The sequence below is a fragment of the Variovorax boronicumulans genome, from assembly GCF_040544675.1.
GTDB classification, from domain to species: Bacteria; Pseudomonadota; Gammaproteobacteria; order Burkholderiales; family Burkholderiaceae_C; genus Variovorax; species Variovorax boronicumulans_D.
On record NZ_JBEPKK010000017.1, the window covers coordinates 1 to 56005 of the forward strand.

At 66.6% G+C, this 56005-nt stretch carries 53 protein-coding genes and 1 riboswitch (1 of these 54 cut by a window edge); of the genes, 28 read left to right on the plus strand and 25 right to left on the minus strand.

Going from position 1 to position 56005, the window contains the following annotated elements:
- Window positions 1-124: 124 nt before the first annotated feature.
- The 5 genes from ABIC90_RS23490 to hppD form a co-directional block, all read right to left on the minus strand.
- A complete protein-coding gene (locus tag ABIC90_RS23490; RefSeq protein ID WP_354358426.1) occupies window positions 125-1057 on the minus strand; it encodes an MBL fold metallo-hydrolase in 933 nt (310 codons plus the stop codon).
- Window positions 1058-2749: an AMP-binding protein gene (locus ABIC90_RS23495; RefSeq protein WP_354358428.1), complete on the minus strand. Its 1692-nt coding sequence runs from the start codon at window positions 2747-2749 to the stop codon at window positions 1058-1060.
- 107 nt (window positions 2750-2856) lie between these two features.
- Window positions 2857-3732 (minus strand): phenylalanine 4-monooxygenase, encoded by an 876-nt coding sequence (gene phhA / locus ABIC90_RS23500; RefSeq protein ID WP_354358430.1) that lies wholly within the window; start codon window positions 3730-3732, stop codon window positions 2857-2859.
- 20 nt (window positions 3733-3752) lie between these two features.
- The gene (locus ABIC90_RS23505) at window positions 3753-4556 is read right to left on the minus strand and encodes a transporter substrate-binding domain-containing protein (RefSeq protein ID WP_354358432.1); all 804 of its coding nucleotides are present in this window, start codon (window positions 4554-4556) and stop codon (window positions 3753-3755) included.
- Between the two features lie 37 nt (window positions 4557-4593).
- Complete coding sequence (gene hppD, locus ABIC90_RS23510; protein ID WP_354358434.1) at window positions 4594-5721, minus strand: 4-hydroxyphenylpyruvate dioxygenase; 1128 nt, start codon at window positions 5719-5721, stop codon at window positions 4594-4596.
- 149 nt (window positions 5722-5870) lie between these two features.
- Here hppD and ABIC90_RS23515 point away from each other — a divergent pair, with 149 nt between their 5' ends.
- The 4 genes from ABIC90_RS23515 to lnt all read left to right on the plus strand — a co-directional run bounded on the left by ABIC90_RS23515 (window position 5871) and on the right by lnt (window position 9732).
- A complete protein-coding gene (locus ABIC90_RS23515) occupies window positions 5871-6344 on the plus strand; it encodes an Lrp/AsnC family transcriptional regulator (protein WP_257864965.1) in 474 nt (157 codons plus the stop codon).
- A 109-nt stretch (window positions 6345-6453) separates the two neighbouring features.
- The gene (locus ABIC90_RS23520) at window positions 6454-7182 is read left to right on the plus strand and encodes a GNAT family N-acetyltransferase (RefSeq protein ID WP_354358436.1); all 729 of its coding nucleotides are present in this window, start codon (window positions 6454-6456) and stop codon (window positions 7180-7182) included.
- Between the two features lie 100 nt (window positions 7183-7282).
- A complete protein-coding gene (locus tag ABIC90_RS23525) occupies window positions 7283-8161 on the plus strand; it encodes an HlyC/CorC family transporter (RefSeq protein ID WP_354358438.1) in 879 nt (292 codons plus the stop codon).
- Entirely contained in the window at window positions 8161-9732 is a 1572-nt protein-coding gene (gene lnt / locus ABIC90_RS23530) for an apolipoprotein N-acyltransferase (protein ID WP_354358440.1), read from the plus strand. Before ABIC90_RS23525 ends, lnt begins: the two co-directional genes overlap by 1 nt.
- Before the next feature lie 6 nt (window positions 9733-9738).
- On the opposite strand, the gene ABIC90_RS23535 is transcribed toward lnt, so the two are convergent.
- The 8 genes from ABIC90_RS23535 to ABIC90_RS23570 form a co-directional block, all read right to left on the minus strand.
- The gene (locus tag ABIC90_RS23535) at window positions 9739-11103 is read right to left on the minus strand and encodes an FAD-binding oxidoreductase (protein WP_354358441.1); all 1365 of its coding nucleotides are present in this window, start codon (window positions 11101-11103) and stop codon (window positions 9739-9741) included.
- A gap of 25 nt (window positions 11104-11128) precedes the next feature.
- Complete coding sequence (locus ABIC90_RS23540) at window positions 11129-11935, minus strand: ABC transporter permease (RefSeq protein ID WP_354358442.1); 807 nt, start codon at window positions 11933-11935, stop codon at window positions 11129-11131.
- Entirely contained in the window at window positions 11932-12762 is an 831-nt protein-coding gene (locus ABIC90_RS23545; RefSeq protein ID WP_354358443.1) for an ABC transporter ATP-binding protein, read from the minus strand. The genes ABIC90_RS23540 and ABIC90_RS23545 overlap by 4 nt, the downstream gene beginning before the upstream one ends.
- Window positions 12763-12775: 13 nt before the next feature.
- A complete protein-coding gene (locus tag ABIC90_RS23550) occupies window positions 12776-13762 on the minus strand; it encodes an ABC transporter substrate-binding protein (RefSeq protein ID WP_354358445.1) in 987 nt (328 codons plus the stop codon).
- Between the two features lie 64 nt (window positions 13763-13826).
- Window positions 13827-14690 carry a creatininase family protein gene (locus ABIC90_RS23555; RefSeq protein ID WP_198788969.1) on the minus strand — a complete coding sequence of 288 codons (864 nt, stop codon included), beginning with the start codon at window positions 14688-14690 and terminating at the stop codon, window positions 13827-13829.
- A 20-nt stretch (window positions 14691-14710) separates the two neighbouring features.
- Complete coding sequence (locus ABIC90_RS23560; RefSeq protein WP_354358447.1) at window positions 14711-15982, minus strand: amidohydrolase family protein; 1272 nt, start codon at window positions 15980-15982, stop codon at window positions 14711-14713.
- The gene (locus ABIC90_RS23565; protein WP_354358449.1) at window positions 15979-16566 is read right to left on the minus strand and encodes an NAD(P)H-dependent oxidoreductase; all 588 of its coding nucleotides are present in this window, start codon (window positions 16564-16566) and stop codon (window positions 15979-15981) included. The genes ABIC90_RS23560 and ABIC90_RS23565 overlap by 4 nt, the downstream gene beginning before the upstream one ends.
- A gap of 218 nt (window positions 16567-16784) precedes the next feature.
- On the minus strand, window positions 16785-17471 hold the full coding sequence (locus ABIC90_RS23570) for a TetR/AcrR family transcriptional regulator (protein ID WP_436318243.1): 687 nt from the start codon (window positions 17469-17471) through the stop codon (window positions 16785-16787).
- Between the two features lie 163 nt (window positions 17472-17634).
- Here ABIC90_RS23570 and ABIC90_RS23575 point away from each other — a divergent pair, with 163 nt between their 5' ends.
- Window positions 17635-18714: an asparaginase gene (locus ABIC90_RS23575; protein ID WP_354358451.1), complete on the plus strand. Its 1080-nt coding sequence runs from the start codon at window positions 17635-17637 to the stop codon at window positions 18712-18714.
- Between the two features lie 7 nt (window positions 18715-18721).
- Here the strand turns inward: ABIC90_RS23575 and ABIC90_RS23580 are convergent, their stop codons facing one another.
- The 3 genes from ABIC90_RS23580 to ABIC90_RS23590 are packed head-to-tail and all read right to left on the minus strand — an operon-like array spanning window position 18722 to window position 21352.
- Window positions 18722-19552: a phosphatase PAP2 family protein gene (locus ABIC90_RS23580; RefSeq protein WP_354358453.1), complete on the minus strand. Its 831-nt coding sequence runs from the start codon at window positions 19550-19552 to the stop codon at window positions 18722-18724.
- 10 nt (window positions 19553-19562) lie between these two features.
- Complete coding sequence (locus tag ABIC90_RS23585) at window positions 19563-20387, minus strand: metallophosphoesterase family protein (protein ID WP_354358455.1); 825 nt, start codon at window positions 20385-20387, stop codon at window positions 19563-19565.
- A complete protein-coding gene (locus ABIC90_RS23590; protein ID WP_354358458.1) occupies window positions 20384-21352 on the minus strand; it encodes a diacylglycerol/lipid kinase family protein in 969 nt (322 codons plus the stop codon). The genes ABIC90_RS23585 and ABIC90_RS23590 overlap by 4 nt, the downstream gene beginning before the upstream one ends.
- 232 nt (window positions 21353-21584) lie before the next feature.
- On the opposite strand from ABIC90_RS23590, the gene glyQ reads away from it, so the two are divergent.
- The 7 genes from glyQ (at window position 21585) to ABIC90_RS23625 (ending at window position 28107) form a co-directional block, all read left to right on the plus strand.
- Complete coding sequence (gene glyQ / locus ABIC90_RS23595; protein WP_354358460.1) at window positions 21585-22493, plus strand: glycine--tRNA ligase subunit alpha; 909 nt, start codon at window positions 21585-21587, stop codon at window positions 22491-22493.
- A gap of 32 nt (window positions 22494-22525) precedes the next feature.
- The gene (locus ABIC90_RS23600; protein WP_354358462.1) at window positions 22526-23092 is read left to right on the plus strand and encodes a metal-dependent hydrolase; all 567 of its coding nucleotides are present in this window, start codon (window positions 22526-22528) and stop codon (window positions 23090-23092) included.
- 95 nt (window positions 23093-23187) lie between these two features.
- Window positions 23188-25422, plus strand: coding sequence for a glycine--tRNA ligase subunit beta (gene glyS, locus ABIC90_RS23605; RefSeq protein ID WP_354358464.1), 2235 nt, complete (start codon window positions 23188-23190; stop codon window positions 25420-25422).
- A 24-nt stretch (window positions 25423-25446) separates the two neighbouring features.
- Window positions 25447-25812 carry a hypothetical protein gene (locus tag ABIC90_RS23610; protein WP_354358466.1) on the plus strand — a complete coding sequence of 122 codons (366 nt, stop codon included), beginning with the start codon at window positions 25447-25449 and terminating at the stop codon, window positions 25810-25812.
- A complete protein-coding gene (gene gmhB / locus ABIC90_RS23615) occupies window positions 25809-26387 on the plus strand; it encodes a D-glycero-beta-D-manno-heptose 1,7-bisphosphate 7-phosphatase (protein ID WP_354358468.1) in 579 nt (192 codons plus the stop codon). Before ABIC90_RS23610 ends, gmhB begins: the two co-directional genes overlap by 4 nt.
- On the plus strand, window positions 26387-27121 hold the full coding sequence (locus ABIC90_RS23620; RefSeq protein ID WP_354358470.1) for a lysophospholipid acyltransferase family protein: 735 nt from the start codon (window positions 26387-26389) through the stop codon (window positions 27119-27121). The genes gmhB and ABIC90_RS23620 overlap by 1 nt, the downstream gene beginning before the upstream one ends.
- 17 nt (window positions 27122-27138) lie before the next feature.
- Complete coding sequence (locus ABIC90_RS23625) at window positions 27139-28107, plus strand: M48 family metallopeptidase (protein WP_354358472.1); 969 nt, start codon at window positions 27139-27141, stop codon at window positions 28105-28107.
- A gap of 17 nt (window positions 28108-28124) precedes the next feature.
- On the opposite strand, the gene ABIC90_RS23630 is transcribed toward ABIC90_RS23625, so the two are convergent.
- The 4 genes from ABIC90_RS23630 to ABIC90_RS23645 all read right to left on the minus strand — a co-directional run bounded on the left by ABIC90_RS23630 (window position 28125) and on the right by ABIC90_RS23645 (window position 32432).
- Window positions 28125-29000 (minus strand): carbohydrate ABC transporter permease, encoded by an 876-nt coding sequence (locus ABIC90_RS23630; protein ID WP_013543745.1) that lies wholly within the window; start codon window positions 28998-29000, stop codon window positions 28125-28127.
- Between the two features lie 10 nt (window positions 29001-29010).
- On the minus strand, window positions 29011-29919 hold the full coding sequence (locus ABIC90_RS23635; protein ID WP_354358475.1) for a carbohydrate ABC transporter permease: 909 nt from the start codon (window positions 29917-29919) through the stop codon (window positions 29011-29013).
- Between the two features lie 34 nt (window positions 29920-29953).
- A complete protein-coding gene (locus ABIC90_RS23640; protein WP_354358477.1) occupies window positions 29954-31282 on the minus strand; it encodes an ABC transporter substrate-binding protein in 1329 nt (442 codons plus the stop codon).
- 76 nt (window positions 31283-31358) lie between these two features.
- A complete protein-coding gene (locus ABIC90_RS23645) occupies window positions 31359-32432 on the minus strand; it encodes an ABC transporter ATP-binding protein (protein ID WP_354358479.1) in 1074 nt (357 codons plus the stop codon).
- A 175-nt stretch (window positions 32433-32607) separates the two neighbouring features.
- On the opposite strand from ABIC90_RS23645, the gene ABIC90_RS23650 reads away from it, so the two are divergent.
- From ABIC90_RS23650 to ABIC90_RS23660, 3 genes are read left to right on the plus strand one after another with little or no spacing between them, the layout of a single operon-like run.
- Window positions 32608-33435, plus strand: coding sequence for a FadR/GntR family transcriptional regulator (locus tag ABIC90_RS23650; RefSeq protein ID WP_354358481.1), 828 nt, complete (start codon window positions 32608-32610; stop codon window positions 33433-33435).
- Window positions 33432-34448 carry a D-erythronate dehydrogenase gene (denD, locus tag ABIC90_RS23655; RefSeq protein ID WP_354358485.1) on the plus strand — a complete coding sequence of 339 codons (1017 nt, stop codon included), beginning with the start codon at window positions 33432-33434 and terminating at the stop codon, window positions 34446-34448. Before ABIC90_RS23650 ends, denD begins: the two co-directional genes overlap by 4 nt.
- Window positions 34448-36280 (plus strand): IlvD/Edd family dehydratase, encoded by a 1833-nt coding sequence (locus ABIC90_RS23660; protein WP_354358487.1) that lies wholly within the window; start codon window positions 34448-34450, stop codon window positions 36278-36280. The genes denD and ABIC90_RS23660 overlap by 1 nt, the downstream gene beginning before the upstream one ends.
- A 104-nt stretch (window positions 36281-36384) precedes the next feature.
- Here the strand turns inward: ABIC90_RS23660 and ABIC90_RS23665 are convergent, their stop codons facing one another.
- The 4 genes from ABIC90_RS23665 to ABIC90_RS23680 form a co-directional block, all read right to left on the minus strand.
- Window positions 36385-37155 carry an SDR family oxidoreductase gene (locus ABIC90_RS23665; protein WP_354358489.1) on the minus strand — a complete coding sequence of 257 codons (771 nt, stop codon included), beginning with the start codon at window positions 37153-37155 and terminating at the stop codon, window positions 36385-36387.
- Window positions 37156-37222: 67 nt separating this feature from the next.
- Window positions 37223-38134: a pseudouridine synthase gene (locus ABIC90_RS23670; RefSeq protein ID WP_354358491.1), complete on the minus strand. Its 912-nt coding sequence runs from the start codon at window positions 38132-38134 to the stop codon at window positions 37223-37225.
- Window positions 38131-39447 carry a leucine-rich repeat-containing protein kinase family protein gene (locus ABIC90_RS23675; protein WP_354358493.1) on the minus strand — a complete coding sequence of 439 codons (1317 nt, stop codon included), beginning with the start codon at window positions 39445-39447 and terminating at the stop codon, window positions 38131-38133. Before ABIC90_RS23675 ends, ABIC90_RS23670 begins: the two co-directional genes overlap by 4 nt.
- Window positions 39448-39464: 17 nt before the next feature.
- Window positions 39465-40535 carry an MBL fold metallo-hydrolase gene (locus ABIC90_RS23680; RefSeq protein ID WP_354358495.1) on the minus strand — a complete coding sequence of 357 codons (1071 nt, stop codon included), beginning with the start codon at window positions 40533-40535 and terminating at the stop codon, window positions 39465-39467.
- Window positions 40536-40652: 117 nt separating this feature from the next.
- On the opposite strand from ABIC90_RS23680, the gene ABIC90_RS23685 reads away from it, so the two are divergent.
- The 10 genes from ABIC90_RS23685 (at window position 40653) to iaaH (ending at window position 51468) form a co-directional block, all read left to right on the plus strand.
- Complete coding sequence (locus ABIC90_RS23685; protein ID WP_354358497.1) at window positions 40653-41051, plus strand: MerR family transcriptional regulator; 399 nt, start codon at window positions 40653-40655, stop codon at window positions 41049-41051.
- A 41-nt stretch (window positions 41052-41092) separates the two neighbouring features.
- Window positions 41093-41824, plus strand: a complete 732-nt coding sequence (gene can, locus ABIC90_RS23690) for a carbonate dehydratase (protein WP_354358499.1) — start codon at window positions 41093-41095, stop codon at window positions 41822-41824.
- 12 nt (window positions 41825-41836) lie between these two features.
- Entirely contained in the window at window positions 41837-43657 is a 1821-nt protein-coding gene (gene aceK, locus ABIC90_RS23695; protein ID WP_354358501.1) for a bifunctional isocitrate dehydrogenase kinase/phosphatase, read from the plus strand.
- A gap of 67 nt (window positions 43658-43724) precedes the next feature.
- Complete coding sequence (locus tag ABIC90_RS23700; protein WP_354358503.1) at window positions 43725-44909, plus strand: acetyl-CoA C-acyltransferase; 1185 nt, start codon at window positions 43725-43727, stop codon at window positions 44907-44909.
- Window positions 44910-45053: 144 nt separating this feature from the next.
- Window positions 45054-45674, plus strand: a complete 621-nt coding sequence (locus ABIC90_RS23705; protein WP_354358505.1) for a hypothetical protein — start codon at window positions 45054-45056, stop codon at window positions 45672-45674.
- Window positions 45671-46552 (plus strand): hypothetical protein, encoded by an 882-nt coding sequence (locus tag ABIC90_RS23710; RefSeq protein ID WP_354358507.1) that lies wholly within the window; start codon window positions 45671-45673, stop codon window positions 46550-46552. Before ABIC90_RS23705 ends, ABIC90_RS23710 begins: the two co-directional genes overlap by 4 nt.
- A gap of 67 nt (window positions 46553-46619) precedes the next feature.
- The gene (locus ABIC90_RS23715; RefSeq protein WP_354358509.1) at window positions 46620-47867 is read left to right on the plus strand and encodes a glutamate carboxypeptidase; all 1248 of its coding nucleotides are present in this window, start codon (window positions 46620-46622) and stop codon (window positions 47865-47867) included.
- 28 nt (window positions 47868-47895) lie between these two features.
- Window positions 47896-49026: an acyl-CoA dehydrogenase family protein gene (locus ABIC90_RS23720; protein ID WP_354358512.1), complete on the plus strand. Its 1131-nt coding sequence runs from the start codon at window positions 47896-47898 to the stop codon at window positions 49024-49026.
- On the plus strand, window positions 49023-49859 hold the full coding sequence (locus tag ABIC90_RS23725) for a metallophosphoesterase (RefSeq protein WP_354358514.1): 837 nt from the start codon (window positions 49023-49025) through the stop codon (window positions 49857-49859). Before ABIC90_RS23720 ends, ABIC90_RS23725 begins: the two co-directional genes overlap by 4 nt.
- Before the next feature lie 91 nt (window positions 49860-49950).
- A complete protein-coding gene (gene iaaH / locus ABIC90_RS23730; RefSeq protein ID WP_354358516.1) occupies window positions 49951-51468 on the plus strand; it encodes an indoleacetamide hydrolase in 1518 nt (505 codons plus the stop codon).
- Between the two features lie 18 nt (window positions 51469-51486).
- On the opposite strand, the gene ABIC90_RS23735 is transcribed toward iaaH, so the two are convergent.
- Window positions 51487-52242, minus strand: coding sequence for a helix-turn-helix transcriptional regulator (locus ABIC90_RS23735; RefSeq protein WP_354358518.1), 756 nt, complete (start codon window positions 52240-52242; stop codon window positions 51487-51489).
- 114 nt (window positions 52243-52356) lie between these two features.
- Here ABIC90_RS23735 and ABIC90_RS23740 point away from each other — a divergent pair, with 114 nt between their 5' ends.
- From ABIC90_RS23740 to thiC, 3 genes are all read left to right on the plus strand, one after another.
- On the plus strand, window positions 52357-54165 hold the full coding sequence (locus tag ABIC90_RS23740) for a hybrid sensor histidine kinase/response regulator (RefSeq protein ID WP_354358520.1): 1809 nt from the start codon (window positions 52357-52359) through the stop codon (window positions 54163-54165).
- Window positions 54166-54220: 55 nt separating this feature from the next.
- On the plus strand, window positions 54221-54652 hold the full coding sequence (locus ABIC90_RS23745; protein ID WP_354358522.1) for a YchJ family protein: 432 nt from the start codon (window positions 54221-54223) through the stop codon (window positions 54650-54652).
- 36 nt (window positions 54653-54688) lie between these two features.
- A riboswitch (TPP riboswitch) is annotated at window positions 54689-54794 on the plus strand.
- Window positions 54795-54884: 90 nt separating this feature from the next.
- Window positions 54885-56005: the 5' portion of a phosphomethylpyrimidine synthase ThiC gene (gene thiC / locus ABIC90_RS23750; RefSeq protein WP_354358524.1), read on the plus strand. 766 nt of this gene lie beyond the right edge of the window; only the first 1121 of its 1887 coding nucleotides appear in the window; the start codon lies at window positions 54885-54887; the stop codon falls past the right edge of the window.

A 56005-nucleotide genomic window follows, 5' to 3' on the forward strand; every position in this document is an offset into this window, starting at 1 on the left:
GGTTCCCGTGTGAAAGTAGGTCATCGTCAGGCTCTTACAGCCCAGAAAACCCCAGTCAACACTGACTGGGGTTTTTTGCTTTGCGTGGACGGTTTAATCTCGAAATCGAAAAACGAGATTGGATTCAAATGTTGCGTATGCTCAAAGAGTCCATCTCTGCAGCACCCGCAGCAATCAATTCGGCTTGAATATCTCCAGTCAATTGACCCAGCGCTTCTCCTGCAAAGAAACGCAGATGAATGGCATCCAGGTACGGCGTGCCTTGAAGCCAGGCAGACCAGTCCTCAAGGCTGATGGAGTGGACCTCCATCAGCTTGAACTTCATCAGTACCTTGATTGCATGCCGGGCATGCTTCACCGGATTGCGCTGCAGACCGTCGAGGCGACGACGCGCGGTGGCCAGTGCCTTGTCGACTTCGTTGAACACACGGCCATGCCCAGGAATAACCTGCAGCGGCGCCAACTCCGCGATGAGATCCAGCGTCGCGGCCATCTCTCCGAATGAGGGCTCGCCCGCCAGCTCGGGAAACGCGATGCCAAATCCGTTTTCCCAGAGTGCATCCGCTGAAATCAGCGTCCGTGAAGCGGGATCGAACAGGATGACCGAATGCGGATCGTGACCTGGCGCACTGTGCACTTCCCATGCGCTGTCACCGAGCATGCATTCCGTCCCCGGCTGCAGCAGCCCGGTGAAGGTAAACCGCGGGCAGATCTGCCCGGTTGCCAGAAAACTCAGTCGATGCTCATCCCACCGTTCCACCAATGCTGCTTCGCCGGGAGGTATTTCCGTCCGAACTGACGGATAGCGCCGTTGCAATGCAGCGTTCCCTCCGCAATGATCGCTGTGCAAATGCGTGTTCAGCACACGGTCGAGCGACCGCGAGCCCAGCACTGATTCCACCAACGCGAGCGTCTGATCGGCATGCGTGGCATAGCCGGTGTCGACCAAGGCAGTTTCGCGAGCGCCGACGAACAGGATGTTGTTCGATGACAGCCACCCGCGCTCGAACACGACGACATTCGCCGGCAAGCCGGCGCCCGCCGCAGCGTTGCTCATTCAGGCGCTCGCACTGGTGCGCAGTTCGCGGCGAAGGATCTTCCCGACATTGGTCTTCGGCAACGAATCGCGAAACTCGATGTGCTTCGGCCGCTTGTAGCCGGTGAGCTGCCCATTGCAGTACTGCAGCACCGCGTCTTCAGTGAGATTCGGATCCCTGCGGACCACGAAGACCTTGATCGCCTCGCCCTGTTTCTCGTCGGGCACGCCTACCGCCGCGCATTCGACAACACCGGGGCATAGCGAAATCACGTTCTCCAGTTCGTTCGGGAACACGTTGAAACCGCTCACCAGGATCATGTCCTTCTTGCGATCGACGATGCGGCTGTAGCCATCCTCCTGCATCACGGCGATATCGCCCGTCCGCATGAAGCCATCGGCGGTGAACGCCGCAGCGGTCTCCGCGGGTTGGTTGTAGTAGCCCGTCATCACGTTGGGGCCCTTGATGCACAACTCGCCGGATTCGCCAACGGGTACCGAATTGCCCTCATCGTCCTTGATCGCAATCTCTATGCTCGGCAACGGCAGCCCGATGGTGCCGGTGAACTTCGTGTTCGACACTGGATTGTTGGTGCCGATTGCACAGGTCTCGCTCATGCCCCAGCCCTCGATCATCGGGCAGCCGGTCGCCTCGAACCACTTGCGCGCCGTGCCTTCCGACGCGGCCATGCCCCCCGCCTGCGAGACGAACAGCGTCGAGAAGTCAATCGTCTTGAACTCCGGATGCATCAGCAGTGCGTTGAACAGCGTGTTCACCGCCGGCAGCATGTGGAATGGCCGCTTCTTCAGCACTGCGATGAACTTGTTGAAGTCGCGCGGGTTAGGGATCAGCGTCATGTGCGAACCCTGGCGGATCACCAGCAGGCACAGCGTCAGCGCGAAGATGTGATACAGCGGGAGCGCCGCGATGCTGTTGACCTTCGCGAGGTCGCCGGCACGGGCCAACGCCGGCGTGAACCAGGCCTCGGCCTGCAGCGTCGCCGCGGCGATGTTGCGATGGGTCAGCACGGCGCCCTTCGACAAGCCGGTCGTGCCGCCGGTGTACTGCAGGAAGGCAATCGAATCGAGCGTGCTCTGATCGGCCGCCAGTGTGCGTCCGCGTCCCTCGGAGATCGCCTGCGTGAACGGCGTCACCGTGCGGCCATCGCTCAGCGGCAGCTTGTACGGCGGCACCATCTTGGCCAGGTGGCGCACGGCAATAGTGATCCACGCGCCATAGAGTCCGCCGAGCAGATCGCCCATCGAGGTCATCACCACATGCTTGACCGGCGTGCGCTCGATCACCTGCTCGAGCGTGGATGCGAAGTTCTCGAGAATGACGATCGCCGTCGCGCCCGAATCCTTGAGCTGATGCTCCAGTTCGCGCGCGGTGTAGAGCGGGTTCACGTTCACGCAGGTGTAGCCGGCACGCAGCACGCCGCACATCGTGACGGCAAACTGCGGAATGTTGGGCAGCATGATCGCCACCCGCGCGCCGGGCTCGAGGCCCTTCGACTGCAGCCAGGCGCCCAGTGCCTTCGACAGCACATCGAGTTCGCCGTAAGTCATCCAGCGCTCCATGCAGACCGAGAACGGCCGGTCCTTGTAGCGGCCGAAGGCCTCCTCGAACATGTGGGGCAATGACCGGTATTGCTCGGGATCGATCTCCTGAGGTACCCCGGCCGGATAGTTTTGTCGCGCGGATGTCTGCATGCAAGCTCCTTTGGCGCGGATTGTGGGAGCCAGTGACTCCCAGCCGCCAGCGGGCTTGTCCTAGGGTGCCTGCATGCGCTGTCGCGCAGGCGATAGATGCGACGTGATCAGGCCTTGCCGGTCTCGCCCGGCAGCAGCACGCCGGCTTCGATGTCGGGCTCTACCTTCAGCGCGTCGTAGATCGGCGTGAAGTCGGGCGCCGTGAGGTCGAAGAGCTGCGCGAAGCTCTCGATCACGAAGTAGTTGGCCTGGTAGGTGTCGATCTTGTAGCGCGTGCGCATGGCGCGCAGCAAATCGAGCGGCAGCCGGCGCGGCTCGTCGCTGAGCACCGCGTGCTTGAGCTCTCCCACCGAACTCAGGATGCCGGCGCCGTAGGCGCGCAGGCCTTCGGGTTGGCGAATCAGGCCGAACTCCACCGTGTACCAGTACAGCCGCGAAAGCTTTTCGCCCGCGCCCAGTTCGTGCGCCTTGATGCCGCCGGCGCCATAGCGCTGCACATAGTCGGCGAAGGTCGGGTCGAACAGCATCGGCACGTGGCCGAAGAGGTCGTGGAACACATCGGGTTCGACGATGTAATTGAACTCATCGGGCTTGCGGATCCAGTCCGTCACCGGAAACTTGCGGTTGGCAAGCAGCGTGAAGAAGGGCAGCTCCGGAATCAGCCCGGGCACCGCCACGATTTCCCAGCCCGTGGCCTTGTGCAGCCGCTCGTTGATTTCCTCGAAGCGGGGAATGCGGTCCTTCACGCCCAGCGAAGGCAAGGCGTTGATGAACGCGTCGCAGGCCAGGCCCGGCAACTGCGCGGCCTGCCGCTCGTAGAGCCGCTTGTAGGTGTCGTGGTCGGCCACCGTGTAGCTGGCCCAGTCCTGCGGGCAGGTGTAGTCGGCATGCACCGTGCCGCCGCGCGAATAGTCGCCGCGAGGAGGGCGGTCCGAGGCGCCGTAGACGGCGGGAGTGACAACAGCGGCGGCGGGGGTGTCCATGGGGAGTTGTGTTTCTCTGTTTATTTGAGCCAGCGGTCCATCGTGCGCTGGAAGTCGCCGCCGGCTTGCTGCAGATGCAGCCACTGGTCGACGTACGACTTGAAGGCCACATCGTCGCGCGGCAGCATCCAGGCCATTTCGCCGTACTGCAGCGGCTTGTCTGGGTTCACCGCGCACAGGCCCGGCTTGAGCCTTTGCTGCGTGATGGCTTCGGCCGCTTCGGTCACGAACACGTCGGCGCGGTTGGCGAGGATCTCGTCGAAGATCGTCACGTTCTCGCCGTGCAGCGTGAGCTTGGCCTGCTTGAAGTTGGTGCGTGCAAAGCGTTCGTTGCTGCCGCCCGGATTGAAGATCACGCGGGTGCTCGGCTGGTCGATGGCCGCCACGCTCTGGTACTTGGCCACGTCGGCGCAGCGCGCGATCGGCGTCTTGCCGTTGACCATGTAGGGCATGCTGAAGAAGGCGCGCTTCTGCCGCTCGGTGGTGACCGAGACGCCGCCCACCGCGATGTCGCACTTGCCGGCGGCCAGGTCGGGCAGCAGGTTGGCCCAGGTGGTCTTCACCCACTGCGGTTTCGCGCCGAGGCTCGCGCTGAAGCCCGTCATCAGGTCGACGTCGATGCCTTCGAACGAGGCATCGGTCTTCTGGAAGCTGAAGGGCTTGTAGTCGCCCGGGGTGCAGATGCGCAGCACCGCGGCCTTCTGTACCGCGTCAAGGTGCGAGGCGGCCACCGGCGTTGCCGCCGGCGCCATCGCGCAACCCGAGAGAACGGCGGCAGCCGCCGCGATGAAAGTCAAACCGATCGAAGACGTGCTGCTGCGCATGCGGACTCCTGGGCCATGAGGCGGGTTGAAAGGAGCCTTATTTTGCGGCGCTCAGCACGCCACGGCGCATCTGGTCGAGCTCGATGCTCTCGAACAGCGCCTTGAAGTTGCCGTTGCCGAAGCCGTCGTCGCCCTTGCGCTGGATGAACTCGAAGAAGATCGGGCCCAGCTGGTTCTCGCTGAAGATCTGCAGCAGCAGCGCGTCCTTCTTGCCGTCGATCAGGATCTTGCGCTTCTTCAGTTCGGCCACGCTTTCGCCGTGCTCCGGAATGCGCTTGTCGACCAGTTCGTAGTAGGTGTCGATGGTGTCCAGCAGCACGACGCCCTTGGCGCGCATCGCATCGACGGTGGCATACAGGTCGTCCGAGCCCATCGCGATGTGCTGGATGCCTTCGCCCTTGTACATGTCCAGGTACTCCTGGATCTGGCCGGCCTGTTCCTTGCCCTCTTCGTTGATCGGGATGCGGATCTTGCCGCAGGGGCTAGTCATGGCCTTGCTCTTCACTCCGGTCACCTGGCCTTCGATGTCGAAGTACTTGATCTCGCGGAAGTTGAAGAGCTTCTCGTAGAAGCCGGCCCACACGTTCATGCGGCCGCGGTACACGTTGTGCGTGAGGTGGTCGACGTAGGTGAGGCCATTGCCCACCGGCGACAGCGCCTGCTGCGGCGAGACGCCCGGCAGCGCCTCGAAGTCGACGTCGTAGAAACCGATGTTGCCGATGTCGCCCGGCTGCGCGCCGTTCTTGCCGGGCCAGCGGTCCACCAAGTAGATCAGGCTGTCGCCCACGCCCTTGATGGCGGGGATGTTCAGCTCGCCAGGACCGGCCTTGTCGGCAAAGCCCCAGGCGCCCAGCGCGGTCGCGCGCTCGTAGGCCTGCTTGGCGTCCTGCACGCGGAAGGCGATGGCGCAGACGCTGGGGCCGTGCTCGCGCGCGAAGCGCTGGGCAAAGGAATCGGGCTCGGCGTTCAGGATGAAGTTGATCGTGCCCTGGCGGTACAGCAGCACGTTCTTGTGGCGGTGCTTGGCCACGGGCACGAAGCCCATGCGCTCGAACACCTTGCCCATGGCGACCGGATCCGGCGCCGCGTATTCGATGAATTCGAAGCCGTCGGTGCCCATCGGGTTGTCCCAAGGGGTGAAGGCGGGTGCGTCGGCTTGGCTCATGAGCGGTCTCCAGAAGGTGGGGGAAACGAATAGATAAGAGATAGGCGAAAACCGCCAGCCCTGCAATGTAGGCCGGATGCCGCTCAAGTTTTCAGCGTTGTCGGGCGCCACAGATGGCAATGACGCAGTAAAACTGCAAAAATCGCGTCATGGAAGCACTGGACAAGATTGATAGGCTCATTCTGCGCACGCTGCAAGCAGACGGCCGCGCCACCTACGACCAACTGGCCGAGCAGGTCAGCCTGTCGCCGAGCGCCGTGCTGCGGCGGGTCAAGCGCCTGGAGGAAAACGGCGTCATCGACCGCTACGTCGCCCTGGTACGGCCGGAGGTCATCGGCCTGGGCCTGACCGCCTACCTCAACGTGCGGCTCGAAAAGCACACCGAAAGCCACAAGCGCAATCCGATGGACCTCTTCCGCGCCAGCGTGCAGACCTGGCCCGAGGTGGTCGAATGCGCGGCCCTGACAGGCGACATGGACTACCTGCTGCGCGTCGTGGTGGCCGACATGGCGCACTACAGCCGCTTCATCATGGACACCCTGCTCAAGCACCCCAGCGTGGAAGACTGCAAGACCAGCTTTGTGCTGGACCGTGTCAAGGCCACAACAGCTGTGCCGGTTTAGCCGCACAGCGGTTGCTCGAGCGCCACGCAATCTGGTAGCAGGTCACGAATGTGTCCTGGAAGTGCCCCTGCGGCCTTGTCGATTAAGGGAAAACCCTTACATTCGAGCCATGCTTACCGCCAAGACCCTCCTCAAGGCGTCTCTAGGCCTCGGCTCTTTCCTGAAAGCGCCGATGGTTGAGACCCAGCCACGCGCTGTTTCCGCGCCCCAGCCTGTCATGGTGCCGATCCGCTCGATCGGCCCGCGCGAGCGGGAGCGCATTGCCCAGCACCTGCTGGCGCTGACCCCTCACGACCGCTACTTGCGTTTCGGCTATGCCGCCGCCGACGAACAGGTTCAACGCTATGTCGACGGCCTCGATTTCGAGCGCGACGAAATCTTCGGCATCTACAACCGCCGCCTCGAGCTGATCGCCATGTCGCACCTGGCCTTTGCGCCCGGCGACCAGCACAGCGACTGCGCCGAGTTCGGCGTTTCGGTGGCTGCGCACGCCCGCGGCCGCGGCTACGGCGCCCGCCTGTTCGAGCGCGCGGTGGTGGTGGCCCGCAACGAAGGCGTGGGCATGCTCTTCATCCATGCGCTGAGCGAAAACGCCGCCATGCTCAAGATCGCCCGCAACGCCGGCGCGACCGTGGTGCGCAGCGGCGCGGAAGCCGAAGCCCATCTGCTGCTGCCCATTGCCACCTTCGACAGCCGCATGAGCCAGATATCGCTGGAGCACTACGCTGCGGTGGACTTTGCTCTCAAGAGCCGCGCCAAGCAGTTCTGGGCCTTCCTGGCCAGCCTGCAGGAAGTGCGCAGCGGCATCAGAGACGCTCGGAGCAAATCCGCCCCTTGAGGTTCTCCGAAGGCGCCTAAAGGGCCTATGACGCCCGAGCGGTGGTGCGTGTCACACGCAATCCGTTATCCTTGCCCCTCCCCAACTACGCCCTCCCGCAGTGGCCGAACCTCACCCTGAACGCGCACCCGTAGAACGGGAAGACAAGCGCGGCTTCCTCCAGAAGCTTGCCGAATTCATCCACCCCGGACCAGACTCGCGCGACGAGCTGATCGAAACCTTGGCCGACGCCGAGGACAACGAGGTGATCGGCGCCGAGTCGCGCGTGATGCTCGAAGGCGTGCTGCGCATGGCCGACATGACCGCCGGCGACGTGATGGTCGCGGCACCGCGCATGGACGTCATCAACATCGACGCGCCATTCGATGCACTCCTGCACCTCATCATCGACACCGCGCACTCGCGCTTTCCGGTGTACGAGGGGGAAAAAGAAAACATCATCGGCATCCTGCTCGCGAAGGACCTGCTCAAGCTGCAGCGCGCGCCGGGCCTGAACATTCGCGCGTTGCTGCGGCCGGCCGTGTTCGTGCCCGAGAGCAAGGGCCTGAACGACCTCTTGCGCGAGTTCCGCGGCAACCGCAATCACCTGGCCATCGTCATCGACGAGTTCGGCCGGGTGGCCGGCCTCATCACCATCGAGGACGTGCTCGAGCAGATCGTCGGCGAAATCGAGGACGAGTTCGACATCGCCGAAGATGAGGGCGACATCTTCGGCCTGGCCGACCACACCTACCGCGTCTCGGGCGACACCCCCATCGAGCGCGTGGCCGAGGCCTTCGGCATCGTGTTCGACGAAGAGCAACTGAGCGAAGACTTCGACACCATCGGCGGCCTGATCGCGCACGAGATGGGCCATGTGCCCAAGCGCGGCGAGCACCATGCGATGGGCGGCTTCGACTTCGTGGTGCTGCACACCAAGGGCGGCGCGGTGCGCTGGTTCAAGGTGTCGCCGGCCCGCGGCAGCGACGCGGCCGATTGATGCCGCTGCCCCCAGCAGCGAAGGCGCGCGTACTGCCCGCTACTCCCGGCGTTGCCCGGTTCCGCCTGCTCGGCTTCGGGCTTGCCGGACTGGCGCAGGCACTGTCCATCGCATGGCCCGCCGACGGCCGGCCGCTGTGGTGGCTTCAACTCCTCTCGATGGGCGCGCTGGTCTGGCTGCTCGACAGCCTCCGCGCCGAGGGCGCCGGCTGGCGCCGCGCCGGCCTGCACGCCTGGCTCTTCTCGACCGCCTGGCTCACCGGCAGCTTCTGGTGGCTCTTCATCTCGATGCACACCTACGGCGGCCTTCCCGCGCCGCTGGCTGCCATTGCCGTGCTGGCACTGGCGGCCGCGCTGGGGCTTTACTACGCCGCAGCCGCCGCCTGGTTCGTGGTGCGCGGACCGAAGGGGCGCATTGCCGGGGCGCTGGTCTTCGCCGCGCTCTGGACACTCGCCGAACTCGTGCGCGGCAGCTGGTTCACCGGCTTCCCCTGGGGCGCCGGCGGCTATGCGCACATCGAAGGCCCGTTGGCCGCGTGGGCGCCGTGGATCGGCGTCTACGGCATTGGCGCCATCGCCGCGCTCGTGATGGCGCTCCTGGTGCTGGGGCCGCTGGCTCGCAAGGCCGAGGTCGCGGCGGGACTTGTGCTGATAGCCATCCTGTTCGGCTTCCCGCACCTCGCACCGTCGCTGCGCGGCGCCAGCACCGGCAGCCTCCAGGTGGCGCTGCTGCAGGGCAACATCCCGCAAGACGAGAAGTTCATTCCCGGCGGCGGCATCGAAACCGCCCTGCGCTGGTACGGCGAGCAGCTGCGGGATGCCAAGGCCTCGCTCGTCGTCACACCCGAAACCGCCGTGCCCCTGCTGCCCCAGCAGCTGCCGCCCGGTTATCTTGAAGCGATCCAGGCACGCTACAGCAGCGGCACGCAGGCGGCCATCGTCGGCCTGCCCCTGGGCGGCCGCGGCGGCTACAGCAATGCGGTGCTCGGCTTCCAGCCTGGTGCAGCGCAGCCGTACAAATACAGCAAGCACCATCTGGTGCCTTTCGGCGAATTCATCCCGCCGGGCTTTCGCTGGTTCATCCAGATGATGAACATTCCGCTCGGCGACTTCCAGCGCGGCGGCCTCGCGCAAGCGCCCTTTGTCTGGCAGGGCCAGCGCATCGCGCCCAACATCTGCTACGAAGATTTGTTCGGCGACGAGATCGGCGCGAACTTCCGCGACGAGGCGACGGCCCCCACCATCCTGCTGAATGTGAGCAACATCGCCTGGTTCGGCGACTCGGTGGCCATCGACGAGCACCTGTCCATCTCGCGCATGCGCTCGCTCGAATTCGCCCGGCCGATGGTGCGCGCCACCAACACCGGCGCGACCGTCGTCATCGATGCCTATGGCCGCGTGACGCACCAGCTGCCACGCCTCACGCGCGGCGTGCTCGAAGCCACGGTCGAAGGCCGCAGCGGCCTCACGCCCTACGCGCGCTGGGTGGCGCCGTTCGGCCTGTGGCCGTTGTGGATCGCGATGCTCGCCATCGTGGCCATCGCTTTCGCGCTGGGTCGACGCCGACGCTGAGCGCCCTCAGGCCGCTGGCTGCACCGGCCAGTCGCGCAGCTTGCCCGGGTTCAGCAAACCCATCGGATCGAAGCGCTTCTTCATCGCGATGACCTCCGGCGGCAGCGCTCCGCCGGCCTTGCCGTCTTCCACGATGTTCACATGCGGGTTGTTGATGTGCACGTCGTGCGCACGGTGGATGTCGATGATTTCCGCAAGCCGTTCTTCGGTGCTGAAGCGCACCAGCTGCAGCCCGCTGCAGGTCATGAGCCCGGCCACGTTGCGGATGAATTCGATGTGCATCATCACCTCGCCGCCCAAGAGCTTTTCCATCTCGATGATCTGCGCGACGTGCCTGCCGGGAATGAAGCCGCTCTGCAGGTAGGTGAGCGTGGGGTTCACCTTCAGCGCATGCAGCGTCGTGTGGTTCCAGGTGAACTCCATCAGCGTGCGGTTGCTCTTCTGCACCTCGGCCGCCGTCTTGCGGTAGCCGACGGTGCCGCCGTGCGCTTCGACCAGCTGCAGCAATGCAGGCTCGCACGATTCCGCCACCAGCGACAGCACCGTGTGGCAGCCCTTGGGCAAGTGCGCCGCGAGCTGCGCGAGGTGATCGGAGATCGGCGCCGCAAAGAACGCAATCTCGCGCTTCACGATGCCCGGCCCGTTCGCGAGCTTGTCAGCAAAGTGCAGCGCGTTCTCGAAGTCGTCGAAAGTCACCAGCGTTTCCAGCCATGGGTGCGCGGGCGCCAGCGCAATCTCCAGCTCCAGCACCAGCCCGTTGGTGCCCCACAGATGGTGCATGCGCATCGCCTCGGCGCCGCGCAGCTCGACCACCTGCGGCTCGGCCTCGATGGTCATCGCGCGGATGCCCAGCACATTGCCGGGCGCACCCAGCGGCCCGTAGTTGATGGAGCCTACGCCGCCAAAGCCGCCGCCGAAAAGCCCCCCCAGCGTCGCGCTGCGGTAGGTGGAAGGCACGCAGCGCATCTCCTGACCCGAAGGCTTGGTCTGCTTCTCCAGTTCGCCGAGCCGGATGCCCGCCTGCGCGCGCGCCACGCCGGGCTGCACCCAGAGGCACGCGTTGTAGCCCGTCATGTCGAGCACCACACCGCCCGCGAGCGGCGTGGTCTGGCCGTAGTTGCCGGTGCCGCTGCCGCGAATGACGATCGGCACGCCGCGGCGCGCGCACGCACCCACCACGGCGCGGATCTCGTCCTCGGTGCGCGGGCGCACCACCACATCGGCACGCTTGTCTTTCAGCTGGCGGTTCAGCACGGGGCTGAACCACGAAAAATCCTGCGAGAGGCGCGTGACGCGGCCTTCGTCGGTGATCCAGTCGAGGTCGGGCAGTTCGAGCAGCAACTGCTCGATGGCGGAAACGGGAGCGTTCATGGTCGTCGTCGGTGTGAGGTCGGTGTCAGTCTTGAGAAAGTTCGCTCGCATGCCACGAGCCCAGCGCCACCTTGGTGAGCCAGGCCATCAGCACGAAGAGCGCCACGCCGGTCAGTGAAATCAGCAGCAGCGCCGCAAACATGCGCGGAATGTTCAGCTGGAAGCCCGCCTGCAGGATCTGGTACGCCAGCCCCGCGCCAGAGCCGCCGGTGCCAGCCACAAACTCGGCGACCACAGCGCCGATCAGCGCGAGCCCGCTGGAGATGCGGAGGCCTCCGAAGAAGTACGGCAGCGCACTCGGAATGCGCAGCCGCACCAGCTGCTGCCAGCGCGTCGCGCGGTTCAGCTTGAAGTAGCTCTGCAGGTCGGGGTCAATGCTGCGCAGGCCCAGCGTGGTGTTGCTGATGATCGGGAACAGCGCCACCAGCGCCGCGCACACCGTCATCGCGGCCACCGGGTTCTTCACCCAGATGATGATCAGCGGCGCCACCGCCACGATGGGCGTCACCTGCAGCAGCACCGCATACGGAAAGAGGGCAGTCTCGATGCGCTTGCTCTGCACGAACAGGAACGAGATCAACACGCCCGCCACCGTCGCCAGCACGAACGACAGCACCGTGATCTTGAGCGTGACCAGCAGCGCATTGCCCAGCGGCACCCAGTCGGTCACCAGCGTCTGCATCATGAGATACGGCGAGGGCACGAGGTAGGGCGGCAGCTCCATCGCCACCACCATCCATTGCCAGAGCGCGACCAGCACCACGCCGATCAGCACCGGGTACAGCACGCGCTGCACGCGCGGCTGGTTCAGGAGGGGCGTGCGCGGCTTCATTGCGCATGCTCCTCGTCGCCCTGGCTCGCGCGCAGCAGGCTGTCCTGCAGGCGCTTGGCGTACTTCGCGAACTCGGGCGTCACCATGAAGTCGGCATGGCGCGGATACGGCTCGTCGATCTGGAACTGCTCCACCACGCGCCCCGGGCGCGCGGCCATCATCACCACGCGGCTCGACAGGAACACCGCTTCATGGATCGAGTGCGTCACGAAGATCACCGTGAGCTTCTTCTTGCGCCAGAGCTCCAGCAGGTCGGCGTCGAGCTTGTGGCGCGTGATCTCGTCGAGCGCGCCGAAGGGTTCGTCCATCAAGAGCAGGTCGGGCTGTGTGACCAATCCGCGCGCGATCGACACGCGCATCTGCATGCCGCCCGAGAGCGCACGCGGCAGCGCGCCCGCGAACTTCTCCAGCCCCACGAGCGCGAGCGATTCCGTCACCCGCGCATCCGCTTCCTTGCGCGGCACGCCGGCCAGGTCCAGCGGCAACCGCACATTGGTCTGCACGCTGGCCCACGGCATCAGCGTGGGCGACTGGAACACGAAGGACATGCGCCGCGCGCTGTCGTGCAACTGGCTCACCGGCTTGCGCCACACCAGGAGGCGCCCGTCGCTGGGCTCCAGCATGCCCGCCACCATCTTCAGCAGCGTGCTCTTGCCGCAGCCCGAGGGCCCCAGCAGCGTGACGAACTCGCCCTCTGCGATCGACAGGTCCACCGGCAGCAGCGCCTGCGTGCCGTTGGGGTAGGTCTTCTCGGCCGAGAGCACTTCCACCGCGGGCACGGCGGGTGCTGTCGGTGGGGCGAGGGTGTGGGGCTCGATGCGGTTCATGGGGCGCGGAAGTTCAGGGCAAGACCTTGGCGTCTTTGACGAACTCGGTGGTGTAGGTCTTCGCCAGCTCCACCTTCGCGGGGTCCAGCAGCTTCGCCGTCACGAGAAAGTCGTAGCTCGCCTTGGCGCGCGCATCCGTCATCACGCCGATGCCCAGCTTGGCCGCGTCGCCGCCGGTGACCATGCCCATTTCCTTGAGCTTGGCCACGCTGTAGGCCAGCTGGTCGTCGGTCATGTTGGGGTTGTCCTTCTTGATCAGCGCGTTGGCGGGCGCCGGGTCGGCGAGGTAGCTCTTCCAGCCCTCGGCCGACGCCTTCACGAAGGCGGCGACCTGCTTGCTGCGGTCCTTCACCGTCTTCTCCATGCACGACACCGTGGTCGCGTACGCCGGGAAGCCGTGGTCGCTGAACATCAGCACCGTAGTCTTCACGCCGGCCTTTTGAATCGCGTAGGGCTCGGAGGTCAGGTAGCCCTGCTGCGCGGTGTTCTTGTCCGCCACGAAGGGCTGGATGTTGAAGGTGTAGGGCCGCGTCTGTTCGTCGGTGAGGCCGAACCTGGCCTTCAGCCACGGCCAGTAGCCGCGGTTGGCCTGCGCGCCGATCAAGAGCGTCTTGCCCTTGAGATCTTCGAACTTCTTCACGTCGTCGTGCGCGATCAGCACCTGCGGGTCCTTCTGGAAGAAGGCCGCCACGTTGACCACCGGCACGCCGCCTTCGCGCACCTGCATCATCTGGATGTCGCTGGAGCCCATGATGCAGTCGGCCTGGCCGGCCGCCATCATCTGCGTGATGTTGACCTGCGGGCCGCCCATCTTGATGGTCACGTCCAGCCCGTACTTCTTGTAGATGCCCTGCGCCACCGCCTGGTAGAAGCCGCCGTGCTCGGCCTGCGCGTACCAGTTGGTCATGTAGGTGAACTTGTCCTGGGCCTGTGCGGGTACGGCGGCCGTGAGCAGCGACAGCGCGGCGGCGCCGGCCAGGGAAAGAGCGAAGGAACGCATGGTGGAAACCTCCAGAAGGCGGGGTGGATGAAGGGGAAAAAGGGTGCGATGCAAGGACTGCGCCTCAGGCCGGCGCGAACGACTGCTGGATGAAGCCCTGCTGATGGCCGCGCTCCCACGTGGGCTCCTCGCGCACCACCCAGCGCAGCGCATGCAGCTCGGTCAGCGCCTGCACCCAGCTGTCCGAGAGCGTCTCCAGGATCTCGATGCCCTGCTCGCGCGTGGCGCTGGTCGGGTCGCCGATCACGCCGCTGGGGCCGAAGTCGCGCGCGGTCCATGCGCAGGCCGGGCGTCCGTCGGCCGACAGCAGCTTGATCGGGAAGGGCGGCGGAAAGTTGGCGGCCGCGCGCTCCATGTGCACCGTGTCAGGCGCGAGCGCGAGCATCAGCGCGGTCTCGGAATGGCCGGCGTGCATCGACAGGCGCTTTTCCTGTTCGCTGATCTGCTTGCTCGACGCATTCGGCAGGCGCGACACGCCGTGCGGCACCACCACGTAGTCGCCATGCCGCAGCCGCAGCTCGCGCGCCGCCATCTCCAGCACCTGCGGCTGGCCGCCGTGGCCATTGGCGAACAGCAGCTTGCGAAAGCCCGCGCGGTAGACCGATTCGCCGATCTCGGTCACGGTCGAGAGCAGCGTGGTGCCGGTCAGCGTCATCGTGCCCGGGAAGTGCAGGTGCTCTTCCGACTTGCCGTAGGTGATGGTCGGCAGCGCGAAGGCGCGCACCTCGGCGGGGAGTTTTTCGAGCGCCCGGCCCATCACGCCCGAGGCGATCACGCTGTCGACCGAGCACGGCAGGTGCGGGCCGTGCTGCTCGATGGCGCCGCAGGGCAGCACGATGACCGTGTTCTCGCGGTCGGGCAGCGCGGCGATTTCGGTCCAGCTCAGGTAGGGCAGGAAGCGGTGGGGCGGGATGTAGCCGTGGAGCATGGGAAGTCCTTGCTTGTTCTTTACTTGGGAGAGAAGCGCGTGGCATCGCCGTGCGTCACGCGGCCCTCGCGCAGCACCACGCGGGTGGCGGTGCGCGAAGGCCAGCCGTGGCGGTCGGCCTGCGTGAACAGCACCAGGTCGGCCTTGGCGCCGACCAGCGTGGGCGCCGTCGTGGGGGGCGTGCGTTGCAGCCAGTCGCTGCGGCACAGCGCCTGCGACCAGTTGTCGAAGGGTTCGTCCAGCTGCGCGACCAGCGCGGCCGTGCCCATCGCCTCGACGGGGTCGAAGCTGCCGAGGCGGCAGAACGGGTCTTGCACGTTGTCGCTCGCGAACAGCAGCGGAATGCCGCGCTCGCGTATTTCCTTCACGAGCGTGATGCCGCGCAGCCGCGGCGTGCGGCCGGTGACGGCGTCCTGCAGCAGCAGGTTGGTGGCGGGCAGCGAGACGACGGTGATCGGCGCGCGCGCCACCGCATCGAGCGTGGCGAAGGCCTGTGCCTCGGGCTGCGACGCGAGCGCGCAGATGTGGCCGCAGACCACGCGGCCTTCGAAGCCGATCTCGCGCAGGATGCGCGCGGTGGTCTCAAGGCCCACCGCCGAGGCGTTGAGTTCTTCGTCGACGTGCAGGTCGATGTCGAGCTCGCAGGCCTGCGCTGCATTGAGCAGGTTGCGCAGCGCGTTCTCGCTCCAGTTGGTCGAATGCACGAAGCCGCCGAGCAGCGCATGCGGGCCGGTGGCCTTGACTTGTTTGGCCAGGCGCAGCGCCTGCGCCGCGTCTTCGAACAGCGGCAGCTTGATCAGGCTCACCTGCTCCAGCCGCACCTTGCCGGCCCATTCCTCCGCGAGTTCGGCCATCACAGGCCATGCGAGCGGCACCGCGTCGGGCTCCCACCAGTCGACGTGCGTGCGCACATGCGTGGTGCCGCATTCCCAGGCCCACTGCAGGCCGCGCGCGGCACGCTCGCGCACGTCGGCGGGGCTCCAGTGCACGCGGTCGGCGAGCATCGCATCGATGGCGCCGAGCAGGCCCGGCCGCACCTCTTTCATGCGCGGGAGCGTGAAGGCCTTGTCCAGGTGCGTGTGGGCGTCGACGAAGCCCGGGAGCACGAGGGTGCCGGCGAGGTCCCAGCTTTCGGGCGCGGACTCGGCCTTGTCGGCCGGCTGTACAGATTGAACACGGCCCGCTTCGAGCGCGATTCGCGCCAGCACCGGCACGCCATCGCGCTGCGGCCAGTTGGAGGGCAACAGCCAGCGCGGCAGGCGCGCGTTGTCGAGCAACACGGGCGCGTTCATGCGAAGCGCGCCATGGCTTGCCCCACCCGCGCCATGAAGCGCTTGAGCTGGGGCTCGGTCGCCACGTTCATGTGGTAGTGGGCGTGGTAGTCCACCTTCGCCTTCTGGCCGGTGAGCCGCTTCATGTAGCGCGTGACGATCTTTCGCGGCGGGTCGCCCATGTACATCGCCACCCAGCGCGGACGGCCGTAGGTGACCACGGCGCTGATGCGCTTGATGTGCGTGAGCATCGGCTTCACGTTGGCCGGGTCGCTGATGTCGAAGGCCACGCCCGGCATGAAGAGCCGGTCGAAGTAGCCCTTGAGCATCGCCGGCAGGCCGAAGCACCAGGTCGGAAAGCAGAAGACGATGGCCTCGGCCCACTGCAGCCGCTCCACATAAGGCTGCAGCGGCAGCTGGTTGGCCGGCACGTCGTGGTAGCCCAGCCGCTCCTCGCGCGACAGCACCGGGTTGAAGCCCTCGGCGTACAGGTCGCAGTCGTCCACCTCGTGCCCGGCGGCGCGCAGGTTCTTCAGCACCTCCTGGTGCAGGGCGGCATGGAAGCTGGTTTCGACCGGGTGGCAGTAGACGACGAGCACGCGCATGGTGTGTTTGACCGCTTAATCAGAGCAAGTGGTCAGGTTATGCAAGCGACGTGCCAGCGCGGGTGCACCGGACTGGTGATTGGTGTTGCAGAGGGGCGAGCGGGCGGCGGGCTGACGCGTCTCGCTCGAGCAGCGCCCGCCCGACCTGCTCTTGCTACCCTCGATTTACATCAGCCAGACGTACCGCAGGCCGACGTGGTCGGCTGCCACCCGTCTTTTCAGGCCTCGATGCCGCAGCCGCCCAGCACAAAGGCCACCAGCTCGCGCGCGATCGGCTCGCGGTCGATGGGCGCATCGGGCGGCAGGCCCAGCATCACGCGCGTCTGGATCGCGTAGTCGGCGTAGCTCTGGGTCATGGCCCAGATGTGCATCAGCAGGATGCGCGCATCCAGCGGCCGCATCTGTCCGCGCGCGATCCAGCCGTTGATCACGTCCACCTTCTTCTGCGTCCACGCCCGCGCGTTGGGCCAGTAGCGGTCCAGGTTGCGGCCGCCGTCCAGGATTTCGCGGGTGAAGATGCGCGACATCTCGGGGCTGTCGATGGCGTGGTCCAGCTTCTTGCGGATGTAGCTGCCCAGCACGGTGGCGGGATCGCTCGCGTCCTCGAACGAGAACACCACCTTCCACGCATGCAGCACCTGCATCAGCAGCTCTTCGTAGAGCTCTTCCTTGCCGGCGATGTAGTAGTGCAGCTGGGGCTTGGTGAGGCCCGCGCGCGCCGCAATGGCCTGGGTGGAGGTGCCCTTGAGGCCATGCAGGCTGAACTCGGCCACCGCCGCGGTGCGGATGGCCGCCATGATGCGCTCGCGCCCCGGGCGGGCGCGCGACAGCGGACCGTCGGGGGCGGGCATTTCCTGGGCGGTGGCGGGGGGCAGGATGGCGCTGTCGGCGGTGTTGGCGTTCATGGCTGGAAGGGCAGGCGGTCGGCGGCAGGGCGCCGGGCCGATGGTAATCCTTGGCGCATGGCCGCATGCCGTGCCGGCATGGCGACAGGGCGCATGCCGGCATGGTTCATGTATCTTCCTCGCCGCTTTCAGACAAACAACCTCGGACCCAAGGAGTCTTTCCATGTACCTTTCCCCCCGTTTCAGGGCCTTTGCCGCGGGCGCCGCCCTGCTGGCCGCCAGCACGCTCGCACAGGCGCAGCAGGCGCAGCAGGCGCTGCCCAACGTGGTCATCCTCGCCACCGGCGGCACCATTGCCGGTGCCGGCGCCTCGGCCGTCAACAGCGCCACCTACGCGGCCGCCAAGGTCGGCGTGGACAAGCTCATCGCCGGCCTGCCTGAGCTTGCCAAGGTCGCCAACGTGCGCGGTGAGCAGGTCTTCCAGGTTGCCTCGGAAAGCCTCACCAACGACAACCTGCTGACGCTGGCCAAGCGCGTCTCGGCGCTGTCCAAGCAGTCGGATGTCGACGGCATCGTCATCACCCACGGCACCGACACGCTCGAAGAAACCGCCTACTTCCTGACCCTGACGGTGCACACCAACAAGCCGATCGTCGTGGTCGGATCGATGCGTCCGGGCACGGCCCTGTCGGCCGACGGCGCGCTCAACCTGTACGACGCGGTGAACGTGGCGGGCAGCAAGGACGCCATGGGCAAGGGCGTGCTGGTGACGATGGGCGACAACATCGACAGCGGCCGCGACGTGAGCAAGAACGTCAACATCAAGACCAGCGCCTTCTCCAGCCAGTGGGGCCCGCTGGGGATGGTGGTCGAGGGCAAGAACTACTGGTTCCGCGCGCCGGTCAAGCGCCACACCATGAATTCGGAGTTCGATATCGACAGCATCAACGCGCTGCCGCCGGTGGAAATTGCCATGGGCTACGAAGGCGTGTCGTCGGTGGCCATCGACGCGATCGCCAAAAGCGGCGCCAAGGCGCTGGTGCACGGCGGCACGGGCAACGGCTCGGTGGCCGACCGCATCGTTCCGAACCTGCAGAAGGCGCGCGCCGACGGCGTGATCGTGATCCGCAGCTCGCGCGTGCCCGACGGCTTCGTCATTCGCAACGCCGAGCAGCCCGACGACAAGAACGACTGGGTGGTGGCGCACGACCTGCGCCCGCAGAAGGCGCGCATCCTGGCAATGGTGGCTCTCACGAAGACCAACAACACCAAGGAACTGCAACGCATCTTCTGGGAGTATTGATCCCCGATCAGCGCGCGGCGCGGCGCTTGCGGTGCCGCGCGTATTCCAGGCTGCTCACGCACACGAGCAGCCAGGCCAGGCCCGTCAGGAGGCCGGCCACCACATCGCTCGCGAAGTGCACCTGCAGAAAGATGCGGCTGCACGCGATGGTCAGGATGGCGCCCACGGCGGCCATGGCCGCCGGCACATGCCAGCGCGCCGGCAGTGTCCGCAGCGCCAGGTACAGCAGCATTCCGTAACTCACGATCGCACCCGAGCTGTGCCCGCTCGGAAAGCTGTAGCTCGTCTCCAGGGTCAACCCGTGGTCGTGCACCGGCCGGGCCCGCTCGAAGATGTGCTTGAGCGCGGGGTTCAGCACCACGATGCCGCCGAGCGCCAGCACCCAGCCCAGCGCGAGGCTGTGGTGCGCATGGCGCCACAGGACGGCGGCGACGATCAGGCACACCGGCGCAAGAAAGGCGAAGTCGCCCAGGTGCGTGAGCCAGCTGAACGCGACCAGCGCCGCCCACGGCACATGGGTGCCGATGGCATCGGCCAGCGCCTGGTCGGCCAGGCCCATCGCGCGTCCGTCCGAGAGGTTCGAGGCGATCCATGCGAACACGCTCGCCGCCGCCAGGATCAGCAGAAAGCCCGCGGCGAGCCCGACCGCGATACGCGGCTCGCTGGGCTCCTCCGCATCGCGGGCCTTGAAGTGGCGCCGCTGCAGCACCCAGCAGACGGCGCCCGCGCCGAGCACCGACGCGGTCCAGATCGAAAGAAACCAGCCGAGCGCATGCGCGCCGAGTTGCTGGGCAAGAAGAACGAGAGGGGGGGTGAGGGCAGAGGCTTCCAGAGGCATGCGGCGCACCCTAAGGGGGCACCGCGCCGCTGGCAAGAGAAAGCGCAAATACTTTGGCGCACACGAAGGCTTTGTCCGCGGCCGCGTAGTCCCAGCGCTCGACCCGGCAGGCACGCGTGCCGCCCGTTTTGTCGAAGCGCACCACGTTCACCGAATTGGCAAAGCCCGCCCGCACCCGCGTCGACACCGCCGTGCCGGCCTGCACCGCGTACACGGTGCGCCGGCAGCCCGAGAAGGCGTCGTGCAGCGAACGGACAAAGGGCAGGTGGATGTGGCCGCCCAGCACCAGGTCGACGCCCGCCTCGGACCATCGCGCCACCGCCGGCCCGCGCCCGTGCAGCCGGTTCGACAGGTCTTCCTGCCGCGTGACCATCAGCGGCTGGTGCGTGACCACCACGCGCAGTTGCGACGACGAGGCCGCCGCCAGCCGCGTGGCCACCCGCTCGACCTGCGCGGCCGACACCGCGCCGTCCGCATGCCGGTACCAGCGCGTGGTGTTGACGGTGACCACCAGCCAATCGTCCGACTCGAACACCGGCTCCAGGTCGTCGCCGAAGGCGGCCTTGTAGCGGCCATAGGGCGAGAAGCAGCGCGCCGCGAGTTGCAGCAGCGGAATGTCGTGGTTGCCCGGAATGACCAGGGTGGCGGGCACCGCCAGCTGGTCGACGAAGGCCCGCGCCGCCGCGAACTGCGCCGTGGTGGCGCGCTGGGTGATGTCGCCCGACATCACCACCACCTGCGGTGCCAGCGCCTGGGTGAATCGTTCCAGCGCCTGCAGCACCTCGGGGTGCTCGGTGCCGAAGTGCGTATCGGATATCTGCAGCAGGCAACTCATTGCTTTGCGGCCTCCAGCTCCGGTGCGACGTCGGGCCGTACCAGCCACAGCGGCTCGGGCGACACGCGGAACAGCAGCGGCATGTCGGTCCAGGCGATTTCTCCGTCGGTCGCCACCTTCACCCGTCGCGGCGCGCGCAGGCGCCCGGCCCGCACCGTCATCGATTCGAAGGGAAAGCTCAGCACCTGGTCGGCGCGTCCGAGCCGGCCCATCGCGCCGCGCACCAGGAGACCCGGCATCGCGAGCACGCCGACCGGCTTGAGCGCGATGGCTGCGAGCTGCCCCTGCTCAGGCGCATCGGCATGCTCGATGCCCACCTGCAGAAGTTGCAGCGGGTTGTTGCCCACGAAGAGCGTCGGCGTGCGGAAGTCTTTTTCCTGCCCGCGCCAGGCCATGCGCAGGTTCCAGTGCCGGTGGCGGCCGCGCATCACCGTCAGGAGGCCGGCGAAGAACGCGATCCAGCGGCTGCGGCCGTAGCGCGCCTTGTAGGTTTCGCGCTCTTCGAGCAGTTCGGCGTACAGGCCCATGCTGGCGTTGACCAGGAACACGCGGTCGTTCACCAGGCCCACCTGCGCCGCCCGTGGCTGGTTGTTCAGCAGCACCTGCAGCGCTTCGGCCGTGTCGCGCGGGATGCCGTGGGTGCGGCTGAAATAGTTGAAGGTGCCCTGCGGCAGCACGCCGAAGGCACAACCGCTGCCCAGCGTGGCCTGCGCCACCGCGTTGATGGTGCCGTCGCCGCCCGCGGCCACCACCACGCCGCCCACGGCGCGGGCGCGCTCGACGGCCTCGCGCGCCAGGGCGTGCAGCCGGTCGGGGCCGTCGATCAGGAAGATGCGGTGCTTGCGGCCGGCCGCCTCGCAGCCTTCCTCGATGACCCGGCGGGCCTCGGCGGCGCTCTCGCTGCCGGAACTGGCATTGAGCACGATGAAAAACGGAGAACTCGGACCGATGTGGGGCGGTTGCATGTCGATGGGGGCTGGAAATGGCGGGCCAAAGGGCGGGCCCAAGGGCCGCGCGGGATCTGAAGAACGAGGGGCGAAAGGCACCCAACCTCCGGTTGTCGCACGGCCTGGCGGGTCTTGCGAGCAGCCGGCATCCCGGCCGGCTGTGGGAGAGTTGCCCTCCGAACGTAAAATCGCCCGCTTTCGCGGTGCATGCCGCGCTACCGTCCAATGTCCGGCCACGCCGGCCAGCTCCATGTTGACCTTCCAGCAAATCATTCTCAAACTGCAGTCGTACTGGGCCGACCAGGGCTGCGCGCTGCTGCAACCGTACGACATGGAGGTCGGCGCGGGCACATCGCACACCGCCACCTTCCTGCGCGCGCTCGGCCCCGAACCCTGGAAAGCCGCCTACGTGCAGCCCAGCCGCCGACCCAAGGACGGCCGCTACGGCGAGAACCCCAACCGCCTGCAGCACTACTACCAGTACCAGGTGGTGCTCAAGCCCGCGCCCTCGAACATCCTGGAGCTCTACCTCGGCAGCCTCGAAGCCCTGGGCTTCGACCTGAAGAAGAACGACATCCGCTTCGTGGAAGACGACTGGGAGAACCCCACGCTCGGCGCCTGGGGCCTGGGCTGGGAGGTGTGGCTCAACGGCATGGAGGTGACGCAGTTCACCTACTTCCAGCAGGTTGGCGGCATCGACTGCAAGCCGATCACCGGCGAGATCACCTACGGGCTGGAGCGCCTGGCGATGTACCTGCAGCAGAAGGAAAGCATCTATGAACTGGAGTGGGCGCCCGGCGTGAGCTACGGCGACGTCTACCACCAGAACGAGGTCGAGCAATCCGCCTACAACTTCGAGCACAGCGACGCCGAGTTCCTGTTCACCGCCTTCAACGCGCACGAAAAGCAGGCCAAGCACCTCATGACCGAGCAGCTCGCGCTGCCGGCTTACGAGCAGGTGCTCAAGGCCGCGCACAGCTTCAACCTGCTCGATGCGCGCGGCGCGATCAGCGTGACGGAGCGCGCGGCCTACATCGGCCGCATCCGCAACCTCGCGCGCAGCGTGGCGCAGAGCTACTACGAGAGCCGGGAACGCCTGGGCTTTCCGATGGCGCCGCGCGAATGGGTCGCGCAGATTCCGGTCAAGAAGGCCGCCTGATTCCGCCGCCTGCATTTCCCGCCTGAACGCTCATGCCAACGATCTTCACCCACGTCGCCGTTCCCGTCTGCGCAGCCATTGCGCTGGGCACGCGGCGCGTGCCGGTGTCGGCGCTGCTCGCGGGCATGCTCGCGTCCATCGTGCCGGACTTCGACGGCCTGGCCTTCAAGCTGGGCATTGCCTACGGCGGCATGGCGGGGCATCGCGGCTTCACCCACACGCTGCTCTTCGCGCTGCTGTTCGGCTTTGCCGGCTGGTGGCTCGCGCCGTACTGGGGCATGCGCCGGGCGGTCGGCTGGGCGTGGATCGCGCTGTGCACCATGTCCCATTCGCTTCTGGACATGCTGACCAACGGCGGCATCGGCATCGCCTTTTTCTGGCCGTTCAGCGATGTGCGCTATTTCAGCCCGTGGCGTCCCATCGAGGTGTCGCCGATCGCGCTGAAACGTTTTTTCTCGCCACGCGGTGCGGCCGTGCTGCTCAACGAGCTGGTCACCGTGTGGGCGCCGCTCCTGGCGGTGTCGGTAGTGGCGCTCGTGGCGCGCCGTGCCGCGGACCGGCGCAGCAGCAATCACAACAACGGGGCCGTCTCCGCATGAGCGCCCGTCGATTCTTCCCTTCCACGGTGCCGCATCGCTGCGTGCCCGTGACCGGCGCCGCTTGCGGCGCAGTTTTCGTCCTATCCCTCTGAGCCATGTCGTCTGCCAGCCTTCTTGTCGAACTGTTTGTCGAGGAATTGCCGCCCAAGGCGCTGAAGAAGCTCGGTGACGCCTTTGCCGGCGTGCTGCGCGAGCAGCTGGTGGCGCAGGGCCTGGCCGAGGCCGGCTCGGTGCTCACCGCCTATGCCTCGCCGCGCCGCCTGGCCGCGCACCTCACGCACGTGACCGAGCGTGCCGCCGACAAGGCCGTGTCGCAAAAGCTCATGCCCGTGGCCGTGGGGCTCGATGCTTCAGGCCAGCCCACGCCCGCGCTGCTCAAGCGCCTGGGCGCGCTGGGCGCCGATGCCTCCGCCGTGCCCGGCCTCAAGCGCGCGATGGACGGCAAGGCCGAAGCCCTCTTCTACGAAAGCACCGCCAAGGGCGCGACGCTGGCCGAGGGTCTGCAGAAGGCGCTGGCCGAGGCCATCGCCAAGCTGCCGATTCCCAAGGTGATGAGCTACCAGCTCGAAAGCGGCTGCGAGCTGCCCGGCTGGAGCAGCGTGAGCTTCGTGCGCCCCGCGCACGGCCTGGTGGCGCTGCATGGCGACACCGTGGTGCCCATCGAGGCGCTGGGCCTGAAAGCCGGCCGCGAAACGCACGGCCACCGCTTCGAGGCGGCGGTCGATCCGGTGGTGCTGCGCGATGCCAACAGCTACGCGCTGCAGCTGCAGGACGAGGGCGCCGTCATCGCGAGCTTCGAGGCCCGCCGCGCCGACATCGCGCGCCAGCTCGCGGCGGCGGCCGTCAAGGTCGGCAGCGGCTCGGTGCCCATCCACGACGACGCACTGCTCGACGAAGTGACCGCGCTGGTCGAACGCCCCAACGTGCTGGTCTGCAGCTTCGAGCCCGAATTCCTCGAAGTGCCGCAGGAGTGCCTCATCCTCACGATGAAGGCCAACCAGAAGTACTTTCCGCTGCTCGACGCGCAAGCCAGGCTCACCCACAAGTTCCTGGTCGTCAGCAACATCAGCCCCGACGACGCGAGCGCGGTCATTGAAGGCAACGAGCGCGTGGTGCGCCCGCGCCTGGCCGACGCCAAGTTCTTCTTCGACCAGGACCGCAAGAAATCGCTGGCCTCGCGCGTCGAGTCGCTGGGCAAGGTGGTCTATCACAACAAGCTCGGCACGCAGGGCGAGCGTGTGCAGCGCGTGATGCACATCGCGCGCGGCATTGCCGAAAAAATCGGCGATGCCGCGCTCGCCGCACAGGCGACGCAAGCCGCACAACTGGCCAAGGCCGACCTCGTGACCGACATGGTCGGCGAGTTCCCCGAGCTGCAGGGCACGATGGGCCGCTACTACGCGCTGCACGACGGCCTCGATGCCGCGGTGGCCGACGCCATCGAAGACCACTACAAGCCGCGCTTCGCTGGCGACGAGCTGCCGCGCAACAGCGTGGGCCTCGCGGTCGCGCTGGCCGACAAGCTCGAAACGCTGGTCGGCATGTTCGGCATCGGCAACCTGCCCACCGGCGACCGCGATCCGTTCGCGCTGCGCCGGCATGCGCTGGGTGTGATCCGGATGCTGATCGAGAAGGACCTCGCGCTGGGGCTCGACGACTTGGTCCAGATCGCCTTTGATATCTTGGATGACGAAAATCTCCAGCGAAATTATTGGAATACCCAGCAGGAACGTGAATGGGCTGCGAAGCAGGCTGCTGGAGGCGGTGGTCTGATTGGGCACGCGTCTGGGTTTGCCAAGCGCCCGTTGGACGCCGATACACCGAAGCTGGTGATTGCCTTCGTGTACGACCGACTGGCGAGCGGGCTACGCGAACAGGGCGCAAGCGCGCATGAGGTCGATGCCGTGCTGGCTAATCGTCCGCAGCGGTTGGGCGAGGTTCCCAAATTGCTGGGCGCGGTTCGAGCATTTGCCGCGCTGTCGGAAGCACCAGCATTGGCGGCCGCCAACAAGCGCATCGGCAATATCTTGAAGAAATCGCCCGAAGCTGATCCTCATGTCAACCCTCAGTTGTTGCCTGAGCCTGCGGAGAAGGCGCTCTATCAGGCGATGCAGCTTGTGGTGCCTATTGCCGATAGTCAATTTGAGAGCGGCGATTACAAGGGGTCGTTGATGACGCTCTCTATGCTTCGCTTGCCTGTGGATGCCTTCTTCGACGACGTGATGGTCAATGCTGAACAGGTCGACCTACGGCTCAACCGGCTGGGGCTGCTGATGTCGCTGCATGCCGCGATGAACCGCGTGGCGCAGCTCGAGCGGCTGGCTGCCTGAACTCAGCAATCAGCATTTCGCACCATGAATCGGCAGTTGCAGATCGATGACTTTTCGCTTCGGGCGCATCGCCTCGCCGTAGAGCGACTGCGCGCCGATCCCGCTCGAATCGCTGATCTCACGGCAACGCTCGAACGGTGGCAACTGCAATCCGGCAAGACACGGTCTGATTCCTATTGGGAGGAGTGGCGCGCCATTCTCGCGTCCGGCGTGAATGCCATCGAGGCGGCCACATGCGGTACAGATGACCATGCGGTCGTGCTGCGCAGTGTGTCGCCAATCGGCATTCTCATCACGCAGGAAGAACGCAGCGAATTGCGGCGTGCTGCGGGGCTAGGCGCAATTCAACCTGGCGAACGTTGTCTCTCAGGCACGGAAAAGACCCCATGAAACTCGTCATCCTCGACCGCAACGGCACGATCAACGTGCACCGCGAAGACTTCGTCAAGAGCGACATCGAGTGGACGCCGCTGCCCGGCGCGCTGGAGGCGATCGCGCGGCTCAACCATGCGGGCTGGCATGTGGTGGTTGCGTCCAACCAGTCGGGCCTGGGCCGGGGGCTGTTCGACATGGCCTCGCTCAACGCCATGCACGCCAAGATGCACAAGATGCTCGCGGCCGTGGGCGGCAAGGTGGATGCGGTGTTCTATTGCCCGCACAGCCCCGACGAAGACTGCGAGTGCCGCAAGCCCAAGCCGGGCCTGTTCCTGCAGATCGGCGACCGCTACGGCATCGACCTCAAGGGCGTGCCGACCGCGGGCGACAGCCTGCGCGACCTGCAGGCGGGCGCGGCCGCCGGCTGCGAGCCGCACCTGCTGCTCACCGGCATGGGCGCGGCCTGCATCGGCGTGGACCCGCTGCCTCCCGAATACCCGGCGAACACGGCGGTTCACGAGGACCTCGCCGCCTTTGTCGACTTTTTGCTCGCGCGCGAAGCGCGGGCCGCACTGCAGGTGGCTCTTTGATGGCGTTTATCCGTTCCGTTCTCCACGCCCTGTGGATGCTCGTCACCGTGGTGCCCTGGGGCATCATCATGTGCGTCAGCTCGATCTGGAAGCGCGGCATTCCGCTCTACTGGATGGCCGAGCAGTGGCTCAGCTGGGCCATCGGCGGCGCGCGCGTGCTGCTGGGCATCAAGACGCGGGTCACCGGCATGGAAAACCTGCCGACCGACCAGCTGGCCGGCGCGATCCTGCTGGTCAAGCACCAGTCCACGCTCGAGACCTTTCTCATGCCCACGCTGATGCCGCATCCGCTGGCCTACGTGTTCAAGAAGGAGCTGATCTACGTGCCCTTCTTCGGCTGGGCGATGGCGCGGCTGGACATGATCCACATCGACCGCAGCCAGCGCGCCCAGGCTTTCAACAAGGTGGTGAACCAGGGCCGCAAGCTGCTTGCGCAGGGCATCTGGATCATCATGTTTCCCGAAGGCACCCGCATTCCGCGCGGCCAGAAGGGCACCTACAAGAGCGGCGGCACGCGCCTGGCCTGCGAGACGGGCGTGCCGGTCATTCCCATCGCCGTCACCTCGGCCAAGGTCTGGCCGCGCAAGGCCTTCATCAAGCGCCCGGGCGTGGTCGATGTGTCCATCGGCCCGGCCATTCCGAGCGTGGGCCGCAAGCCCGACGAGCTGATGCGCGAAGTCGAGGCGTGGATCGAGGCCGAGATGCACCGGCTCGATCCCGAGGCCTACCGCTAGAAGCCGCAGGACACCCGATGCAGGGACTGCTGCAGTTCACGATGGACCTGTTCGAGGGGCTGGGCAGCGAGTTCGCGAAGCCCGAGCCGCCGGCGCCGCGGCCGAAGAAGGTCCGCAAGGCCGCGCCGCCCGCGATGCCGCCCGTGCCGTCCGCGCCTCGGCAGGAAGCTGTGGACACCGGCCCCGCATTGCCCGCGATCCCGCTGCGCGACACGCTGGCGCTCGCGCGCTTCGCGCATCCGCAGGCCACGCGCGAAGTGGTGCTGGGCTCGGCACGCGTGGCCTACGAATTCAAGCGCGGCAAGCGAAAGACCATCGGCTTTCTGGTGGGAGCCGAAGGCCTTTCGGTGCGCGCGCCGCGATGGGTTGCGCTGCGCGACGTCGATGCGGCAATCCAGGAGAAGGCCGACTGGATCCTGCGCAAGCTGCTGGAGACCCAGCAGCGCCACGCGCGCGTCGAGGCCACGCGCATCGAGTGGAAGGACGGCGCAGGGTTTCCGTTCATGGGCGAGCCGGTCGTGATCCGGCTCGATCCCAAGCACGGCTTTGCCAGCGTCGGCGGCACGCTCGACGACGCCGAGGTCGAAGGCGGCCCGCGCATCCTGCGCCTGGCCGTGGCGCAGAACGCCGCGCCCTCGCAGATTCGCGACGCCGCGCAGGCCTGGCTCATGCGGCAGGCGCGCAAGCTCTTCATCGAGCGGCTCGATCATTTCGCGCCGCTGCTCGGCGTGCGCTGGCAGAAGCTCTCGCTCTCGAACGCTGCCACGCGCTGGGGCAGCGCGAGCGCGGACGGCTCGATTCGCCTGAACTGGCGGCTCATTCATTTCCGGTTGCCGGTGATCGACTACGTGGTCGCGCACGAACTGGCCCACCTGCGCGTGATGGACCACTCACACCGCTTCTGGGAAACCGTCGAGCGCGTGGTGCCCGACTACGACCTGTTGCGCCGGCAGCTGAAAGACGAAGCCGTCCCGCGCTGGAACTGATCGCCGCGAGGCAGCGGCTATTCCTTGACCGACCCGGTCATCCCCGACACGTAGTACTCGACGAAGAACGAGTAGATGAACGCCACCGGCAGCGAGCCCAGCAGCGCGCCGGCCATCAGCGGCCCCCACTGGTACACGTCGCCCTGCACCAGCTCCGTGACCACGCCGACGGGCAGCGTCTTCACCTCCGACGACGAGATGAAGGTGAGCGCGTAGATGAACTCGTTCCACGACAGCGTGAACGCGAAGATGCCTGCCGAGATGAGGCCCGGCACCGCGAGCGGCAGCACGATCTTCACCAGGATCTGCCAGCGGCTCGCGCCGTCGATGAGCGCACACTCTTCCAGCTCGGCCGGAATCGACCGGAAGTAGCCCATCAGCAGCCAGGTGCAGAAGGGGATGAGGAAGGTCGGGTAGGTGAGGATCAGCGCCCAGCGCGTGTCGAAAAGCCCGAGGTTGAACACGACGTTCGCCAGCGGAATGAACAGGATCGACGGCGGCACCATGTACGCCAGAAAGATCGAGAGGCCCACGTGCTTCGATCCCTTGAAGCGCAGCCGCTCGATGGCATACGCCGCGAACACCGAGGCCGCGAGCGACACGAAGGTGGACACCACCGACACCAGCACCGTGTTCCACAACCACTGCGGGTACGAGGTCTCGAACAGCAGCTTGTAGAAATGCGAGAGCGTCGGGTTGATCACCCAGAACGGATTGCCCTCGCGCGAGAGCAGTTCGGCATCGGGCTTCACCGAGGTGATGGCCATCCAGTAGAACGGGAACAGCAGCACGATCAAAAAGACCACGAGCGGCAGGTACACGGTCACCGCCTTGCGCGGGATCGTGTCGAGGTAGCTCATGCCGACGGTGTCGACCTGGCCCGCATTGCTCATGGAAGTTCTTTCATTTGTCGGCACCGCCTTGTTGCCATGCGCGCCGCTGCAGGCCGAAGAAGCTGAACATCACGCAGGCCAGGAGAAACGGCACCATCGCAATCGCGATGGCCGCGCCTTCGCCGAGCGCGCCGCCCGAAATCGCGCGCTGGAACGACAGCGTGGCCATCAGGTGCGTGGCATTCAACGGGCCGCCGCGGGTGATGACGTAGATCAGCTGGAAGTCGGTGAAGGTGAACAGCACCGAGAAGGTCATGACCACCGCGATGATCGGCGTCAGCAGCGGCATGGTGACGTGGCGAAACTGCTGCCACGGCGTCGCGCCGTCGATGGCGGAGGCTTCGTAGTAAGAGGGCGAAATGGTCTGCAGCCCTGCCAGCAGCGTGATCGCCACGAAGGGCACGCCGCGCCACACGTTCGCAATGATCACCGCGATGCGCGCATTCCACGGTGAGCCGAGAAAGTCGATGTACTGGTCGATCAACCCCAAGCGCATCAGCGCCCAGCTGATGATGGAGAACTGCGAGTCGTAGATCCACCAGAACGCGATCGCCGAGAGCGCGGTGGGCACGATGTACGGCAGCAGGATCACCGCGCGGAAGAAGGTCTTGAAGCGGATGTTCCGGTTCAGCAAGATCGCCAGCCACAGCCCCAGGAGGAACTTGAACACGCTCGCCACCGCCGTGTAGAAGAGCGTGTTGAAGAGGGCGAGCCGCGTCACGGCGTCGCCCCACAGGTACTCGTAGTTCTCCAGCCCGATCCACTGGCCCGCGCGGCCCACCTTGGCATCGGTGAAGCCAAGGTAGGTGCCCAGCCCCAGCGGGTAGGTCAGGAACAGGAGCAGCAGCACCGCTGCCGGAAGCATGAACGCCAAGCCAAGCGCGTTGCGGCTGTTCTGGAACCTGGCCAGGAGTGTCATGGGGCGGGCTGCTTCGGGAGAGTGAAAGGATCGATCAGACCTTGTAGTACCGCTCGGCACGCTTTTGCGCGCGCTCGGCCGCTTCCTTGGGCGACTTCGATCCGCTGGCCGCCTCGGCCACCATGTTCGGAATGATGAAGTCCGCCGCCGCGCCGGCCGAGGCATAACCCAGCTTGCCGTCGTAGCCGCCGGGGCGCAGGTTCTTCACCGAATCGCGGTACGGCAGGTTCTTCGGGTCCGAGGACCAGATCGCGCTGTTCTCGTAGAAGCGCAGGGGCTGCGCCACATAGCCGCCGCCGCCTTGCAGCCACGGATCGAACTGTTCCTTCTCCATCATGAAGCGCAGGAACTCCTTGGCCGCCTGCGGAAACTTCGTGTACTTCATGACCATCTGGTTGAAGAACAGGTGCGACTCCGTCGGCACGCCCACCGGGCCGATGGGGAACACCGCATGGTTGATGTCCGCGGCCATTTCCTTGATCTTGGGATCGGCGGAATTCTTGGCCGCGTAGTAGATCGAGATGCCGTTGTTGGTGACGCTGACCTGCCCATCCAGAAAGGCCTTGTTGTTGTTCGGGTCCAGCCACGAGAGCGTGCCGGGAATGAAGTTGGCGTACAGCTCCTTGCTGTACTCCAGCGCCTTCAGCGTCTCGGGGCTGTCGATCACCACCTTGTTCGACTTGTCGACCAGCTTGCCGCCGTGCGACCAGATGAGCCAGTTGCACCAGGTGCTGTCGCCGGTCGCATTGCCCAGTGCCATGCCGCCGGGCGTGCCCTTTTCCTTGAGCGCCTTGTAGAGCTTCAGGAACTCGTCGGTGGTCTTGGGGAAGGTCGCGAAGCCCGCGGCCTTGACCATGCTCTCGCGGTACACGATGAGCGAGCCCGAGGCGCCCAGCGGCAGGCCCAGCCATTTCTTTCCGTCGGGGCGCATGAAGGCCTCGGCCGCGGGGTACCAGCCGCCGTATTTCTTGCCGAGGTATTCGGCCAGGTCGGTCACGTCGAGCAGCTTGTCGGGATAGAGGTTGGCGTCGTCATTGGTCGACAGGATGATGTCGGGGCCGGCGCCCGTGTTGGCGGCCACCGCGGCCTTGGGGCGCACGTCTTCCCAGCCCTCGTTGTCCACGCGCACTTCCACGCCCGTGGCCTCGGTGAACTTCTTGACGTTGGCCATGTACGCATCGATGTCGCCCTGCACGAAGCGGCTCCATCGCAGCACGCGCAGCTTGGCGCCCTTCTCGGGCTTGAACGTCAGGTTCTGCGCCTGCGCGAATGGCGCGAACAGGGCGCTGCCCGTGCCGACAGTCGCGGCGGCGGCAACGCCGGCCGAACTCTCGAGAAACCTGCGGCGATTGAAATCACTCATGAGCTGTCTCCTTCGTTGTAAACGGGCCGGTGTGAACCAAAGACAAAGCGAAAAAAGCGAAAAATCAGGGAGCGCTTCAGGCGGCCAGGCGCAGGCCGCTTTCTGCATCGAAGAGGTGGGCGCGCGCCAGGTCGGGCACGAGGTGGATGGTGCTGCCCGGTGCGAAGTCGTAGCGCTCGCGGAACACGGCCGAGAGCTCCGTGCCTTCGTGGCGGCAGGCGACGAAGGTGTCCATGCCGGTGGGCTCCATCACGACCACGCGCGAGGGAATGCCGCCGCTGTCGCCCAGCGTCAGGTGCTCGGGGCGCGTGCCGTACACGACTGGCTGGCCGTCGGTGCCGCCCGCGTGCGTCGGTGCATCGAGCCGCGTGCCGTCGGGCAGCTCCACATGCGCCGCGCCGCCCGCGCGCCGCAGCGTGCCGGGCAGGAAGTTCATGGCCGGCGAGCCGATGAAGCCCGCGACGAACTGGTTGGCCGGATGGTCGTATAGCTGAAGCGGACTGCCGGTCTGCTCGATGCGGCCGTCGCGCATCACCACGATCTTGTCGCCCATGGTCATGGCTTCGATCTGGTCGTGGGTGACGTAGATCGAGGTGGTCTTCAGCCGCTGGTGCAGCTCCTTGATCTCGCTGCGCATCGCCACGCGCAGCTTGGCGTCGAGGTTGGACAGCGGCTCGTCGAAAAGAAAGACCTGCGGATCGCGCACGATCGCGCGCCCCATCGCCACGCGCTGGCGCTGGCCGCCCGAGAGCTGGCGCGGATAGCGCTCGAGCAGCGGTGCGAGCGCCAGGATTTCGGCCGCGCGCTGCACCTTGCCGTCGATGGTGGCCTTGTCCATCTTCGCGAGCGAAAGGGCAAAGGCCATGTTCTGGCGCACCGTCATGTGCGGATAGAGCGCGTAGTTCTGGAACACCATCGCGATGTCCCGCTCCTTGGGCGGCAGGTCGTTCACGCGGCGATCGCCGATGCGGATTTCGCCGCCGTGAATTTCCTCCAGCCCCGCGATCATGCGCAGCAGGGTCGACTTGCCGCAGCCCGAGGGGCCCACGAGCACCGTGAAAGAGCCGTCGGCAATGTCGATGTCCACCCCATGAAGGATGGCGACTTCGCCGAATCGCTTCTTGACCGCTTCAATCGTGACACTGGCCATGCAAGGAGTCCTGACAAATCGCGGGAAGGGGCGCAAGCGGCACGGAGACCTCCGCGTCGCAGCCCGCGCAGTATCGGCACTCGTTTTTGAAACCGGTATCAGGGCAAACCGGTACGAGAAATCCCCTGTTGACTTGTATGATGACCCGATAACCGTGCTCCACTTTTCCGCTGCCGTGCAGGCCACCGCCCTCTCAGAATCCTTCCCCCTGGTCACCGACCGGCTGTCTGATCGGCTCGCTTCGCGGCTGGCCGCGCAGATCGCATCCGGCGCGCTGCGGCCTGGCGACCGGCTCCCTACCGAACAGCAACTCGCGGCCTCGCACGGGGTTTCGCGCACCGTGGTGCGGGAGGCCGTGCATCAGCTCAAGTCGCAGGCATTGGTGACCTCGCGCCAGGGCCTGGGCTGCTTCGTGGCGCAGGCGCCGCTGCATCGGCCGCTGGCCTTCGATCCGGCCGTGCTCGATTCGGTGCAGTCCGTCGTCGACGTGGTCGAGGTGCGCCGCGTGCTCGAAGGCGAGATCGCCGCGCTGGCCGCACAGCGCGCGAGCCGCAGCCAGATCGCCGAGTTGCGCCGCGCGCTCAAGGCCATCGACGTCGCCGCGGCGGCCGGGCAGGACGGTGTCGCCGAAGACCTCGCCTTTCACCGCGTGATCGGCGAAGCCACCGGCAATCCGCAGTTCCGCCTGTTGCTGGGCTTTCTGGAGCAGTACCTGCGCGAAGGCATGCGCATCACGCGCGGCAACGAAGCCCGCCGCCTGGACTTCATGGAGGCGGTACAGAACGAGCACCGCGCCATCGTCGAGGCCATTGCGGCGCGCGACCCGGTGGCCGCGCGCCGCCATGCAACGCAACACCTGATTCGCGGCGAGCAGCGGCTTGTCGAGGGCGGCGTCATCACCGGGCAGCGCCGTCGCGCCCTGGCGCGTGGCGCAAAGCCTGCCACCCCCACCGCAAAACCGAAACGCGCAACCCGAAGCACAACCAAGAGGGACACACCATGAAACTGTTGATCACCGGAGGCGGCGGCTTTGTCGGCGCCCGTCTCGCACGCGCGCTGCTGGCGCGCGGCACGCTGGCCGGCCAGCGCATCGAACGGCTGGTGCTGACCGACATCGCGCCGCCGCCGGCCGACCTGCTGGCCGATGCGCGCGTCGAGGCCCGCACCGGCCCGTTGCTCCAGCAGACCGAGGCGCTGAAGACCGAAGCCTTCGACGGCGTGTTCCATCTCGCCTCGGCCGTCTCGGGCGAATGCGAAGCCGATTTCGAACTCGGCCTGCGCTCCAACCTCGACAGCACGCGCGCGCTGCTCGATGCCCTGCGCGCCAACGTCGGCGCGGGCGGCAGGGTGACGCGGCTGGTGTTCTCCAGCTCGGTCGCCGTGTTCGGCCCCGACCCCTCGGTGCCGCTGCCCGCGCTGGTGGCCGACGACACGCTGCCGCTGCCGCAAACCTCGTACGGCACGCAGAAGCTGGTGTGCGAGCACCTCATCTCCGACTACACGCGCAAGGGCTACATCGACGGCCGCGCCGCGCGGCTGATGACGGTGACGGTGCGCCCGGGCAAGCCCAACGGCGCTGCGTCGTCGTTCTTCAGCGGCATCATCCGCGAGCCGCTGGCGGGTGTGGAATCGATCTGCCCGGTGTCGCCCGACGTGTCGCACCCCATGAGCTCTCCGGCCCGCACGGTCGAGGGCCTCATCGCCGTCTACGAAGCCAGCCGCGAGGCCTTCGGCGGCCGCGCCGCGATCAACCTGCCGGCGCTCAACGTGCGCGTGAGCGACATGCTCAATGCGCTCGAGGAAGTGGCCGGCCCCAAGGTTCGCGCGCTGGTGCGCTTCGAGCGCGACGAGCGCATCGCCGGTATCGTCGCCAACTGGCCGGGCGGTGCCACGGCCGAGCGGGCCGCGCGGCTGGGTCTGCATCCGCACGACAACTTCGCCGACATCATTCGCCAATACATCGCCGACTGCGCCGCGCTCCCGAATGCGGCCGAAACCTTGAAGGGAATGTCCTGATGAACAAGAAGAAAAGCCCCACACCCAAGAGCGGCCCGAAGAAGCCCCGCGGGCCCATGAAGCTGCGCTCGCAGGCCTGGTTCGACAACCCCGCCAACACCGACATGACGGCGCTCTACCTGGAGCGCACGATGAACTTCGGGCTCGGCTTCGAAGAGCTGCAGTCGGGCCGCCCGATCATCGGCATCGCACAGACGGGCTCCGACATCGCGCCCTGCAACCGCCACCACCTGGTGCTGGCCGAGCGCGTGCGCGAGGGCATCCGCGACGCGGGCGGCATCGCCTTCGAGTTTCCGATCCATCCGATCCAGGAAACCTGCAAGCGCCCGACCGCCTCGCTGGACCGCAACCTGCAGTACCTGTCGCTGGTCGAAATTCTGTACGGCTACCCGATCGACGGCGTGGTGCTGACCACCGGCTGCGACAAGACCACGCCGGCCCAATTGATGGCGGCCGCCACGGTCGACATTCCGGCCATCGCGCTGAACTCCGGCCCGATGCTCAATGGCTGGTACAAGGGCGAGCGCACGGGCTCGGGCACCATCGTGTGGAAGGCGCGCGAGCTGCTCGCCGCGGGCGAGATCGACGACCAGGGCTTCCTGCGGCTCGTGGCCTCTTCGGCCCCGTCGACCGGGCACTGCAACACCATGGGCACGGCCTCCACGATGAATTCGCTGACCGAGGCACTGGGCATGACGCTGCCCGGCAGCGCGGCCATTCCGGCGCCGTACCGCGACCGCCAGGAGATGGCCTACATGACCGGCAAGCGCATCGTCGAGATGGTGCGCGAGGACCTGAAGCCTTCGGACATCCTCACGCGCGCTGCCTTCGAGAACGCGATCGTCGTCAACTCCGCCATCGGCGGCTCGACCAATGCGCCCATTCACCTGAACGCCATCGCGCGCCACATCGGCGTGCCGCTGACCACCGGCGACTGGGAAAAGCACGGCTACAAGATCCCGCTGCTGGTCAACCTGCAGCCTGCGGGCGAGTACCTGGGCGAGGACTACTACCGCGCGGGCGGCGTGCCCGCGGTGGTGGCCGAGCTGATCGCCAAGGGCAAGATACAGCCCTCGCTCACGGCCAACGGCAAGAGCATCATCGAGAACTGCGAAGGCCGCTTCACCGAAGACCGGAAGGTGATCTTCCCGTACGCCAAGCCGATGATGAAGAATGCGGGCTTCCTTGATTTCAGCGGCAACCTGTTCGATTCCGCGATCATGAAGACCAGCGTGATCACGCCCGAGTTCCACGCCCGCTACCTGGAGAACCCCGCCGACCCGATGGCCTTCGAAGGCACGGCCGTGGTGTTCGACGGCCCCGAGGACTACCACCGCCGCATCGACGATCCGAAGATGAAGATCGATGCGCACAGCGTGCTGTTCATGCGGGGCGTGGGGCCTGTGGGTTACCCGGGCGCGGCCGAGGTGGTGAACATGCGCGCGCCGGCCTACCTGCTGAAGAAGGGCATCACCGCGCTGCCTTGCATCGGCGATGGGCGGCAGTCGGGCACCTCGGGCTCTCCGTCGATCCTGAACGCTTCGCCGGAGGCCGCGACCGGCGGTGCGCTGGCGCTGCTGAAAACCGGCGACCGCGTGCGCATCGACCTGAAGAAGCGCACGGCGAACATGCTGGTCTCCGACGAAGAACTCGCCACGCGCCGCCAGAAGCTCGAAGCGGCCGGCGGCTACCCGTATCCGCCGAGCCAGACGCCGTGGCAGGAGATCCAGCGTGCGGTGGTGGACGAACTCTCCGAAGGCATGGTGCTCAAGCCGGCGGTGAAGTACCAGAAGATCCACGCCACCTTCGGCGTGCCGCGCGATAACCACTGAGGCGGCGCGCGCCCTGGCCGTTCGGGCTGAGCTTGTCGAAGCCTCGCGCGCCGCTTCGACAGGCTCAGCGTGAACGGATTTTTATTTCAGGACGCTTCGAATGCTCAGCGCGCGTGCGTCACGCCGCCGTCCACGATCAGCGTTGAGCCCATCACATAGTCTCCCGCGCGCGATGCGAGGTAGATCGCGGCGCCGGCCATGTCTTCGGGCGTGCCGATGCGGCCTGCGGGAATGCGACCCTTGACCTCGTCGCCGTGGTCGCGCGCATCCTTGTTCATGTCCGATGCGAAGGCGCCCGGGGCGATGGCGCTCACCACGATGCGGTCTTGCGCCAGGCGCAGCGCCATGCGGCGCGTGAGCTGGATCAGCCCGGCCTTGCTGGCCGCATACGAATACGTTTCCTGCGGGTTCACCGAGATGCCGTCGATCGATGCGATGTTGATCACCTTCGACAGCTGATCGGTCGCGGCCTTCTTGAGCATCGGCGTGAGCGCCTGCGTGAGGAAGAAGGGCGTCTTGAGGTTCAGGTCGACCACCTTGTCCCAGCCGCTCTCGGGGAACTCGGCGTAGGGCGCGCCCCAGGCCGCACCGGCGTTGTTGACCAGGATGCCGAGCGAGTCTTCGTGCTTCGCATAAGCCGCCACCAGTGCCTGCGCGCCCTCCACCGTGGACACGTCCGCCGGCAGCGACACGCAATGGCCCAGCGCCGAGAGCTCCTTGGCTGTCTGGTCGCAGGCCGCCGCCTTGCGCGCCGAGATGTACACGCGCGCGCCCTGGGCGAGGAAACCCTCGGCGATCATGCGGCCGATGCCGCGCGAGCCGCCGGTGATCAAGGCGCTGCGGCCCTTGAGCGAAAAGAGTTGGGTGGTGTCCATGGTGCGGGTGTCTCCTGAATGAAAGTGTTCAGCAAACGAGCTTAGTGCGCGGCGCGCGCGCGGTGCGTCACCTTGGTGCCAGCGACAGGCTCCGGGGGCTCGCGAAGCTGCGCGGCTCGCCGGTGATCGGGTCCTTGAAGGCGACCGACTTGGCGAGCAACTGCAGGGGCTTGTCGAAGTCGTCGGTGTTCTCGGGCAGCAGGGTGGGGTAGATCGGATCGTTCTCGATCGGCATGCCCAGCGCCATGCAGTGCACCCGCAACTGGTGCTTGCGGCCGGTGATGGGCGCCAGAAGCAGCAGCGCCCGGTCGCCGAGCGTTTGCTGCACCACGATGCGGGTCTCGGAGTTGGGCTCGCCGGGCACTTCCTTCATGCGCATGAAGTGCGCGTCGTCCACCAGGCGGCTGCGGTAGGTGTCGGGCACCGACGAAACGCCTGCGCGCCAGGGCACCACGGCTTCGTAGTGCTTGGCGATGCGCCGCTCCGGAAACATGGCCTGGTAGGCGCCGCGCGTTTCGGGCCGCACCGAGAACAGCACCAGTCCCGAAGTGCTGCGGTCGATGCGGTGCAGCGGCACGAGGTCGTCGAGTTGCAGCTTGCGCTTGAGCCGCACCAGCAGGCTCTGCTGCAGGTACTTGCCGCCGGGTGTGACGGGCAGGAACGGCGGCTTGTCGACCACCAGGAGCTGCTCGTCGCGGAACAGGACCTGCTCCTCGAAGGGGATGGGTACCTCGGCGTCCAGCGTGCGGTAGTAGTAGACGCGCAGCGGTGCCTGGTAGCGGCGCTCGGCGGTGACGGGGACGCGGTGTTCGTCGATCACCTCGCCGGCAGCGATGCGGGCCATCCACGCGTCGCGTGTGATCGCGGGAAAGCGCTCGACCAGGAACTCGGCGATCGTGGGCCAGGGGCCGGCCGGCAGCCCCACGCAACTGGGGCCGACGCCGTCGCGCGTGGGCAGCGGCAGCCGGTGGCCGGTCATGCCGCGGCTTCTTGCTGCAGCGCCGAAAAAGCCTCGGCGAACGAAGGGCGCGACGCCACGTCGGGATGCATGCAGCGGTCCTTGAGGCCGAGCATTGCAGCGGGCGGCGCATCGCTGCAACGGGCGAACAGTTCTTCCAGCAGGCAGCCGAAGGCGCGCATTTCCAGGCGCTGCACGGCCTTGCCCTGGTTCGGGTCGAGCGCGCCGGTCATCCAGCCCGCGCCGAAGTCGCCGAGCCGGCCACCGCCTTCGGCATTCCACAGAATGTTGTGGGCGTAGAGGTCGCCGTGAACAATGCCGCGCGCATGCAGGTGCTGCACCGCCGAGGCGATGTCGCGCGCGATGCGCAGCGCCACCTGGGCGGGCCATTGCGCGTCGTCCGCATACACGTCGCGCGTGCACGAGGCCAGGCTAGGCGGCCCCGCAAGGACGCGGAAAGACGGCGGCACCAGGGGCATCACCAGGCCTTCGGTGCCATCGGGGTGGCCGTCGATCCGGCTCCGCGCCGCGATCAACGTGGGGTGCTCGCCGGCCGCGATGCAGGCGGCCATTTCGCTGTGCGGCCAGCCGTCGCTGGTGACCGCGCCTTTGAACAGCTTGACCGCCACTTGTTGCTGCCCTTGCTGCGCTGCGCCCAGCGTTGCCTGATAAATCACGCCCGATGCGCCTTCACCCAGCTTCTGGCCCAGCGTCAGATCGCGCCAGGCGACATGCGGCACCGACTTCGCGGCGATGGCCGCGTCTTCGGCTTGCGTGTCGAAGGCGTTGCCCGCCGCCGCGAGCCACGACAGGCGAGGCAGCGAGAGCAGCCAGTCTGGCAGCGCCTCGAAGCGGTTGGCGGAAATGCGAAGCAGCTCCAGCTGCCGGCATGCGGCGACCGCGGCCGGCAACGCGCGCAGCCGGTTGCCCGCCAGCATGAGCTTCTGCATGCGCGTGCAGCGGCCCAGCGTGTCGGGCAGTGCTTCGATGGCGTTGTCGGTCAGGATCAGCCAGCGCAGCGAGGGCGGCAATGCGGCGTCCGGCACGCTGCGGATGCGGTTGGCCTTGAAGCCGACGATGTCCAGGTCAGGGCATTGACCGATGGATTCGGGCAGTGTCGTGAAGCGGTTGTCGGAGCAGAACAGCACGCGCAGTTTGTGCAGCCGGCCGAGGTCGTCGGGCAATGCAGCCAGCGCATTCCCGGAAAGATTCAGTGTTTCGAGCGAATCGGCGAGGTCGAAGATTTCGCGCGGGAACTCGGTGAGTCCGCATGAAAGATCGAGCCGGGTGGCGCCTGCCAGCCGGCCCGCGCGCAGCTCGGCAAGCGTGTCCATCCGGCGAGTCTAAAGGGCTAGACGGCGGCGCTCCGTGCCCCAAAGCGGTAGACACCGTCTTTGCTTAGTTCGCGCTTCACTTGCCCCGAGAACCACAGCAGGTGAAAGTGCGCGATCGTCTCGCCCATCGCAAAGGTCATCTGGTGCAGATCGAGTTCGCGCTTGAACAGGATCGGCAGGCCCTCGGCCGCGGTGAGCGCGCGCGCCGTGCAGGCTTCGAGCAATTCGGCGAGGCGGTCGCGGTGGTGTTCCTGCAGCTGGTCCACGCGGCGGTGGATGCCGGTGAAGGGCTTGCCATGCGAGGGCAGGCCCACCGTGTCGGCCGGCAGCCTCTTGAACTTGTCGATGCTGTCCAGAAAGAGCCGCAGCGAGTTCGCCTCGGGCTCGCCCGCATGCACGCTCACGTTGGTAGAGATGCGCGGCAGCATCATGTCGCCGCCCAGCAGCAGCTTCTGCGCGTCGCAGTACAGCGCGATGTGCTCGGGTGCATGGCCGTAGCCGCTGATGCAGCGCCAGTCGTGGCCGCCGATGCGCACGAGGTCGCCATCCATCATGCGCACGAAGCGGTCGGGCACCGAGGGCACCATGTTCGCGTAGTAGTTGGTGCGCGCGCGGATCTTGGCGATGGCTTCGGGGTCGGCGAGGCCGTGCGAGGCGAAGAAGCTGGCTGCCGCGTCGCCGCCCGCGAGCGTGTCGCCGGCGGTGCTCAGCACGCGGGCCACGTGGTAGTCGGTGGCGCTGATCCACAGCGGTGCGTTCCAGCGCTCGCAAAGCCACGCGGCCAGGCCGATGTGGTCGGGGTGCATGTGGGTGACGATGACGCGCAGGATCGGCAGGCCCTGCAGCTGGGTCTCGAAGATCTGCTCCCACTGCGCGCGCGCCTCGTCGTGCGCGATGCAGCAGTCCACCACGGTCCAGCCCTCGACGCCGTCGATGGTGTCGCGCAGCAGCCAGAGGTTGATATGGTCCAGCGCAAAGGGCAGCCGCATGCGGATCCAGCGCACGCCGGGCGCAACCTGCAGCGCCTCGCCGGGCGCGGGCAGGGTGTCGCCAAGGGTGTAGTGGAGTTCGCGTTCGAGGAGGTTCATGTAAGATTGACGTTTACGTAAACGTCATGGATGAGTGGCTTCATTGTAGGGAGCGCGACCGAAGTCTGCTGTCGCCCCCGTAACGCCCTTGCCGGACGTGCCTGAAACCCTTTCGCCATGTCTGCGCAAACCTTCACCATCAGCGAGCTTGCCAAGGAGTTCGACCTCACGACGCGGGCCATCCGCTTCTACGAGGACATGGGCCTGCTCACGCCCGAGCGGGCCGGCCTGCAGCGTGTGTACACCGCGCGCGACCGGGCGCGGCTCACGCTCACCCTGCGTGCCAAGCGCCTGGGCCTGAGCCTGACCGAGGCCAAGGACATCCTCGACATGTACGACAGCCCGCGCGACACCGTGCCGCAGCTGCAGAAGTTTCTCGGCGTGCTGGGTGCACACCGGGCGCAGCTCGAAGCGCAGATGACCGAGCTGCAGGCCAACATCGCCGAAGTGCGCGCACACGAGAAAAAGGGCCGGGCCACCTTGGCGCGCGCCCAAAAGAAGTCCAGGACCGCATGAAACCGCCATCCGAGGCACGACTCATCGACAATCCCACTCCTATGTCCGACAACAACATCGACGACCTCTTCGCCCACAACCGTGCCTGGTCCGCACAAATGGAACGCGACCGTCCCGGCTTCTTCACCGGCCTGGTGAAGCAGCAGACGCCGCGCTACATGTGGATCGGCTGCTCCGACAGCCGAGTGCCCGCCAACCAGATCACCGGCCTGGAGCCGGGCGAGGTGTTCGTGCATCGCAACGTGGCCAACATCGTGGTGCACTCCGACCTCAACGCGCTGTCGGCGATCCAGTTCGCGGTCGAGCACCTGAAGGTCGAGCACATCATGGTGGTGGGCCACTACGGCTGCGCGGGCGTGAAGGCCGCGCTCAGCGGCAAGCGCATCGGCCTGGCCGACAACTGGATCCGCCACATCCAGGACGTGCGCGACCGCCACGCCACGATGCTCGACAGCCTGCCCGAAGAGGTGCGTGTCGATGCGCTGTGCGAGCTCAACGTGGCCGAGCAGGTGGTCAACGTGGCCGTCAGCACCGTCATGGTCGATGCCTGGGCGCGCGGCCAGAAGGTGCGCATCCACGGCTGGACCTTCGGCGTGCACGACGGCCTGCTGCAGGACCTGGGCCTGAGCGTCGACGGCGCCAAGCCGCTGGACGGGGCCTACAAGGCCGCGGTGCAGCGCATCCGCTACAAGTGGAGCAAGCCCGCGGGCGCGGCGCTCCCTTCGCCTTCCGCGCAGGCGGGCGCCGACGGCACCGAAGCCAGCACGGCCTGAGCCGGCCGGGCCATGTTCCCGCAGCGCCTCGATTCGTCGCTGGCCTACGACATCGCCAAGGCGATGATCGACGGGTTCAACCGGCACTACCGGTTGTTCCGCGCCGAATCGGCGCGCGCCAAGCACCGTTTCGAAACTGCGGACTGGCACGGCCAGCAGCGGGCGCAGCGGGAACGCATCGAGTTCTACGACCTGCGCGTGAACGAGGCCGTGGCCCGGCTCGAGAAAGAGTTCAAGGCCGGCGAGCAGCCGATGGAGGTGTGGCACCAGGTCAAGCTGCACTTCATCGGCCTTCTGGTGGACCACCACCAGCCCGAGCTGGCCGAGAGCTTCTTCAACTCGGTGACCACCAAGATCCTGCACCGCGCGTACTTCCAGAACGACTTCATCTTCGTTCGCCCCGCGATCAGCACCGAGTACATCGAGCCGCGCGGCGCGCCGACCTACCGCCCGTATTACCCCGCGCACGACACACTGGCCGACACGCTGGAGCAGATGCTCGACGACTTCGCGCTGCAGGGCAGCTATGCCGACAAGCGGCGCGATGCCGAGCGCGTGGCGCAGGTCGTTCTGAACCGCTTTCAACAGGTGAAGCTGCGCGCCAACTTCCAGTTGCAGGTGCTCTCGGGCCTGTTCTTTCGCAACAAGGGCGCATACGTGGTCGGCAAGATCATGAACGGCTTCACCGAGATTCCGTTTGCGCTGCCGATACTGCATGACAGCGCCGGCAGGTTCTACATCGATGCGGCGCTCTTCGGCGAAGACGACCTGCAGATGCTCTTCAGCTTTGCGCGCGCCTACTTCATGGTCGACATGGAAGTGCCCTCGGCCTGGGTGCAGTTCTTGCGCTCGCTGATGCCGCGCAAGCCGCGCGCCGAGATCTACAACGCGCTGGGCCTGGCCAAGCAGGGCAAGACGCTTTTCTACCGCGACTTTCTCTCGCACCTGAACTACTCGAGCGACCGCTTTCGCATCGCACCCGGCATCAAGGGCATGGTCATGCTGGTGTTCGACCTGCCTTCGTTTCCGTTCGTCTTCAAGGTCATCAAGGACTTCTATCCGCCGCAGAAGGACACCACGCGCGAGCAGATCAAGGGCAAGTACATGCTCGTGAAGCAGCACGACCGCGTGGGGCGCATGGCCGACACGCTGGAGTACAGCGACGTGGGTTTTCCGCTCGACCGCTTCGAGCCCGAGCTGATCGAGGAAATCCAGAAGTTCGCGCCCAGCCAGCTGGAGATCGGCGACCGCGACGGCAACGGGGAGATGGAGGTGGTGCTCAAGCACGTCTACATCGAGCGCCGCATGATCCCGCTCAACATTTACCTGCAGGAGGCCTTCGACACGCTCGCGCACCCCGAGAGCCCGGCCCATGCCAGGCGCGCGAAAGACCAACTCGAACACGCGGTGGTCGAGTACGGCAACGCCATCAAGGACATGGTCGCGGCCAACATCTTTCCCGGCGACATGCTGTGGAAGAACTTCGGCGTCACGCGCGGCGGCAAGGTCGTGTTCTACGACTACGACGAGATCGAATACGTCACCGATTGCAAGTTTCGCAAGGTGCCCGCGCCGCGCAACGAAGAAGACGAGATGAGCGGCGAGGTCTGGTACTCGGTGGGCCCGAAGGACGTGTTCCCGGAGACCTTCGAGCCCTTTCTGCTCGGTAACCCCGACGTGCGCAGCGCCTTCATGGCGCACCACGCCGACCTGCTCGACGCCGCCTTCTGGCAGCACCACAAGGAACGCATCCAGGCAGGGCAGATGCTGGATGTGTTCCCGTACGAAGAATCGCAGCGCTTCCAGCACGAGGGGCACGCGACCCATTTCTGACCGGCCCGCGGCCAAGGCTGCAGCCGACCGTTTCACTTTCACATCCGCATTCAAGAAGGAGACCCTCATGTCCGAATCCATCGTCATCGTCGGCGCCGCCCGAACCCCCATGGGCGGCTTTCAAGGCGACTTTTCTTCCCTCTCCGCCCACGACCTGGGCGGCGCCGCCATCAAGGCCGCCGTGGAGCGCGCCGGCATCGCGCCCGAGAGCGTGGGCGAAGTGCTGTTCGGCAACTGCCTGATGGCCGGCCAGGGCCAGGCCCCGGCGCGCCAGGCGGCCTACAAGGGCGGCCTGCCCGACAGCGCGGGCGCGGTCACGCTCAGCAAGATGTGCGGCTCGGCCATGAAGGCCGCGATGCTCGCGCACGACCTGCTGCTGGCAGGCACGCACGAGGTGATCGTGGCAGGCGGCATGGAGAGCATGACCAATGCGCCTTACCTCATGCTCAAGGGCCGCGGCGGCTACCGCATGGGCCACGACAAGATCTATGACCACATGATGCTCGACGGCCTGGAAGACGCCTACCAGCCGGGCCGTTCGATGGGCACCTTCGGCGAAGACTGCGCCGCCAAGTACAAGTTCACCCGCGAGCAGCAGGACGCCTTTGCCATTGCCAGCGTGCAGCGCGCCAAGGCGGCCACCGAATCGGGTGCGTTCAAGGACGAGATCGTGCCGGTCACCGTGAAGGGCCGCGGCGGCGACACCGTGATCTCCATCGACGAAGGCCCGGGCAAGGTCAAGCTCGACAAGATCCCGACGCTCAAGCCCGCGTTCAAGAAAGAGAACGGCACCATCACCGCCGCCTCGAGTTCGTCGATCAACGACGGCGCCGCCGCGCTGGTCATGATGACCGAGTCGCACGCAAAGAAGATCGGCGCCAAGCCCATCGCCCGCCTCGTCGGCCACGCCACGCACGCGCAGGAGCCCGAGTGGTTCTCCACCGCGCCCGTCGGTGCGGTGGCCAAGCTCTTCAAGAAGACCGGCTGGACCGTGAAGGACGTCGATCTGTGGGAAGTGAACGAAGCTTTCGCCGTGGTGCCGATGGCGCTGATGCACGAGCTGGACGTGTCGCACGACATCGTCAACGTGAACGGCGGCGCCTGCGCGCTGGGCCACCCGATCGGCGCGAGCGGTGCGCGGATCATGGTCACCCTCATCCATGCGCTGAAGGCGCGCGGCAAGAAGCGCGGCGTGGCCACGCTGTGCATCGGCGGCGGCGAAGGCACGGCGGTGGCTATCGAATTGATTTGATTTATTTCAAATTGTCTTTCAATGATAAATAGGGCAATAATTAATTGATGCTTATTTAACATTTCCCCCTGAAAACTGCTGCTACCATTTCGGCCTCGTAGACATGCGCGGTGCGTTGCGAGGCGGAATGGAGTTTCGGGGAAAATGGATAGTCGCCAAAAAAGATGCAATTGGCTGGTTAAAAGCCAATTGCAAGGCAATCGAAATCATCTGCGCCTGAATAAAAGGGCTCTGAAGCTCGTGCTTGTGGCATCGACGGCGCTTGTTTTATTTGCAGTCGCCACGCCAACAGTAGAAGCCGGTTTCATGTCGAAATCGGATCGCATGGTCTTGCAACTGGCTGCCTTGGGGCGCAATGACAGCCGGTCTTTGTGCGATTTGAAAGCAATTGGGGAAGTGCTTTCAATTCATGCTGAAGAAAATTCAAAAGTCCCGAGCTCCAACAGTTTCTTTTCTGTGGCGCTGCGATCGCCAGACGGCGCGATGTCTGGTGTTCATACAAGATTTCAACGGGGCTCTGACACCGTCTGCAGGCTTCAATTGCGAATTGAAGGCCACCGGTTCTGCAATGCCGACTCCGCACGGCTGCAGCGTTTGATAGGTCGGCGCGTTCAATCCCGGTTGGCGATGCTGTACGAGCCCGGCTTCTACGATCACGGCTATGAGCTTTTGCGCGACGACGCAAAAACAATCCTCCTCGGGTGGCGTGAACCTGGTAGTTCCTGCCCTGCCGAAGCGGAAATCGTCGGCGCGTTCCGCGAATGACGGCCTCTTCCCGTCGCTCGCTGCCTTGGCTCGCATGGGTGGCAGGAGCCATCCTGGTCACGATGTGCGCCTTGCTTTTATACGAATCCGCTCGCGAGGACTTTCCTCGCCAGAATCTGCGCGCGTTTGACGCTCGACGTGCCGCACAACTGAGCGAAATGCAGCGCTCTGCCTACGAGCAGGAGCTTTTCAGCGAGTTGTCGCAATGGAATCGCTTGAGCCGCCGCTATCCGACCGAAGCCGGTGTCAAGCAACGCGAAGAGCGTTGGAAGCAGTTGGCAAGTGAAGGCCTCGAGCTGGCGCATATCGCATTGCAGGTGCTCCAGCCAAACGGCGGATTCGTCTATCCGCTCGATGGTCCGATGGCCAGGCTTCAGGTGCTTGCGGAGCAAGGTGACCAAGGTGCGATGTGCCTGATGACAGGGCTCGTCGCCCAGGCCAAGCCCTCGCGGCGATCTGCGGAGCAGGTCGACATGGCCAGGAAATGGTTGATCAAGGGGGCGGAAGGCGGTCATGCGGAGTGCCAATTGCAGCTGGGCCGTCACACGATCCTGGGCTTGGAGGGCTTTGCCAAGGACGAGAGCCGCGGTTTGTCCCTGGAGCTCGCCGCGCGTCGAAACGGCTACGCACATGACCTCGGCGGCCTGATCACTTATTTCCAGAGTCGCTGGTCCACGGATCCTGCGGACCTCACGAGGCTGTATTGCTGGCTGTCTGTCGATGCACAGTCGCGGCTCACAGACGGGCCGCAGCAAATGCTGAGGCTTCTGCGCACGGACGCGCAACGTCTTGGTTCCGAAGAGCTGTCGAATCTTGCAGGGCATCTGGAGAGCCAGAAGTTTTTGCTGCCCACCTGCGTCGACTTGAGCGTGCGCTGAGGTCGTCGGAAAGCAGGGTGTCGATGCCTAGAATGGAAGTTTCGCCCGCCTTCTGGAGCCCTCTTTCATGTACCTGGCATTTCCCCGCAAAGCCGCCGCCGCATTGCTCACCCTGACGTTTTTGGTTCCTGCCAGCTGGGCGCAAAAGCGCGACAACGTGCTGTTCCAGGCCGCGACCGACGAGCAACCCGCCGTCATCAAGACGCTGGAGAAGCTGGTCAACATCGAGACCGGCACCGGCGACGCCGAAGGCATTGCCGCCGCCGGCAACTATCTCGAAGGCGAACTCAAGGCGCTGGGCTTCACCGTCACCCGCAGCAAGTCGGCCGGCCTCGTGGTCGGCGACAACATCGTGGGCAAGCTCAAGGGCCGCGGCGGCAAGAACCTGCTGCTGATGTCGCACATGGACACCGTGTACCTCAAGGGCACGCTCGCCAAGGCGCCGTTCAGGGTCGAAGGCGACAAGGCCTACGGCCCCGGCATCGCCGACGACAAGGGCGGCAACGCGGTCATCCTGCACACGCTCAAGCTGCTCAAGGACTACGGTGTGCGCGACTACGGCACCATCACCGTGCTGTTCAACACCGACGAGGAAAAAGGCTCCTTCGGTTCGCGCGACCTCATCCAGGAAGAAGCCAAGCTGGCCGACTACGTGCTCTCCTTCGAGCCCACCAGCGCCGGCGACGAGCGGCTTTCGCTGGGCACCTCGGGCATCGCCTACGTGCAGGTCAACATCACCGGCAAGGCCTCGCATGCGGGCGCCGCGCCCGACCTGGGCGTGAACGCGCTGGTCGAGGCCTCCGACCTCGTGCTGCGCACCATGAGCATCGACGACAAGGCGAAGCACCTGCGCTTCAACTGGACCATTGCCAAGGCCGGCAACGTGTCGAACATCATCCCGGCCAGCGCCACGCTGAACGCCGACGTGCGTTATGCGCGCAACGAAGACTTCGAAGCCGCGATGAAGACGCTGGAAGAAAAAGCGCAGCAGAAGAAGCTGCCCGAAGCCGACGTCAAGGTGCTGGTCACGCGCGGCCGTCCGGCGTTCAATGCCGGCGAAGGCGGCAAGAAGCTCGTCGAGAAGGCCGTGGGCTTCTACAAGGAAGCCGGCGGCACGCTGGGGGTGGACGAGCGCACCGGCGGCGGCACCGATGCAGCGTATGCGGCGCTCTCGGGCAAGCCGGTGATCGAAAGCCTGGGCCTGCCGGGCTTCGGTTATCACAGCGACAAGGCCGAGTACGTGGACATCAGCGCCATTCCGCGCCGCCTGTACATGGCGGCACGGCTGATCATGGACTTGGGCGCAGGCAAGTAAACACAAAGAAAAATACAGGAGACACGCCATGCTGCTCAGTGCCGACCAGGAAGCCATCCGCGACGCGGTGCGCGATTTCTCGCAAGCCGAACTCTGGCCCCACGCCCCCAAGTGGGACCGCGAACACAGCTTTCCGAAAGAGGCGCACCAGGGCCTGGCGGCGCTGGGCGCCTACGGCATCTGCGTGCCCGAGGAGCATGGCGGCGCGGGCCTGGACTACCTCACGCTCGCGCTGGTGCTCGAAGAAATCGCGGCCGGCGACGGCGGCACCAGCACCGCGATCAGCGTGACCAACTGCCCGGTCAACGCGATCCTCATGCGCTACGGCAACGCGCAGCAAAAGAAGCAATGGCTGGAGCCGCTCGCGCAGGGCCAGATGCTCGGCGCCTTCTGCCTCACCGAGCCGCAGGCCGGCAGCGACGCATCGAGCCTGCGCACCACCGCGCGCAAGGACGGCGACGGCTACGTGATCGACGGCGTGAAGCAGTTCATCACCAGCGGCAAGAACGGGCAGGTCGCCATCGTCATCGCAGTGACCGACAAGGGCGCGGGCAAGCGCGGCATGAGCGCCTTCATCGTGCCGACTGATGCACCGGGCTACAACGTGGCGCGCCTGGAAGACAAGCTGGGCCAGCACAGCAGCGACACCGCGCAGATCAACTTCGACGGCTGCCGCATCCCCGCGGAAAACCTCATCGGCGCCGAAGGCGAGGGCTACAAGATCGCGTTGGGCGCGCTCGAAGGCGGCCGCATCGGCATCGCCGCGCAGAGCGTGGGCATGGCGCGCAGCGCCTTCGACGTGGCGCTGGCCTATGCCAAGGAGCGCCAGGCCTTCGGCGGTGCGATCTTCGACCAGCAGGCCGTGGGCTTTCGCCTCGCCGAGTGCGCAACGCAGCTGGAAGCCGCGCGCCAACTCATCTGGCACGCCGCGAGCCTGCGCGATGCGGGCCTGCCGTGCCTGAAGGAAGCGGCCATGGCCAAGCTCTTTGCCAGCGAGATGGCCGAGCGCGTGTGCAGCGCCGCCATCCAGACGCTGGGCGGCTACGGCTACGTGAACGACTTTCCGCTCGAACGCATCTACCGCGACGTGCGGGTGTGCCAGATCTACGAAGGCACCTCGGACATCCAGAAACTGCTGATCCAGCGCGCGCTGGCGTGAGCGGCACGCGCCGCCGCCGGCCGTGGGTGCGGATCGCCATGGCGGTCCTGCTGCTGGCATTGGCGGCCTGGGCCGTCCTCATCGAGCCGCGCTGGGTGGCGGCGCGCGTCGAGCCCTTGAGCCATTCGCAGTGGCAGGCGCCCGCCGGGCTCAAGGTGGCCGTGGCGGGCGACTGGCACCTCAGCACGCGTTCGCTGTGGCGCGTGACCAGCGCGGACCGCGCCGCGGCCATCGTCGACCAGATCAATGCGGCGCAGCCCGATGTGATCCTACTGCCGGGCGACTTTCTTGCGGGCTCGGGCGACGACGAGGCCTTTCCCATCGAAGCGATGGCCGCCGTGCTCGGCCGCCTGAAGGCGCCGCAGGGCGTGTATGCGGTGCTCGGCAACCACGACTGGTGGCACGACGGCGAGCGCACGGCCAAGGCCCTGTCCGCGCAGGGCATCCGCGTGCTGGAGAACGCCTCGGTGCGCCTGCCCGGCCACGAGCTCTGGGTGGTCGGTATCGGCGACGACTCGACCGGCCATTCGCAGCCCGACAAGGCGTTGGCCGGCGTGCCGCAGGGCGCAGCCACGCTGGTCATGATGCACGACCCCTTCAGCTTCGCGACCATGCCGCGCACGCGGGGGCTGGTGGTCGCGGCGCACACGCACGGTGGGCAGGTCAGCGTGCCGGGATATGGCGCGCTGGTGGTGCCGGGGCGCGCGCCGCGCGAGTGGGCCTACGGCTGGATCGCGCACAAGGGCAAGCGCATGTACGTGACCAGCGGCCTGGGCGTGAGCATCCTGCCGGTGCGATTGAACATGCGGCCCGAGTGGGTGATGTTCCAGTAGCGGCACTGCCGTGCCCTGTCATCGGTTTCGATGACAGACAGGACAGCGCCGGCGGCGCAGCATGGCGGTCTCTTCGTCGAAGGTCCTTGCCATGTCCCTTTTCAAACGCGTTTCCTTCTCCCTGGCTGTGCTGGGCTGCGCCATGGGCTTTGCCGCCCAGGCCCAGCCCGCCGCCCCCGACATCGCCACGCTGACCGCCACGGACGCCGTGCAGCAGCTCTGCGCCGGCACCCTGACCAGCGAGCAACTGGTGTCGGCCTACCTTGCGCAGGCGAAGGCCGGGGCGAACCTCAATGCCTTCATCACGCTCGACGAGGCCGGCGCGCTGAAGGCCGCACGCGCCGCCGATGCACAACAGCGAAAGCGCGGAGGCGCCTGCAAGCCGCTGGCCGGGCTGCCGGTGGTCATCAAGGACAACATCCAGGTCAAGGGCCTGCCCGCCACTGCCGGCTCTCCGGCGCTCAAGGGCTTCGTGCCCGCCGCCGATGCGCCGGTGGTCGCGAAGCTGCGCGCGGCCGGCGCGGTCATCCTCGGCAAGACGAACATGCACGAGCTGGCCTTCGGCGTCACCGGCTACAACCCCGCGTTCCAGACCGGCCCCGAGGTCGGCGTGCGCAATGCGTATGACGCGAGCCGCATCGCGGGCGGATCGTCGTCGGGCAACGGCGCGGCCCTCGGTGCGCGCATGGCGCCGGCGGCGCTGGGGACCGACACCGGCGGCTCGGTGCGCATTCCGTGCGCGTTCAACGGCTGCGCGTCGCTGCGTCCGAGCATGGGCCGCTACTCGCAACAGGGTATTGCGCCGATCTCGCACACCCGCGACACCGCCGGACCGATGGCGCAGTCGATGGCCGACGTCGCACTGCTCGACCGCGTGATCGCGGGCGGTGCGGCCCTCAAGCCCGCGGACCTGAAGCGCGTGCGGCTGGGCGTGGTGCCGGCTTTCTACGCGAACCTCGATGCCGACACGCGCGCCGCCACCGATGCCGCGCTCGCCAAGCTGCGCGCGGCCGGCGTCACGCTGGTGGATGTGGAGATGCCCGGGCTCATGGCGCTCAACGGCGCGATCGGCTTCCCGCTCGCGCTCTACGAGGCGCACGACGACTTGGTGGTCTACCTGGCGAAGTACCGCACCGGCATCGATATCGCGCAGCTCACGGCGGGCATCGCGAGCCCCGACGTCAAGGGCACCTTCGAGGCCTTCGTGATTCCGCGCAAGCTGCCCGCACCGAACGGCGTGGTCGATGCGAAGCCGGCCTACGACAACGCGATGCGCGTTGCGCGGCCCGCATTGCAGAAGCTCTACCGCGACACTTTCGCCAAGGACAGGCTCGATGCGCTCGTGTTCCCGACCGTGCCGCGCGTGGCCCTGGCGGCCGCGCCCGAGGCCAGCAGCCCCGAGAACTTCGGCGCGCTGATCCAGAACACCGACCCCGGCAGCAATGCCGGCATTCCGGGCGTGCAGTTGCCCTCGGGCCTGGGCGCGACCAGCGGCTTGCCGGTGGGGCTGGAACTGGACGGGCCGGCCGGCAGCGACCGCAAGCTGCTCGCCGTGGGCCTCGCGGTGGAGGGCGTGCTGGGGCGCTTGCCGGCACCCAAGGCGAAATAGGGCGCTCCGTCGGCCGTATCAGCGCTGCGCCAGCCCGGCCAGCGCCGAGCGCCGTTCGATGCCCAGCTTGTCGAAGATGCGCCGCAGGTAGGTGCGCACCGTCGGCACGCTCACGGCCATGCGGCGCGCGATTTCCTTGTCGGTCAGGCCTTCGCACACGGCGCGCGCCACCTCCTGCTCGCGCGCGCTCAATGCGTTCCACGGCGTTTCGGCTGGCACGGGTACGGGCACCGCGGCCGCCGTGCGCTGCGCACGCTGCAGCGCGCCAATGAACGCGGGCTCGATCAGGTCGAGCAGCGCCTTCTCATGGTCGCCGAAGTCGCCGCGCCCCTTGCGCCGCCAGATGCGCAGGTCGCCCAGCGCGCGCTCGCCCGCGAAGGCATGCAGGTTCATGCCCCAGTGCAGCCCGTCTCGCGACAGAAAGTCGGTGAAGAACGCGGTGCGCATCAGTTCGCGCTGCGGCATCACGTCGGTCACGCGCGTGGCGCGGCGGTGCGACTGCAGCACGAAGGTGATCGGGTCGTGGTGCTGGTGCCATTCGCCGTAGCGGTCGAGGTTGGCCGGGTCCATGTTGAGCGCCACGCGGCCGTCGAAGCGGCCGCTGTCGGCGTTCCATACGAAAGAGGCGAACTGGTCCGCGTGCAGCAGATCGAGCAACGCCCAGCCCAGGCGCTCGCGGATGTCGCTTTCGCCGCGTTCTTGCGCCAGCAGCGTGAAAACGCCGCGCAGCGCCTGCTGTTCGGAGCCTGTCAGGTACATCGCCGCCTCGCTCATTTCGTGTGCCGAAGCAAGGCTAACGTCTAGCAAGCGGCGCGCCAAGGGTGGATGCCCCGGGGCGCCGAACAGGCGCCGTCACAAGGCACGCGCAGAATCGCAGGCAGCACGACCATGTCCACGCCCCCTTCACCTTCCTCCGCCACCTCCGGCTCGCGACCGCTGCGGCAGCGGCTGCGCGACTACTGGATCGAGGCGCCGAACGCCGATCCGCTGGTCGACCAGAGCCTGGCGCGCGCCTACATCGTCGACACGCGCGACACGCCGCTGTCGGCGGCCGTCACCGCGGCGGTGTTCTGGGTGTTGTTCCTGGTGCTGACCGGCGACCGGGGCACGCTGGTGTGGGCCGTGCTGGTGCATGCGATGCAATGGAGCATGCACCGCCACCTGCACCGGCTGGACCCGCAGGCCATCGAGCCCGCATCGGCCGCCCTCACGCGCCGCCGGCTGGAACTGCGCATGCTGTTTCCAGGGCTGGTGTGGGCGCTGGCGCCGTGGCTGTTCTTTCCGCACGGCGATCTTGCGTACATCCTGCTGATGTACTTTTTCGTGAGCGGCACCACCGGCGTGATCATTGCCGCGCTCGCGCAGTGGTGGCTGGCCGCGCTGTGCTTCGGCGTGCCGGTGTTCCTGAGCCTGGCGCTGCGGCTGGTGCTGGAGCCGGGCAGCGTGCCGGTGATCATGGGCTGCCTTGCGGTGTCGCAGCTGCTCGCGTCGCTCCACTACGCGCGCAAGCAGAACCGGCTGATCGTGCGCTCCATCGAGAACGGCTTCGAGAACGCGCGCCTGGCCGAGGCCCTGTCGCGCCAGCTCGACCATGTGGCGCAACTGGCCGCGCAGCGCGCGCGCATCTTCGCGGCCGCCAACCACGACCTGCGCCAGCCGATGCATGCGCTGGCGATCTTCGTGGATGCGCTCGACACCCGCAGCGCCCCGAGCGCCAACAACCTGCGCTTCATGCGCGACAGCGTCGATGCGCTGCGCGGCTCCATCGACGCGCTGCTGGACATCGCACAGCTCGACGGCGGCGTGGCGCCGGTGCGCCTGGAGCCCCTGCGCCTCGATGCGCTCTTCGCCTCGCTGAACGGGCGCTTCGCCGCGCTGGCCGAGGCCAAGGGGCTCGCGCTGCGCTTCCAGCCGACCGCTGTGGTGGTGCGCGCCGACGCACGCATGCTGGCTCGCGTGCTCGGCAACCTGGTCGACAACGCCATCAAGTACACGCCCGCGGGCACGGTCTTCGTGCTGGCGCGGCGGGTGCGGCGCTCGGCCAACGGCGTGCCCGCGTGGCGCATCGAGGTGCGCGACTCGGGCGTGGGCATCGAGGCGGAGCACCAGGCGCAGGTGTTCGAGGAGTTCTTCCAGGTCGACAACCCGGGCCGCGACCGCAGCCGCGGCCTCGGGTTGGGCCTGTCGCTGGTGGCGGGCATGGCGCGGGTGATGGGCTCGCGCATCGAGGTGCGCTCTGCGCCGGGCCGCGGCAGCAACTTCTCGCTGGTGCTGGAGGAGGCGACCGCGCCGGCCGCAGCCGCCGCACCCGCTACGGTGCCGGCTGCCGGCCCGTCGCCGGACGCCGCGGTGCGCATCCTGGTGCTCGACGACGAGCAACCGGTGCGCGAGGCGATGCGCTCGCTGCTCTCGGGCTGGGGCCACGAGGTGGCGCTGGCCGCCAATCCGCGTGAAGCGCTGCAGCACGGCGGCGTGTTCGACCTGATGCTGAGCGACTTGCGCCTGGGCAGCGGCCTCTCGGGCCTGGCTGCCGCGCAGGCCCTGCAGGCGGTCGGCAAGGCGCGCAACGTGGTCATCCTGACGGGCGAAACCGCCCACGCCAACCGGGTCGAGGTCGAGCGCGCGGGCTATGCGCTGATCTACAAGCCCGCCGATGCCCGGGCCCTGCAGGACGCGATCGCCGCCAGCCGCGGCTAGCTCCGGGCTTGCCCCAGCGGAGGACGGCCCGCGAGGTGTTCCAATAGAGGCCTTCATGAGCGCCACTGATCCCACCACCGGACCTTGCCCCTGCGGCCGCACCGACCGCCGCGACAAGCCCATCGGCTACGCCTTGTGCTGCGGCCGCTACCTCGATGATTTCGAAAACACGCCCGCACCGGACGCCGAATCGCTGATGCGTTCGCGCTACTCGGCCTTCGTGCTCGAACGCGCCGAATACCTGCTCGCCACCTGGGATGCATCGAAGCGGCCGGCTTCCATCGAGTTCGAGCCGGGCGTCAAATGGCTGGGTCTGGACATCCGCTCGCGCTCGGTGCTCGATGCGGACCACGCCGAGGTCGAATTCGTCGCCCGCCAGCGCAGCAGCGCCGGCACGGCCACCCGCCTGCACGAGCGCAGCCGCTTCGTGCGCGAAGGCGAACGCTGGTATTACCTGGAAGGCGATCTGCAGCACCCCGTGGCCTGAGACGGGTTGACGCGCCGGGCCGGGGCTCGCACAATCGGCCCCGCTCCGGGGTGCACACATGTGGTGTGCTGAGATGGCAAAGCTGCCGACCCGCGAACTTGATCCGGGTCATACCGGCGTAAGAAGAGCTGCACTCCCTGACTTCGGTCCGTCACTCCCCTTTGGAGACGGGCTTTGCCGAAGTCCACCGAGCGATTGCGGAGCACCCTTTTCCTCAACAAGGAGTGCCCCGATGAATGCCCCGGACAAGTTCACCTCTTTGCTTTCGCTCACGCGCGAGCCTTTTCCCGCATCGCACAAGTGCCTGATCCCGGGCAGCCGGCCCGACCTGAACGTGCCGGTGCGCGACGTGCGGCTGACCAACGGCGAGACGGTGTCGCTCTACGACACCTCGGGCCCGTACACCGACGCCAAGGTCGACATCGACGTGCGCCGCGGCCTGCCCGGCGTGCGCGATGCGTGGATTGCCGAGCGCAACGACACCGAAAGCTACGAGGGTCGTTCGCACCAGGCACTCGACGAAGGCCTCAAGCACGCCCACGACCACGATGCCCAGCGCCTGGCCGAGCTGCGCGCAGGCGCCTCGGCATTGCAGCGCACGCCGCGCCGCGCGAAGTCGGGTGCCAACGTCACGCAGATGCACTACGCACGCCGCGGCATCGTCACGCCCGAGATGGAATACGTGGCCCTGCGCGAGAACGGCAAGCGCGAGTGGATGGCCGAATACCTGGCCAACGAGGAGCGTGCGAAGCGCGTGGCCGGCAACCCGATGGGTGCGAGCATCCCGCGCATCATCACGCCCGAATTCGTGCGCGACGAAGTGGCACGCGGCCGCGCGATCATCCCCGCCAACATCAACCATCCTGAAGTGGAGCCGATGGCCATCGGCCGCAACTTCAAGGTGAAGATCAACGCCAACATCGGCAACTCGGCCGTCACCTCCAGCATCGAGGAAGAAGTCGAAAAACTCGTGTGGGCGATCCGCTGGGGCGCCGACAACGTGATGGACCTGTCCACCGGCAAGAACATCCACACCACCCGCGACTGGATCGTGCGCAACTCGCCGGTGCCCATCGGCACCGTGCCGATTTACCAAGCGCTGGAGAAGGTGGGCGGCGTGGCCGAAGACCTGACCTGGGAGATCTTTCGCGACACGCTGATCGAGCAGGCCGAGCAGGGCATCGACTACTTCACCATCCACGCGGGCGTGCGGCTGCCTTTCATTCACCTCACGGCCGACCGCATGACGGGCATCGTGTCGCGCGGCGGATCGATCATGGCCAAGTGGTGCATCGCGCACCACAAGGAGAGCTTTCTGTACGAGCGCTTCGAGGACATCTGCGACATCATGAA

Coding starts and splice junctions, on each gene's coding strand:
- ABIC90_RS23745 (WP_354358522.1), top strand. CDS start 54,221: ATGAGCGCCACTGATCCCACCACCGGACCTTGCCCCTGCGGCCGCACC.
- ABIC90_RS23620 (WP_354358470.1), top strand. CDS start 26,387: ATGGCGTTTATCCGTTCCGTTCTCCACGCCCTGTGGATGCTCGTCACC.
- ABIC90_RS23535 (WP_354358441.1), bottom strand. CDS start 11,103: ATGAACGCTCCCGTTTCCGCCATCGAGCAGTTGCTGCTCGAACTGCCC.
- ABIC90_RS23675 (WP_354358493.1), bottom strand. CDS start 39,447: ATGGACACGCTTGCCGAGCTGCGCGCGGGCCGGCTGGCAGGCGCCACC.
- ABIC90_RS23600 (WP_354358462.1), top strand. CDS start 22,526: ATGCCAACGATCTTCACCCACGTCGCCGTTCCCGTCTGCGCAGCCATT.
- gmhB (WP_354358468.1), top strand. CDS start 25,809: ATGAAACTCGTCATCCTCGACCGCAACGGCACGATCAACGTGCACCGC.
- iaaH (WP_354358516.1), top strand. CDS start 49,951: ATGTCCCTTTTCAAACGCGTTTCCTTCTCCCTGGCTGTGCTGGGCTGC.
- lnt (WP_354358440.1), top strand. CDS start 8,161: ATGCCGCTGCCCCCAGCAGCGAAGGCGCGCGTACTGCCCGCTACTCCC.
- ABIC90_RS23570 (WP_436318243.1), bottom strand. CDS start 17,471: ATGAACGCCAACACCGCCGACAGCGCCATCCTGCCCCCCGCCACCGCC.
- ABIC90_RS23630 (WP_013543745.1), bottom strand. CDS start 29,000: ATGAGCAATGCGGGCCAGGTCGACACCGTCGGCATGAGCTACCTCGAC.
- ABIC90_RS23625 (WP_354358472.1), top strand. CDS start 27,139: ATGCAGGGACTGCTGCAGTTCACGATGGACCTGTTCGAGGGGCTGGGC.
- ABIC90_RS23610 (WP_354358466.1), top strand. CDS start 25,447: ATGAATCGGCAGTTGCAGATCGATGACTTTTCGCTTCGGGCGCATCGC.
- ABIC90_RS23645 (WP_354358479.1), bottom strand. CDS start 32,432: ATGGCCAGTGTCACGATTGAAGCGGTCAAGAAGCGATTCGGCGAAGTC.
- ABIC90_RS23495 (WP_354358428.1), bottom strand. CDS start 2,749: ATGCAGACATCCGCGCGACAAAACTATCCGGCCGGGGTACCTCAGGAG.
- ABIC90_RS23520 (WP_354358436.1), top strand. CDS start 6,454: ATGCTTACCGCCAAGACCCTCCTCAAGGCGTCTCTAGGCCTCGGCTCT.
- phhA (WP_354358430.1), bottom strand. CDS start 3,732: ATGGACACCCCCGCCGCCGCTGTTGTCACTCCCGCCGTCTACGGCGCC.
- ABIC90_RS23580 (WP_354358453.1), bottom strand. CDS start 19,552: ATGCCTCTGGAAGCCTCTGCCCTCACCCCCCCTCTCGTTCTTCTTGCC.
- ABIC90_RS23715 (WP_354358509.1), top strand. CDS start 46,620: ATGTACCTGGCATTTCCCCGCAAAGCCGCCGCCGCATTGCTCACCCTG.
- ABIC90_RS23550 (WP_354358445.1), bottom strand. CDS start 13,762: ATGCGTTCCTTCGCTCTTTCCCTGGCCGGCGCCGCCGCGCTGTCGCTG.
- ABIC90_RS23565 (WP_354358449.1), bottom strand. CDS start 16,566: ATGCGCGTGCTCGTCGTCTACTGCCACCCGGTCGAAACCAGCTTCCAT.
- ABIC90_RS23545 (WP_354358443.1), bottom strand. CDS start 12,762: ATGAACCGCATCGAGCCCCACACCCTCGCCCCACCGACAGCACCCGCC.
- ABIC90_RS23515 (WP_257864965.1), top strand. CDS start 5,871: ATGGAAGCACTGGACAAGATTGATAGGCTCATTCTGCGCACGCTGCAA.
- ABIC90_RS23660 (WP_354358487.1), top strand. CDS start 34,448: ATGAACAAGAAGAAAAGCCCCACACCCAAGAGCGGCCCGAAGAAGCCC.
- ABIC90_RS23705 (WP_354358505.1), top strand. CDS start 45,054: ATGGATAGTCGCCAAAAAAGATGCAATTGGCTGGTTAAAAGCCAATTG.
- can (WP_354358499.1), top strand. CDS start 41,093: ATGTCCGACAACAACATCGACGACCTCTTCGCCCACAACCGTGCCTGG.
- ABIC90_RS23585 (WP_354358455.1), bottom strand. CDS start 20,387: ATGAGTTGCCTGCTGCAGATATCCGATACGCACTTCGGCACCGAGCAC.
- ABIC90_RS23575 (WP_354358451.1), top strand. CDS start 17,635: ATGTACCTTTCCCCCCGTTTCAGGGCCTTTGCCGCGGGCGCCGCCCTG.
- glyS (WP_354358464.1), top strand. CDS start 23,188: ATGTCGTCTGCCAGCCTTCTTGTCGAACTGTTTGTCGAGGAATTGCCG.
- denD (WP_354358485.1), top strand. CDS start 33,432: ATGAAACTGTTGATCACCGGAGGCGGCGGCTTTGTCGGCGCCCGTCTC.
- ABIC90_RS23490 (WP_354358426.1), bottom strand. CDS start 1,057: ATGAGCAACGCTGCGGCGGGCGCCGGCTTGCCGGCGAATGTCGTCGTG.
- ABIC90_RS23720 (WP_354358512.1), top strand. CDS start 47,896: ATGCTGCTCAGTGCCGACCAGGAAGCCATCCGCGACGCGGTGCGCGAT.
- ABIC90_RS23665 (WP_354358489.1), bottom strand. CDS start 37,155: ATGGACACCACCCAACTCTTTTCGCTCAAGGGCCGCAGCGCCTTGATC.
- ABIC90_RS23710 (WP_354358507.1), top strand. CDS start 45,671: ATGACGGCCTCTTCCCGTCGCTCGCTGCCTTGGCTCGCATGGGTGGCA.
- ABIC90_RS23700 (WP_354358503.1), top strand. CDS start 43,725: ATGTCCGAATCCATCGTCATCGTCGGCGCCGCCCGAACCCCCATGGGC.
- ABIC90_RS23685 (WP_354358497.1), top strand. CDS start 40,653: ATGTCTGCGCAAACCTTCACCATCAGCGAGCTTGCCAAGGAGTTCGAC.
- glyQ (WP_354358460.1), top strand. CDS start 21,585: ATGTTGACCTTCCAGCAAATCATTCTCAAACTGCAGTCGTACTGGGCC.
- ABIC90_RS23680 (WP_354358495.1), bottom strand. CDS start 40,535: ATGAACCTCCTCGAACGCGAACTCCACTACACCCTTGGCGACACCCTG.
- ABIC90_RS23505 (WP_354358432.1), bottom strand. CDS start 4,556: ATGCGCAGCAGCACGTCTTCGATCGGTTTGACTTTCATCGCGGCGGCT.
- ABIC90_RS23635 (WP_354358475.1), bottom strand. CDS start 29,919: ATGACACTCCTGGCCAGGTTCCAGAACAGCCGCAACGCGCTTGGCTTG.
- aceK (WP_354358501.1), top strand. CDS start 41,837: ATGTTCCCGCAGCGCCTCGATTCGTCGCTGGCCTACGACATCGCCAAG.
- ABIC90_RS23590 (WP_354358458.1), bottom strand. CDS start 21,352: ATGCAACCGCCCCACATCGGTCCGAGTTCTCCGTTTTTCATCGTGCTC.
- hppD (WP_354358434.1), bottom strand. CDS start 5,721: ATGAGCCAAGCCGACGCACCCGCCTTCACCCCTTGGGACAACCCGATG.
- ABIC90_RS23670 (WP_354358491.1), bottom strand. CDS start 38,134: ATGACCGGCCACCGGCTGCCGCTGCCCACGCGCGACGGCGTCGGCCCC.
- ABIC90_RS23560 (WP_354358447.1), bottom strand. CDS start 15,982: ATGAACGCGCCCGTGTTGCTCGACAACGCGCGCCTGCCGCGCTGGCTG.
- ABIC90_RS23740 (WP_354358520.1), top strand. CDS start 52,357: ATGTCCACGCCCCCTTCACCTTCCTCCGCCACCTCCGGCTCGCGACCG.
- ABIC90_RS23540 (WP_354358442.1), bottom strand. CDS start 11,935: ATGAAGCCGCGCACGCCCCTCCTGAACCAGCCGCGCGTGCAGCGCGTG.
- ABIC90_RS23555 (WP_198788969.1), bottom strand. CDS start 14,690: ATGCTCCACGGCTACATCCCGCCCCACCGCTTCCTGCCCTACCTGAGC.
- ABIC90_RS23640 (WP_354358477.1), bottom strand. CDS start 31,282: ATGAGTGATTTCAATCGCCGCAGGTTTCTCGAGAGTTCGGCCGGCGTT.
- ABIC90_RS23735 (WP_354358518.1), bottom strand. CDS start 52,242: ATGAGCGAGGCGGCGATGTACCTGACAGGCTCCGAACAGCAGGCGCTG.